Raw genomic sequence first — 57,534 nt, 5'->3', positions numbered from 1 at the left:
GAACCGTGGGATCGTCCTCGATCAGGTAGATGCATGTGTCGTCCGCCGGGCCGTCGCCGCTGCGCGGTTCATCCTGAGCTTGCATGTGTGAATCTGGTGCTGGTGTGCTCCGCGTCCCGGCCATGCTGGCCGACCCCTGCGCGGGTGCTTGTGCGCCGATTGTGCGTCAGGCCACGTTGTCCACCCCGGGGGCGCCAAACACCTGAGCCTTCAGGTGGTGCAACTGATCCCGCACCCCGGCCGCCTTCTCGAACTCGAGGTTGCGCGCATGCTCCAGCATGAGTTTTTCCAGCCGCTTGATCTCGCGCGCCACGTCCTTCTCGCTCATGTCCTCCACGCTGGCGCGCTGCGCGCTCTCGGCGGCCAGACGGTCGGCTTCCTTGCCGGCCTTTTCGCTGTAGACGCCGTCGATCAGGTCCTTGATGCGTTTGTTGATGCTGCGCGGCTCGATGCCCATCGCCAGGTTGTGCGCCACTTGCTTGGTGCGGCGGCGCTCGGTTTCGCCCATGGCCCGGGCCATCGAGTCGGTCACGCGGTCGGCGTACAGGATGGCGCGGCCCTGCAGGTTGCGCGCCGCGCGGCCGATGGTCTGGATCAGACTGCGCTCGGAGCGCAGGAAGCCTTCCTTGTCGGCGTCCAGGATCGCCACCAGCGAGACCTCGGGGATGTCCAGTCCTTCGCGCAGCAGGTTGATGCCCACCAGCACGTCGAAGGCGCCCAGGCGCAGGTCGCGGATGATCTCCACCCGCTCGACCGTGTCCACGTCGCTGTGCAGATAGCGCACCTTGACGCCGTTTTCCGTCAGGTAGTCGGTCAGCTGCTCGGCCATGCGCTTGGTCAGCGTGGTGATGAGCACGCGCTCGTTCTTCTCCACCCGGATGCGGATCTCCTGCAGCACGTCATCCACCTGGTGCGTGGCAGGGCGCACTTCCACTTCCGGGTCCACCAGGCCGGTGGGACGCACCACCTGTTCCACCACCTGGCCCGAGTGCGTCTTTTCGTAGTCGGCCGGCGTGGCCGAGACGAACACCACCTGGCGCATGCGCTGCTCGAACTCTTCGAGCTTGAGCGGCCGGTTGTCCAGCGCGCTGGGCAGGCGGAAACCGTATTCCACCAGCGTGGTCTTGCGCGCGCGGTCGCCGTTGTACATGCCACCGAACTGGCCCATGAGCACGTGGCTCTCGTCCAGGAACATCACCGCGTCCTTGGGCAAATAGTCGGTCAGCGTGGACGGTGGCTCACCCTCGGCGCTGCCGGCCAGGTGGCGCGAGTAGTTCTCGATGCCCTTGCAGTGGCCCACCTCGCTGAGCATTTCCAGGTCAAACCGGGTGCGTTGCTCCAGCCGCTGGGCTTCGACCAGCTTGCCCATGCCCACCAGTTGCGCCAGGCGCACGCGCAGCTCTTCCTTGATCAGTTCCACCGCGTGCAGCACCTGCTCGCGCGGCGTCACATAGTGGCTGCTGGGGTAGACGGTGAAACGCGGAATCTTCTGCCGCACCTTGCCGGTGAGCGGGTCGAAGAGTTGCAGGGTTTCCACCTCGTCGTCGAACAGCTCGATGCGGATCGCCATCTCGCTGTGTTCGGCCGGGAACACGTCGATGGTGTCGCCGCGCACGCGGAACTTGCCGCGCGAAAAATCGGCCTCGTTGCGCGCGTACTGCATGCGCACCAGTTGCGCGATCAGGTCGCGCTGGCCGATCTTGTCGCCCGTGCGCAGCGTCATCACCATCTGGTGGTAGCTCTCGGGCTTGCCGATGCCGTAGATGGCCGAGACGGTGGCCACGATCACCACGTCGCGCCGCTCCAGGATGCTCTTGGTACACGAGAGGCGCATCTGCTCGATGTGCTCGTTGATCGCGCTGTCCTTCTCGATGAACAGGTCGCGCTGGGGCACATAGGCCTCGGGCTGGTAGTAGTCGTAGTAGCTGACGAAGTACTCGACCGCGTTCTTCGGGAAGAACTCGCGGAACTCGGAATACAGCTGCGCGGCCAGCGTCTTGTTGGGCGCGAACACGATGGCCGGGCGCCCCAGGCGGGCGATCACATTGGCCATGGTGAAGGTCTTGCCCGAGCCGGTCACGCCCAGCAGGGTCTGGAACACCTCACCGTCGTTGATGCCCTCCACCAGTTGCTCGATGGCGGTGGGCTGGTCGCCCGCTGGCGGGTATGGCATGAAGAGTTCGAACGGCGAACCGGGAAAACGGACGAACTCGCCCTTCTGTGTTTCCGGTATGACTTCTGCAATTTTTGGCATGGCGCGCTCGGCTGGCCCGGGTAGGGGCCGGGTAAAATCATGGATAACCCGCAAGGCTAACCGAGCCCCGAAAATCCCGCTACTGACAACTTCCAAAGGATATTCATGTCTTTGTTCACCGCCGTCGAAATGGCCCCGCGCGACCCGATCCTGGGTCTGAACGAACAGTTCGCCGCCGACACCAACCCCAACAAGGTCAACCTGGGCGTTGGCGTGTATTTCGACGACAACGGCAAACTGCCGCTGTTGCAGTGCGTGCAGGCCGCTGAAAAAGCCATGATGGACAAGCCGACCGCGCGGGGCTATCTGCCCATCGACGGCATCGCCGCCTACGACGCCGCCGTCAAAGGCCTGGTGTTCGGTGCGGACTCCGACGTGGTGAAAAGTGGCCGCGTGGCCACGGTGCAGGCCATCGGCGGCACCGGCGGCCTGAAGATCGGCGCTGACTTCCTGAAAAAGATCAGCCCCGACGCCAAGGTCCTGATTTCCGACCCGAGCTGGGAAAACCACCGCGCGCTGTTCACCAACGCCGGCTTCACGGTGGAAACCTATCCCTACTTCGACCAGAGCGCCAACGGCGGCCTGGGCGGCATCAACTTCGACGGCATGCTGGCCGCCTTGAACGCCGCCGCCCCCGGCACCATCGTGCTGCTGCACGCTTGCTGCCACAACCCCACCGGCTACGACATCACCCCCGCCCAGTGGGACCAGGTGATCGCCGTGGTGCAGGCCCGCAACCTCACCGCCTTCCTCGACATGGCCTACCAGGGCTTTGGCTACGGCATCGCCGAAGACGGCGCCGTGATCGGCAAGTTCGTGGCCGCCGGCCTGAACATCTTCGTTTCCACCAGCTTCTCTAAGAGCTTCAGCCTGTACGGCGAGCGCGTGGGCGCCCTGAGCGTGGTGGGCAGCAGCAAAGAAGAAACCGACCGCGTGCTCAGCCAGCTCAAGATCGCCATCCGCACCAACTACTCCAACCCGCCCACCCATGGCGGCGCCATCGTGGCCGCGGTGCTGAACAACCCCGAGCTGCGCGCGCTGTGGGAACAGGAGTTGGGTGAAATGCGCGTGCGCATCAAGGCCATGCGCCAGAAACTGGTGGACGGCCTCAAGGCCGCCGGCGTGGCCAAGGACATGAGCTTCATCACCACCCAGATCGGCATGTTCAGCTACTCGGGCCTGTCCAAGGACCAGATGGTGCGCCTGCGCAGCGAGTTCGGCGTGTACGGCACCGACACCGGCCGCATGTGCGTGGCCGCGCTCAACAGCAAGAACATCGACTACGTCTGCCAGGCGATCGCCAAGGTCATCTGATCGGGTCGCCCCTCAAGAAAAAGCCGCTCATCGAGCGGCTTTTCTGTTTCCGCAACCGCCCCGTCACCATCCAGATGACGGGCGCATGGGCCCTGGGCCTCGTGGCAAGCGGAAGGCATCCTGGATGCATTCTTTCACGATGGTGACAAACGGGCCCGATTTTTAGGTGTTTTCACTCTTACGCCTGACAGGTCATGCTGTTATATTGCACTGCAACATAACCATTCATTGCCCACCCACCATGCTCTACCAGATTTACGAAACACAGCGCTCTGTGATGGAGCCTTTCGCTGACCTGGCCGAGGTCGCATCCAGGCTCTACTCCAACCCCCTGCTGCCTTTGGCACAGTTTCCGCTGGCGCAGCGCATTTCCGCCGGTTACGACCTGATGCACCGGCTGGGCAAGGACTACGAAAAACCGGTGTTCGGCATCCACAAGGTGGACGTGGATGGGGTGGACATCGCGATCCACGAGCGGGTGGAGATCGACAAACCCTTCTGCGAACTGCGGCGTTTCAAGCGCTTCTCGGACAACACCGAGACGTTGGCCACGCTCAAGGGCCAGCCCGTGGTGTTGATCGTGGCGCCGCTGTCGGGCCACTACGCCACGCTGCTGCGCGACACCGTGCGCAGCATGCTCAAGGACCACAAGGTCTACATCACCGACTGGAAAAACGCCCGCCTGGTGCCGTTGTCCGAGGGCGACTTCCACCTGGACGACTACGTGAACTACATCCAGGAGTTCATCCGCTACCTGCAAAAAGGCTATGGCAACTGCCACGTCATGAGCGTGTGCCAGCCCACCGTGCCGGTGCTGGCGGCGGTGTCCCTGATGGCCAGCCGGGGTGAAACCACGCCGCTGTCCATGACCATGATGGGTGGCCCGATCGATGCGAGCAAGTCGCCAACCTCGGTGAACAACCTCGCCACCGAGCGCAGCCACAGCTGGTTCGAGAACAACGTCATCTACCGCGTGCCCGACAGCTTCCCTGGCGCCGGCCGTCGGGTCTACCCGGGCTTCCTGCAGCATTCCGGCTTCGTGGCTATGAACCCTGGCCACCACGCCACCAGCCACTACGACTACTTCCAGGACTTGATCAAAGGCGACAACTCCAGCGCCGAGATCCATCGCCAGTTCTACGACGAGTACAACGCGGTGCTCGACATGGATGCCCACTACTACCTGGAAACCATTGAAACGGTGTTTCAGGACTTCAAACTGGTCAATGGCACCTGGGACGTGAAGAACGAAAAAGGCCAGCTCGAGCGTGTGCGGCCGCAGGACATCACCCACACCGCCCTGCTGACGGTCGAAGGCGAACTCGACGACATCTCCGGCTCGGGCCAGACCAAGGCCGCGCATGATCTGTGCACCGGCATTCCCAAGACACACCAGATGCACTATGAAGCCAAGGGTGCAGGTCACTACGGCATCTTCAGCGGCCGACGCTGGCGCGAAATGGTGTGCCCGGTGGTGAAGTCCTTCATTCATGCCCACCAGCCCGCTGCGGAGGCTCTGACCTCGACATCCGCCGCGGCGGCGCCGCAAGACGTGAAAGCTGTTCCAGCCAAGGCCTTGGCGCCGAAGCCGGTCGCGAAACGCAGTACCAAGGCCGCGGTCAAAGCAAAGCCGACCCCAGCAGCCCCCGCCGCAACGAAAACCCCGTCCACGGCAGTGGCCCGCAAGACCCGCCAGCCGGTCTAACAGCGCGGTGCCCGGGCCCCGGCGGCCAGGTGGCCCGGGGTATATTTCCCGGCATGAACGATCTCGCCCGGCGGATTGACGCCGCCCTGCCACAGACCCAGTGCACGCGCTGCGGCTACCCGGACTGCGCGCGCTATGCACAAGCCATCGCCGACGGCGAGGCGGGCATCAACCAATGTCCGCCCGGCGGCGTCGAGGGGGTGGCGCGTCTGGCGGCCATCACCGGCAAGCCGGCCCAGCCGCTGAGCCCCGCCAACGGCGTGGAAGGGCCGCTGACCGTGGCGGTGATCGACGAAGACTGGTGCATCGGCTGCACGCTGTGCATCAAGGCCTGCCCCACCGACGCCATCGTCGGCAGCAACAAGCTCATGCACACCGTGATTGAGCCCTATTGCACGGGTTGTGAGCTCTGCATTCCGGTCTGCCCTGTGGACTGCATCTCGCTGGAGATCGTCAGTGGCGAGCGCACTGGCTGGCAGGCCTGGTCGCCAGCGCAGGCCACGCTCGCCCGCAAGCGCTACGAGGAACGTGCCGTGCGGCTCGTGCGTGAACAGGCGGAGCACGACCGTGTGCTCGAGGCCAAGGCCCGCATGAAATACGCCGACCTCGAAGCACACTCGCAGCACACCGACCCGGCCGTGCTGGACAAGAAGCGCGCCGTGATCGCCGCCGCGCTTGAACGGGCACGGGCCAAACGGCTGGCCACGCCCGACTGAGGCTCAGCGCGCCCGAGCCGCAGCCTCTCAGGCCACGATCGCGGTCTTGTACACCCCGCAACCCACGTAGAGCTCGTCCACCTTGGTCACGTACGACATCTTGGCCTGGATCGCACCGCTCTGCGGGTTGACGATGTCGTATTCGACCCAGCCGGGCTCCTGTTCCGCCTGGGCCACGATGGACTCCAGCAGCGCCTGACCGTCGACACCGGCGATGTCCTGCACGCGGCTGCCGACCTTTTCGGGCTTGCCACCGAACGCAAGGTACTGACCGCCGCTGTCCAGCGCGAACACATACATGTCGCGGTCATGGAATCCGTTGGCCGGATCCGTGATGCCTTGCGTGTACGCACGGCCACCCTGCCGGGAGCGGTACTCGATGGCCCGCCGCACCATCTCCATGGCTTCCTCCGCCGTGCCTTGCTGGAGCACGAACGACGACACCGCCTGTGACAGATGGGATGCCCGCGCCTCCAGCTGATTGGCCTGTGCCACGGCACGTTCGACCATCTGGGCATTGCGCTGGGTGATCTCGTCGAGCTGGCGCACGGCCGATGAGATTTCGCTCAGGCCGCTGCTCTGCTCGGCACTGGCGGCCGAGATCAGCGACATGTTGCTCGCCATGCCCCGCACGCCGTTGACGATCTGCGTGATGTTGGTGCCGGCCGCACGGATCTGACGCACACTGGTGTCGACCTGCTGGGCCGACGCTTCGATGAGTTGCCGGATTTCCTTGGCCGATGCTGCGGAACGCTGGGCCAGCGTGCGCACCTCGTTGGCCACCACGGCAAAACCACGCCCCTGCTCACCAGCCCTGGCGGCCTCCACGGCCGCGTTGAGCGCCAGGATGTTGGTCTGGAAGGCCAGGCTGTCGATGACGCCGATGATCTCGCTCATCTGCACCGCGCTCTTCTGGATGACCTCCACCGAGTTGACCGCCTCCCCCATGGTCTGCGCGCCCGACTCCGCCACATCGCGGACCTTGGCGGCCTGCGCATCGGAGTCACCGGCGGTGTGCGCGTTCTGCTGCACCGTGCTCGTGAGTTGCTCGACGCTGGCGGCCGTCTGCTCCAGGTTCGCCGCCTGCTGCTCGGTCCGGTCGGCCAGGTTGCGGTTGCCCAGGGCCAGGCTCCGTCCCGCGTGGGCCACCAGTGCGGAGTTGCTTCGAACCTGGGCCACCATCGCCGACAGGTTGCGGTTCATGGTTTCCAGCAGCGAGGCCAGCATGGCCAGCTCGTCCCGCCCACGGACCTGGACATGGGCGCACAGATTGCCCGAAGAGGTCTCGCGCATCACGTCGATGACGTGGCGCAAGTCGATCACGAAGCTGAAATAGAACGACAGCATCAGATAGAGCACCAGCACGATGCCGGTTCCCACCACGACCAGCGTCAGCATGCGCAAGCGCCGGTCCTGGGAAACCCGATCCATCAGCAAGGCGTCCATGCGCTCCTGGACCGCGTTCTGGTAGGCGAACACCGCGTTGACGGCCTGGGTGCCCGAGGCAAAGTAGTCCGAGGCGGACATGCCACCCTGCGAGCCCATGGCCCGCTCGGCGTCGCTCAGGAAAGACTGCACGGCCTGTGGCGTCTGCTGGCCCTGCCGGTCACCCTGGCCGTACTTCTGTGCAAAACGCTGCAGGTGCAGCACATCGTCGGTAGTGGCCTTGGCATCGCCGATGAGCATGTTCACCCGATTGACCACCGCGGGATCGCGCTCGGTGAGCGCGAGCTGGCCCGCTCCCAGGCCACGCACCTGCCCCAGCAACTCACCCCAGCGCGGCACGTGGGTCACCGCCATGTCCATCAGGAAATAGCTGCCGGGGTCCGGATCGAACAACAGATTCGACCGCTCGGCCACCGTGTAAACGAAGCGGTGCAGGTCGTGCACCAGCTGGGTGTGCCGCGCAAAGGAGTCCGGCGCCGATTGTTTTTCACTCGATGCCAGATCGCTCATCACGCGGTGCAAGGCCGCCCAATCGCTACCCAGTTCAAAGTCCGGCCGCCTGGCCAGGGACTCATCCACCTTCGCCAGGGCCTGCTTCAGCTGCTCGCGCGTGGCCTGCACCGCGTTGCGGGCCGATGCGTCGCCGCCGATGAGCATATTGGTCTGGCCACGGTGCTTCTGCACCTCTACCGTGACCGCGTGCACGTGCTGGACCAGGCGAGAGCCATCCACCTCGGCCTGGGTGAAAGCAATGGCCTCGTTCAGCCGCTGCGTGAGCAAGACGCTGATCACCACCAGGGGAATGAACAACAACAGCGCCAGCACGGCCAACTTGGTGGGCAGGCGCAGCAAGCGCATCAACCGCACACCCGGCTGCAAGAGTTTGAATAAGGACATGGGCGAACTCTTTCGGTCTTCGTTTCTCGGCGAAACGGATGAACTGGTTATCGACCCCGACGGGACAAGCTTGAGGCCGGGAATGCGGCGGCTCAGTGCGCGCTCCGGATGCCGGACTGGCGGGCCTCGTAGTCCTGGAACAACTGAACCACCATCTGGCGCAAGCGGTCGTCGGCCAGGTTGTGCGCGTCGGCCAGCTGCTGCAGGGCATAGCGTCGGTCACACTGCATCAGCGTGCGGCTGACGCTCATGCCGTGGTTCGCCATGCGCAGGCAGAACATCTCCAGCAGATCGTTCGGCCAGGGCATGGCCAGCTCACGCTCGCGCCAGCGGCTCGGTCGGTGGACCCAGCGCGCGTCGCCTTGCGCCAGCAACTCCTGGGGACTGGTGCCGGCTGAAGCGGCCGCCGAAGACGGGGACATGGCATTCATGGCGTGCTCCTCGAACGATGGAACTCGGAGGGGCGTCGGTCAACGCCCCCGGGGGACAAGCCAAGAATACGGAACCGGCACTACGCCTTTGCCCCGAACAGCGGGGGAAAAACCGCCCAGGCGCTTCGTTTCGCGGCACCGGGGCCGGGGGAAAACCCGATCAGCCCGGTGAGGTGGCCAAGCTCGCGAAAGCCGCGACCACCTCAGGCGGCGCCTGCACCAGCTCGATCAGCACGCCCTCACCTGCGATCGGGAACTCCTCGTTCGCCTTCGGGTGCAGGAAGGTGATGTCGAAACCCGCCGCGCCCTTGCGGATGCCGCCCGGCGCAAAACGCACGCCGTTGGCGCTGAGCCATTGCACCGCCACCGGCAGGTCGTCGATCCACAGGCCGACGTGGTTGAGCGGCGTGGCGTGCACCGCCGGCTTTTTGTCCGGATCCATCGGCTGCATCAGGTCCACCTCGACCTTGAACGGGCCGCTGCCGATGGCGCAGATGTCTTCGTCGACGTTTTCGCGCTCACTCTGGAAACTGCCGGTCTTCTCCAGCCCGAGCATGTCCACCCACAGGGTCTGCAGGCGTTGTTTGTCGGGGCCGCCGATGGCGATCTGCTGGATGCCCAGCACCTTGAAGGGACGTTGCGTTGCGTTCATGAATCAGTGAATTCCGTTGTGAGAAAGGGGCGCCTGCTCCAGCGCCCAGACCGTCGCGGGCGGCAGATTGGCCCATACCGAGGCCGAACGCCGCCACCGCCAGCCAGCGGGGATGCCGCTGAACGGGCGCAGATGGCGCGCCGCGTAGGTGTACTGGATCAGGCGGGAGCGGGGCTGGCGCGCGATCAGCGTCAGCATGGCTTCGATGCAGTCACGCGCTTCGTCGCCCGGCATGGACAGCAAGGGCAGCGACGACACCAGCGTGACCGGCGTGTCCGCGGCCATCGTGAGCAGATCGACGCGGGAGGCGCAATGGTTGAGCACCTCCAGCTGCGGGAACGAGGCGCGCAGCAGCTCGGCGAATTCGGGATCGCGCTCGAACACCACGAAACGATCCAGCGCCACCAGGGCCGGTGCAAGCGCCCGGGTGATGGCGCCGGTGCCCGCCCCGACCTCGATCAGCACCCCGGGCTCGCTGCGCAGCACCTCGTCGCGGATGGCCCGGGCCAGGGCCCTGGACGCGGGAGCGATGGCGCCCATGCGCCGCGGGTGACGAAGACAACCGAGTGCGAATGCCAAACCGTGCTCCATGCGGGACCCCTGGAAGTTGCAGCGGTCTGAAGCGTATCCCAATTCCCTGCGCTCCAGGGGTGTCAAGCTGCAACCGGCCAGGCTCACTCGAACTCGACGATGGCCTGGTCCACCACCAGCGATTCGCCCTTACCCGCCAGCACCTTGGCCACCACGCCGTCGGCCGCGGCGAACAGCACGTTCTCCATCTTCATGGCCTCGATCACCGCCACGCGTTCGCCCGCCTGGACCTTCTGCCCCACCTGCACCGCCACGTCGACCAACAGGCCGGGCATGGGCGAAAGCACGTATCGGCTCATGTCGGGCGGTGCTTTGAACGGCATGAGCCGGTGCAGTTCGGCCATGCGGGGCGACACCACCACGGTCTCGATGCGCGTGCCGTTGTGCTGCACCACCAGGGCCAGCGGGTTGCGCAGCGTGCCGCGCTCCACCTGGGCGGTGAAGGGCTGGCCATTGCACTCGCCGGTGATGCATACGTCGTTCAGGCGCGAGGGGCTGCTGATGGCAAAGCGCTTGCCCTCCACCGAGACCACCGCCGAGCCGACCTGACCCACCACCTCGTCCACGTGCACCGCCGTGTAGCGGTTGCTGCCGCTGGCGCCGAGCGTGATCACGCTGAAGTCGTGCCCGACCTTGACGCCGTAGCCCGGCAACTGGCCGGTCAGGCCGGCCGCACGTTCGCGCGACTTGCGGCGCACGAAAGCGGCCAGCGCGACCAGGAAGTCGGCATCGTCGTGCGGCACATCTTCGGCCCGGAAGCCGTGGGCGTAGTGCTCGGCGATGAAACCGGTGTTGAACTCACCCGACACGAATTTCGGGTGCGCCAGCAGCGCCGCCTGGAACGGGATGTTGCTGCTGATGCCGCGGATCACGAAGCCGTTGAGCGCCTCGCGCATCTTGGCAATCGCTTCATTGCGGTCCTTGCCGTGCACGATGAGCTTGGCGATCATCGAGTCGTAGTACATCGGGATCTCGCCGCCATCGACCACGCCCGTATCCACGCGCACGCCATACAGCGCGTCGGTGTTGGCCTGGTGCATGCTCTGCGCTGGCGGCTGGAAGCGCACCAGACGGCCGGTGGACGGCAGGAAGTTGCGGAACGGGTCTTCGGCGTTGATGCGGCACTCGATGGCCCAGCCCTCGCGCTTCACGTCGGCCTGGGTGATCGGCAATTGCTCGCCAGCGGCCACGCGGATCATCAGCTCCACCAGGTCCAGACCGGTGATGCACTCCGTCACCGGGTGCTCCACCTGCAGGCGGGTGTTCATCTCCAGGAAGTAGAAGTCCTGGTCCTTGCCGACCACGAACTCCACGGTGCCTGCGCTCTGGTATTTCACCGCCTTGGCCAGCGCCACGGCCTGCTCGCCCATGGCCTTGCGCGTCGCGTCAGAGATGAAGGGCGACGGCGCCTCTTCGATCACCTTCTGGTGGCGGCGCTGGATCGAACACTCGCGCTCGTTCAGGTACACCACGTTGCCGTGCGAATCGCCCAGCACCTGGATCTCGATGTGGCGCGGCTCCAGCACGTACTTTTCGATGAACACGCGGTCGTCGCCGAAGCTGTTGCGGGCTTCGTTGCGGCAACTGGTGAACCCCTCGAAGGCTTCCTTGTCGTTGAAGGCCACGCGCAGGCCCTTGCCGCCGCCGCCGGCCGAGGCCTTGATCATCACGGGGTAACCGATGTCCTTGGCGATCTCCACCGCACGCTCTGCGGACTCGATGGCGTCGTTCCAGCCCGGGATGGTGTTGACCTTGGCCTCGTTGGCCAGCTTCTTGGAAGCGATCTTGTCGCCCATGGCCGCGATGGAGAAATGGCGCGGGCCGATGAAGGCAATGCCTTCGTCTTCACAGCGTTTGGCGAAGGCTTCGTTTTCCGACAGGAAACCGTAGCCGGGGTGGATGGCCTGGGCGCCGGTTTTCTTGGCGGCCTCGATGATCTTGTCGGCCACGAGGTAGGACTCGCGCGAGGGCGCCGGGCCCAGCAGCACGGCTTCATCGGCCAGCTGCACGTGGCGCGCCTCCTTGTCGGCCTCGGAATACACCGCCACGGTGGCGATGCCCATCTTCTTGGCGGTGGCGATCACACGGCAGGCGATCTCGCCGCGGTTGGCAATGAGAATTTTGGTGAACATTTCAGTCTCCTAGACGAGAGCAGGTGTGTTGTTTGTTTGGTGAGTTGGTGCTGAGCCCGCCATGGACACGGTGCGCCTGCCTCCGCTCATGTCCCCCGCCGACCTGCGGGCGGCTCCTCCTTGACTTCGCTGCGACAGGCACACCGTGCCCATGGCTGCGAAGGAGGTGAAGACGAAACCGGTCGAACACGCGTCACTCGGAATCGGGTGGTGCGGGCGTTTTGCGGAGGTAAAGGAGGAGCGCGCAGCGCGGGGGACACGGAGCAAAACGTCCGCGCCGCCCGATTCAGCGCCAGAGAAAATCATGGCACGCGCAAAAGAAATCACAGCGGAATGTTGCCGTGCTTGCGCCACGGGTTTTCCAGCTTCTTGTCCTTGAGCATCACCAGCGAACGGCAAATGCGCTTGCGCGTCTCGTGCGGCAGGATCACGTCGTCGATGAAGCCACGCGCGCCGGCCACGAAGGGGTTGGCGAAGCGGGCCTTGTATTCGGCCTCGCGCCCCGCCAACTTGGCCGGGTCCTTCTTCTCTTCGCGGAAGATGATCTCCACCGCGCCCTTGGCGCCCATCACCGCGATCTCGGCGTTGGGCCAGGCGAAGTTCACGTCGCCGCGCAAGTGCTTGGAGGCCATCACGTCGTAAGCGCCACCATAGGCCTTGCGCGTGATCACTGTGATCTTCGGCACCGTGCATTCCGCGTAGGCGTAGAGCAGCTTGGCGCCGTGTTTGATGATGCCGCCGTACTCCTGGCTGGTACCGGGCATGAAACCGGGAACGTCCACAAAGGTGACCACCGGGATGTTGAACGCATCGCAGAAACGCACGAAACGCGCAGCCTTGATGCTGCTCTTGATGTCCAGGCAGCCGGCCAGCACCAGCGGCTGGTTGGCCACGATGCCCACCGTCTGGCCGTCCATGCGCGCAAAGCCGATCAGGATGTTCTTCGCGTACTCGGGCTGCAGCTCGAAGAAGTCGCCGTCGTCCACCGTCTTGACGATCAGCTCCTTCATGTCATAGGGCTTGTTCGGGTTCTCGGGCACCAGGGTGTCCAGGCTCAGCTCCATGCGGTCGATCGGGTCGCCGCTGGGGCGCACGGGTGCCTTTTCGCGGTTGTTCAGCGGCAGGTAGTTGTAGAGCCGGCGCAGCATTAGCAGCGCTTCCACGTCGTTCTCGAACGCGAGGTCGGCCACGCCGCTCTTGGTCGTGTGCGTGATGGCGCCGCCCAGCTCTTCGGAGGTCACTTCCTCGTGCGTCACGGTCTTCACCACCTCGGGGCCGGTGACGAACATGTAGCTCGAATCCTTGACCATGAAGATGAAGTCGGTCATGGCGGGCGAATACACCGCGCCACCGGCCGAGGGGCCCATGATCATGCTGATCTGCGGCACCACGCCGCTGGCCATCACGTTGCGCTGGAACACGTCGGCGTAACCCCCGAGCGAAGCCACGCCTTCCTGGATGCGAGCACCGCCCGAGTCGTTGAGGCCGATCACCGGGGCACCGACCTTCATGGCCTGGTCCATGATCTTGCAGATCTTCTCGGCATGCGCCTCGGAGAGCGCGCCGCCGAACACCGTGAAGTCCTGGCTGAAGACGAACACCAGGCGGCCGTTGATCATGCCGTAGCCAGTGACCACGCCGTCACCGGGGATCTTGTTGTCCTGCATGCCGAAGTCGGTGCAGCGGTGCTCGACGAACATGTCCCACTCTTCAAACGTGCCTTCGTCGAGCAGCACTTCCAGCCGCTCACGCGCCGTGAGCTTGCCCTTGGCGTGCTGCGCGTCGATGCGCTTTTGCCCGCCGCCCAGGCGTGCCGCGGCGCGCTTTTCTTCGAGTTGTTCCAGGATGTCTTGCATGCGTTTTCTCCAGAAAAATCGGTTCAGATTCAGTCAAACAGTTCGAGCAATTGGCGCGCGGCGGTGGAGGCTGGCAACGTACCGGCGAGCACGGCCTGCGTGACCGCATCCAGTTGCGCGCGCACCGCCGGGTGGTCGCGAAAACGCTGTTTCAGACCGGCTTCTATGCGCTCCCACATCCAGGCTCGGGCCTGCCCTTGGCGGCGCGCGGCGAGATGGCCGTTGGCGGTCTGCAGCCCGCGGAACTGCGTCACGGCATCCCAGAAATGGTCGACGCCCTGCTTGTGCAGCGCGCTGATCTGGATCACTTGCGGATGCCAGATCGACTCATCATGGTGAGCATGCTCGGGATGCCCGTGCAGACCCAGCAAGCGCAGCGATGACGTGATCTGCGCGCGCGCGCGGGTGGCGGCGTCGGGGTCGAGATCGGCCTTGTTGATCACCACGAGGTCGGCCAGCTCCATCACGCCCTTCTTGATCGCCTGCAGATCGTCACCCGCGTTGGGCAACTGCAGCAGCACGAACATGTCGGTCATGTTGGCCACCGCCGTTTCGCTTTGGCCCACGCCCACGGTCTCGACGATCACCACGTCATAACCCGCAGCCTCGCAGACCAGCATGGCCTCGCGCGTCTTCTCGGCCACACCGCCCAGCGTGCCGCTGCTCGGGCTGGGGCGGATGTAGGCCCGTTCGTGCACGCTCAGGTGCTCCATGCGGGTCTTGTCGCCCAGGATGGAGCCACCCGACACGGTGGACGAAGGGTCGATGGTCAGCACCGCCACGCGGTGGCCCAGCCCGATCAGATACAAGCCCAGGGACTCGATGAACGTGCTCTTGCCCACGCCCGGCACGCCGCTGATGCCGAGCCGGAACGACTGGCCGGTGTGCGGCAGCAGCGCGGTCAACAACTCATCGCCCAACGCGCGGTGGTCCGCGCGGGTCGATTCGAGCAGCGTGATGGCCTTGGCCATGGCGCGGCGCTGTGCCATGGGGGCGCCAGACAAGACGTGGCTGGCAAGCCCCTCGACAGGCTCAGACCGAACGGAGGTTGTTGGTCGCGACGCAGGCATCAAACCCGTCCCAATGCCTTCTTGATCTGTTCCAGCACGTCCTTCGCACTGGCCGGAATCGGTGTGCCCGGGCCGTAGATGCCCTTGACGCCGGCCTCATACAGCATCTCGTAGTCCTGTCGCGGGATCACGCCGCCCACGAACACGATGATGTCGTCGGCCCCCTGCTTCTTGAGCTCGGCAATGATGGCCGGCACCAGGGTCTTGTGGCCAGCGGCAAGCGTGCTCACGCCGACCGCGTGCACGTCGTTTTCAATCGCCTGGCGGGCGCATTCTTCGGGCGTCTGGAACAGCGGACCCATGTCCACGTCAAAGCCCAGGTCGGCGAAGGCCGTGGCCACCACCTTGGCGCCGCGGTCGTGGCCGTCCTGGCCGAGTTTGCTGATCATCACGCGCGGGCGGCGCCCCTGCGCGACGGCGAAGTCGTTGATCTCACCCTTCAGGGCGTCCCAGCCTTCGGCAGAGTCGTATGCGGCAGCGTACACACCGGTCACCTTTTGTGTATCGGCGCGGTGGCGCCCAAAAACTTTTTCCAACGCATCGCTCACCTCGCCCACGGTGGCGCGCAGGCGCATGGCCTGGATGCTCAGGTCCAGCAGGTTGCCCTGGCCGGACTCGGCGGCAGCGGTCAGCGCGTTCAGCGCCGCCTCCACCTTACCCGCATCGCGGCTGGCACGGATGGCTTTCAGGCGGGCGATCTGTCCGTCGCGCACGGCGACGTTGTCGATGTCGCGCGCTTCGATCGCATCTTCGGTCTTGAGCTTGTATTTGTTGACGCCGACGATCACGTCCTTGCCGCTGTCGATGCGCGCCTGCTTTTCAGCGGCTGCCGCTTCGATCTTCAGCTTGGCCCAACCGCTGTCCACGGCCTTGGTCATGCCCCCCATGGCCTCGACCTCTTCGATGATGGCCCAGGCCTTGTCGGCCATTTCCTGGGTCAGGCTCTCCATCATGTAGCTGCCGGCCCAGGGGTCGACCACGCTGGTGATGTGGGTCTCTTCCTGGATGATGAGCTGGGTGTTGCGGGCGATGCGGGCGCTGAACTCGGTCGGTAGGGCGATGGCTTCGTCAAACGAGTTGGTGTGCAAGCTCTGCGTGCCGCCGAACACCGCCGCCATGGCCTCGATGGCGGTGCGCACCACGTTGTTGTACGGGTCCTGCTCGGTCAGGCTCCAGCCCGAGGTCTGGCAATGGGTGCGCAGCATCAGGCTCTTGGGATTCTTGGCGTCGAAGCCTTTCATGATGCGCGTCCACAGCAGGCGGGCGGCGCGCATCTTGGCGATCTCCAGGTAGAAATTCATGCCGATCGCCCAGAAGAAACTGAGGCGTCCGGCGAAGCCGTCCACGTCCATGCCCTTGGCGATCGCGGTCTTCACATACTCCTTGCCGTCGGCCAGGGTGAAGGCCAGTTCCAGCGCCTGGTTGGCGCCCGCCTCCTGCATGTGATAACCCGAGATCGAGATCGAGTTGAACTTCGGCATGTGCTGGGCCGTGTACTCGATGATGTCGCCGATGATTTTCATCGACGGCTCGGGCGGGTAGATATAGGTGTTGCGGACCATGAACTCTTTCAGAATGTCGTTCTGAATCGTTCCGCTGAGCTTGTCCTGCGACACGCCCTGCTCTTCGGCCGCGATCACATAGCCGGCCAACACCGGCAGCACGGCGCCGTTCATGGTCATGGACACACTCACCTTGTCGAGCGGGATCTGGTCGAAGAGGATCTTCATGTCCTCCACCGAGTCGATCGCGACGCCGGCCTTGCCGACGTCGCCAGTGACGCGCGGGTGGTCGGAGTCGTAGCCACGGTGCGTGGCCAGGTCGAAGGCGACCGACACGCCCTGCCCGCCCGCGGCCAGCGCCTTGCGGTAGAAGGCGTTGGATTCTTCGGCGGTGGAAAACCCGGCGTACTGGCGGATCGTCCAGGGCCGCACCGCGTACATGGTGGCCTGCGGGCCACGGATGAAGGGCTCAAAGCCCGGCAAGGTGTTGGTGTACGGCAGGTTCGCCGTGTCGGCCGCCGTGTACAGCGGCTTGACGCTGATGCCGTCGGGCGTGAGCCAGTTCAGCGCGGCCACGTCACCGCCGGGCGCGGATTTCTGGGCCGCCTTGGTCCAGGCTTCGAGGGTGGCGGGCTTGAATTCGGGCGGGTTTTGGCTCTGGCTCATGGCGGGGCGGTGTGGGTAGGCAACAGGAACGGCGGCAATCCGGGCTTGGGGGCATCGGCGGAAAGCAGCGCTGATTTTATATCATTCATAATTATTGATGCAAAATATTCCTACTGCCTTACAATCAGCGCCTGTCAGTCACACCGATCCCGTCACACGCCCCATGTCCGCCCTGTCGCTTGCCCCCCGCGCCCTGTACGAAGAAGTCGCCGAACTGCTGCGCCAGCGCATCTTCAGCCGTGAGCTGGAGCCTGGCAGCTGGATCGACGAGCTCAAACTCGCCGAGGAATACGGCATCAGCCGCACGCCCCTGCGCGAAGCGCTCAAGGTGCTGGCCGCCGAGGGCCTGGTGACCATGAAGGTGCGACGCGGCGCCTACGTGACCGAAGTGTCCGAGAAAGACCTGGCCGATGTCTACCACCTGCTGGCCCTGCTCGAATCGGACGCCGCCGGTGTGGTGGCGGAACGCGCCACCGACAGCGAGCTGGCCGAACTGCAGGCCCTGCACACCGAACTGGAAGCCGCGTTGGGCCAGCGCGACCGCTTCTTCGCGATCAACGAGCGGTTTCACATGCGCCTGCTCGAACTGGCCAACAACCGCTGGCGCGAACAGATGGTCGCCGACCTGCGCAAGGTCATGAAGCTCAACCGCCACAACTCGCTGCTCAAGACCGGGCGCATCGACGAATCGCTGGCCGAACACCGCGCCGTCATGGCCGCCCTGCTCGCGCGCGATGCCACGCTCACCCGCCAGCGCATGCAAGAGCACTTCCAAAACGGGTTGGAAGCGGCCACCTGAGAGGCCGAGCCAGCGCCGCCCTGCCTGGCGGCGCGGCGCTGGTAAATTCCGGGCTCCTTCCGTTCGCCCGCCACACCGTGGCCGCGAACAGCGCCCACGATCAGGAGCCCTACCCATGTCTCTCGCCCGTCTGGCCCAGCCCGGCATCCTTGAACCCATTCCCGCCCAGGGCCGCTACCTCACCTGCCAGCTGAGGATGGGCGCCCAGCCACAGAGCGTGCTGCGCGCTCTGGCGCAAGAGGCCGATGGCCGCGCCACCGTGGCCGGTCTGGGTGAATCGCTGGTGCGCGAGCTGGGTGTCGAACTGCCCGGCCTGCGCACGTTTCGGGGGATCGACGGCGCACGCACCAAGCTGCCCGCCACCCCGACCGATCTTCTGCTCTGGCTGCGCGGCACCGACCGGGGCGAGTTGCTGATCCGAAGCCGCCATCTTGAGGCCCTGCTCGCACCCGCCTTCGACGTCACAGACATCACCGACGCCTTCTGCCACGACAACGGCCGCGACCTGACCGGCTACGAAGACGGCACCGAAAACCCCAAGGGCGATGCGGCGCTGGCGGCAGCCCTGCTGCCCGAAAGCGCGGGCGCGCTGGCCGGCAGCAGCTTCGTGGCGGTGCAGCGCTGGCGCCACCACATGAGCCGCTTCGAGGCCATGCCGCGCCAGCAGCAGGACCACGCCATCGGCCGCGAGCGCGACAGCAACGAAGAGATCGACGACGCGCCCGAATCGGCCCATGTGAAGCGCACCGCCCAGGAAAGCTTCGAACCCGAGGCTTTCGTGCTGCGTCGTTCCATGCCCTGGGCCGAGGGCAACGAAGGCGGGCTCGTGTTCACGGCCTTCGGGCATTCACTGGACGCCTTCGAAGCACAGCTGCGGCGCATGTCGGGCGCAGAAGATGGCATCACCGATGCCCTGTACACCTTCACCGAACCCGAAACCGGCGCCTATTTCTGGTGCCCGCCGGTGCACAACGGCCAGCTCGATCTGCGAGCGCTGGGTCTGTAGATACCGCCGTCCTGGCACGGGGAAAGAGACCATCCCCGTGACTTGACCAAATACACCCTAGGGTATATACCAAGACACCTGCAACGCATGTGCGCGCAATATAAGCACTTGCGAATTTAGTAATTCTTCCCCTCACCCATTCCGACGGAGATACTTCCATGGCTCGAATCGTCATTCTCGGCGCCGGTCTCGGCGGCATGCCCATGGCCTATGAAATGAAGGCACTGGCCCGCCCCGGCGACACGGTCACGGTGATCAGCGAAGCGCCAAAATTCCACTTCGTGCCCTCCAACCCCTGGGTCGCCGTGAACTGGCGCACCCGCAAGGACATCGAAGTCGACATCGCCCCGGCGCTGGCGAAAAAGGGCATTGAATCCATCATCCAGCGCGCCAAACGCGTCCACCCGGACGCCAACCAGATCGAAATGGAGGACGGCTCCCGGGTGGAGTACGACTACCTCGTCATCGCCACCGGCCCCAAGCTCGCGTTTGACGAGGTCGAAGGCCTGGGCCCGTATGGCGGCCACACGCAGTCGATCTGCCACGTGAGCCATGCCGAGGCCACCAAGACGGCCTGGGACGAATTCGTGAAGGCGCCCGGCCCGATCGTGGTCGGGGCCGTGCAAGGTGCCTCGTGCTTTGGCCCGGCCTACGAGTTCGCGATGATCATGGACACGGACCTGCGCAAGCGCAAGATCCGCGACAAGGTGCCCATGACCTTCGTGACCTCCGAGCCCTACATCGGCCACCTGGGCCTGGGCGGCGTGGGCGATTCCAAGGGCATGCTCGAATCGGCCATGCGCCAGCGCCACATCAAGTGGATCTGCAACGCCAAGACCACCAAGATCGAGGCCGGCCAGATGCACGTGACCGAGCATGACGACCAGGGCAGACCCGTCAAGGACCACGTGCTGCCCTTCAAGCACTCCATGATGCTGCCCGCCTTCAAGGGGGTGGATGCGGTGTTCGGCATCGAGGGTCTGACCAACCCTCGCGGCTTCATCACCATCGACGAGCACCAACGCAACGCCAAATTCAAGAACATCTTCAGCGTGGGTGTGTGCGTGGCGATTCCACCGGTGGAAGTGACGCCGATTCCCTGCGGCACGCCCAAGACCGGCTACATGATCGAGTCCATGGTCACGGCCACGGCGCACAACATCCGCGAACTGCTCGACGGCAAGGAGCCCACGCACCACGCCACCTGGAACACGGTCTGCCTGGCCGACTTCGGCGACACCGGTGCGGCCTTCGTGGCGCTGCCGCAGATCCCGCCGCGCAACGTGAGCTGGTTCAGCGAAGGCAAGTGGGTGCACCTGGCCAAGGTGGCGTTCGAAAAGTACTTCATGCGCAAGATGCAGAAGGGCACGTCCGAGCCCATCTACGAAAAGCTCATCATGGACTTCATCGGCATCACCAAGCTCAAGGAAAAGCAGGCCAAACAGGGCCAGTGATCCGCCCGCCTCGCTGGCCCGTCGGGCCAGCAGCGGGGTGGCAGCGTCATGGGCGAGCGGGCTCCACCTCCCAGTGCTGCACCACCTTGCCATGGCGGTCCACGCTTTCGAGACGCACGGTAAAGCCCCACAGGCGCCCCACATGCTTGAGCACCTCCAGCGCATCGTCACTGAGCGGGCGGTCCTGCTGGCGCGTGTGCCGCAGGGTCAGGGAGCGGTCGCCACGGACATTGACGTTCCAGACCTGGATGTTGGGCTCGCGCTCGTTCAGGTCGTGCTGGCGCGCCAGGGCCTCGCGCACGCGCCGGTAGCCAGCCTCGTCATGGATCGCGGCCACCTCCAGCTCGGGTTGCTGCGCATCATCAACGATGGCGAACAGACGCATCTCGCGCATCAGCCGCGGCGAGAGGAACTGCCCGATGAAACTCTCGTCGCGGTAGTGCCGCATCGCATGGTCCAGCGTGGCCTTCCAGTCTGAGCCCGCGATGTCGGGAAACCACTGCCGATCCTCATCGGTCGGGTTCTCGCAGATGCGCCGGAGGTCGCTGAACATGGCAAAACCCAGTGCATACGGGTTGATACCGCTGTAGGCCCGGTGACCCACCGGCCATTGGTGGACCACATTGGTGTGCGAGCGCAGAAACTCGATCATGAAGCCGTCGCACAGCAGGCCCTCGTCGTACAGTGTGTTGAGCAAGGTGTAGTGCCAGAACGTGGCCCAGCCCTCATTCATGACCTGGGTCTGGCGCTGCGGATAGAAATACTGCGCCACCTTGCGCACGATGCGCACCACCTCGCGCTGCCAGGGTTCCAGCAACGGCGCGTGTTTTTCGATGAAGTACAGCAGGTTCTCTTCGGGCTCGGCGGGAAAACGCCGGCTGGACTTTTCCTCCGGCTTGTCGGCGGCCCGGGGCAAAGTGCGCCAGAGATCGTTCACCTGTTGCTGCAGATAGGCTTCGCGGTCCTTGCGGCGCGCTTCCTCCTCGGCCAGGGAAGGTTTCTGAGAACGCCGGTAGCGGTCCACCCCCTGGCTCATCAACGCGTGGCAGGCGTCAAGCAGTTGCTCCACCGCCTCGATGCCGTGCAGTTCCTCGCACTCGTTGATGTAGTTGCGCGCGTAGACCAGGTAATCGACGATGGACGAGGCGTCCGTCCACATGCGGAACAGGTAGTTGCCCTTGAAGAACGAGTTGTGGCCATAACAGGCGTGCGCCATCACCAGCGCCTGCATGGTCAGAGTGTTCTCCTCCATGAGGTAGGCGATACAGGGATCGGAGTTGATCACGATCTCGTAGGCCAGCCCCATCTGGCCGCGCCGGTAGTTTTTCTCGGTCGCGATGAACTGCTTGCCAAACGACCAGTGCCGGTAGTTCACCGGCATGCCGATCGAGGCGTAGGCGTCGATCATCTGCTCGGCGGTGATCACCTCCAGTTGCACCGGGTAGGTGTCCAGGCCATATTCGCCGGCGACTCGGGCGATCTGCGCGTGGTAGCGCTCGATCAGCTCGAAGGTCCAGTCCGACGGACAAGGCAGCGGCTCGCGCTTGCGCGGCGGGCCCACCACCACAGGCGCCACGTCCTCCCGGGGCGGTTCAACATCGGTACCGTGGGTCATGACGTACCTGCCTTCCTGAACAGTTCCCGGAACACCGGGTAGATGTCGGCCGCGTCGGTGATCTTGCGCATCGCGAAGTTCGGCTCGGTCTCCCGCACCCGTGCGTATTCCTCCCAGAGGTTCTGCTCGTCCCCGGCCACCTGCACATAGGCAAAGTAGCGCGACAGCGGGAGCAGCTTCTGCTGCAGCAGTTCGCTGCAGCGGGCCGAATCCTTGTACCAGTTCTCGCCGTCGGAGGCCTGGGCGCCGTAGATGTTCCAGTCGCCCGGCGGGTAGCGCGCCAGGATGATCTCGTGCATCAGCGTGAGGGCGCTGGACACCACGGTGCCACCGCTCTCCGTGGCCTGAAAAAACTCGGGCTCGCTCACCTCGGCCGCCTGCGTGTGGTGGCGAATGAAGACCACGTCGGTCCGCTCGTAGTGCCGCATGAGAAACAGGTAGAGCAGGATGAAGAAGCGTTTGGCGATGTCCTTGCGCTCTTCGTCCATCGAACCGGACACGTCCATCAGGCAGAACATCACGGCCTTGGCCGTGGGCTGCGGGATGCGCACGCGGTTGCGAAAGCGCAGGTCCAGCGGGTCCAGGAACGGGATCTGGCGCACCCGACGACGCAGCGCCTCGACCCGTTCCTTGAGCGCGCGCACGCTGCCCAACGGCGTGTTCGCCTCACTGCGCTCGGCCAGCGCCAGCTCGGCCTCGAGCTCGCGCAGCAGGCGCCGCAGCTCGGCCCCCATGGCGATGCGCCGGCCCAGCGCGGTGCGCATCGAGCGCACCACATGCAGGCTAGCGGGATTGCCCGCCGAGACGAAGCCCGCGCGCTGCGACTTCCATTCGGGCGCGTCGGGCAGCAGCTGCGTGCGCACCAGGCGTGGCAAGGCTAGGTCGTCGAAAAACACCTGCATGAACTCTTCGCGCGTGAGGCGGAACACGAAATCGTCCTCACCCACCCCGTCTTCGCTGCCCTGGTTGCCCCGGCCACCCCCGCCACCACTGGGCGGGCGGCCGATGTGATCGCCGCGCACATAGTCGCGGTTGCCCGGGTGCACCGACTCGCGCACGCCCCCTTGCCCATGGCCAAACACCGGCTCGGAGACATCGCGGCGCGGCAGCGTGATGTCTTCGCCCTGCTCGATGTCGCGGATGCTGCGACCGGACACGGCCTTCTTCACCGCGTCACGGATCTGCTCGCGGTAGCGGCGCAGGAAGCGCTCGCGGTTGCCGATGGACTTGTTCTTGCCCGCGAGCCGACGGTCGACGATTTGCTGCAGCATGGTGGCCTGCTTTCAGCGGATGAAGGGCCAGGACGCCTGTGCGCTCAGGAGCTCTTGCGCACGCGCAGGTACCAGTCGCAAAGCAGGCGCACCTGGCGTGTGGTGTAGCCCTTGTCGACCATGCGGTTCACGAAGTCTTCGTGCTTCTTCTGTTCGTCCACACTGGCCTTGGCGTTGAAGGAGATCACCGGCAACAGGTCCTCGGTGTTGGAGAACATCTTCTTCTCGATCACCGCGCGCAGCTTCTCGTAGCTGGTCCACAGCGGGTTCTTGCCCGCGTTGTTGGCGCGCGCGCGCAGCACGAAATTGACGATCTCGTTGCGGAAGTCCTTGGGGTTGCTGATGCCGGCGGGCTTTTCGATCTTCTCCAGTTCGGCGTTGAGCGAAGAGCGGTCGAAGATCTCGCCGGTGTCGGTGTCGCGGTACTCCTGGTCCTGGATCCAGAAGTCGGCGTAGGTCACGTAGCGGTCGAAGATGTTCTGGCCGTACTCGGAGTACGACTCCAGGTAGGCGGTCTGGATCTCCTTGCCGATGAACTCGGCGTAGCGCACCGCCAGCGTCTCCTTGATGAAGGCCAGGTATTTCTGTTCGGTCTCGGCCGGAAACTGCTCACGCTCGATCTGCTGCTCCAGCACATACATCAGGTGCACCGGATTGGCCGCCACCTCGGTGCTGTCGAAGTTGAACACCCGCGACAGGATCTTGAACGCGAAGCGCGTGGAGATGCCGCTCATGCCTTCGTCCACCCCCGCGTAGTCGCGGTACTCCTGATAGCTCTTCGCCTTGGGATCGGTGTCCTTGAGGTTCTCGCCGTCGTACACTAGGAGTTTGCTGAAGATGCTGGAGTTCTCCGGCTCCTTCAGGCGCGTGTACACGGCGAACTGCGCCAGCATCTTGAGCGTGCCAGGAGCGCACACGGCCTTGGACAGCGACGAGTTGCGGATCAACTTCTCGTAGATCTTGATCTCTTCCGACACACGCAGGCAATACGGCACCTTCACGATGTAGATGCGGTCCAGGAAGGCTTCGTTGTTCTTGTTGTTGCGAAACGCCTTCCACTCACTCTCGTTGGAGTGCGCCATCACGATGCCGTCGAACGGGATCGCGCCAAAGCCTTCGGTACCCTTGAAGTTGCCTTCCTGGGTCGCGGTGAGCAGTGGGTGCAGCACCTTGATCGGCGCCTTGAACATTTCCACGAACTCCAGCAGGCCCTGGTTGGCCAGGCACAGCCCCCCCGAGTAGCTGTAGGCATCGGGGTCGTCCTGCGCGAAGGTTTCGAGCTTGCGGATGTCGATCTTGCCCACCAGCGACGAAATGTCCTGGTTGTTCTCGTCGCCGGGCTCGGTCTTGGCGATGGCGCATTGCTTGAGCACCGAAGGGAAACGCCGGACCACACGGAAGCGCCGGATATCCCCCCCATACTCTTCGAGCCGCTTGACGGCCCAGGGCGACATGACTCGCTCCAGGTATCGCGGCGCGATGCCGTACTGCGACTGGAGCACCTGCCCGTCTTCGATGGCGTTGAACAGGCCCAGCGGAGACTCATTGACCGGGGAGTCCTTCAGCGCGTAGAACGGAACCTGCTGCATGAGCTGCTTGAGCCGCTCGGCGATGGAAGACTTGCCCCCGCCCACCGGCCCCAGCAGGTAAAGAATCTGTTTCTTTTCCTCCAGCCCCTGCGCTGCATGGCGGAAGTAGGACACCACCTGCTCGATCGGTTCTTCCAGGCCGTAGAAATCCCGGAAGGCCGGGTAGATCTTGATGACCTTGTTGCCGAAGATGCGCGAGAGGCGCTGGTCGTGCCGGGTGTCCAGCAGCTCCGGCTCGCCGATCGCCACGAGCATGCGCTCGGCCGCCGTGGCATAGACGAGTGGATCGTTCTTGCAAGCCTCGAGGTATTCCTCGATCGAGAGCTCGTCTTCACGCGTCTGCTCGTAGCGTGACAGGAAATGACGGACAACATCCATACGACCTCCTATTGAAGCGGTCGCTATCGATGCATCACCGACGTCAAGGCCCGCTCCCCACCGACGTCGGTGCCAGTCGGAATTCTTATCCGCCCGACCCGGGTCTGCTCCATCCGAAACTGGCGCGCTGGACAGACCGTGTGCGTGTGACGATGGTAGCGCTCAAAAGTTCATGCGTCACGCGCGTAAACACTCATCCATGTGCACAGGTTCACTTTCGACCGTGACATGTGCCTGCGCCATGGCCCAGACTTCGCGCGCTGGCAGGGGTTTGAGCCGGTGGTCGCTCCACACCTGGCGCCACTTGCGGGCCCCGTGCAGGCCGTGGCGCAAGCCCAGCATGTGGCTGGCAATGGAATACCAGGGTGCGCCGTCGTGCGCCGCGGCACGCTCCATGTAGTCCACCATGGCCAGCTCGACCGCCTCACGCGTCAAGCCCGGCCCGTCGGAAGCCTCGCCATAAAACCGGGCGTCCCATTCGGTCATCACCCAAGGGTTGTGATAAGCCTCACGACCGATCATCACGCCGTCGAGCTGCCTCAGGTGGCTGGCGATCTGCTCGTTGGTGGTGATGCCCCCGTTGACCGCGATGGTCAGGTGCGGAAAGTCACGCTTGAGCTGAACCACAAGTTCGTAGCGCAGCGGGGGGATCTCGCGGTTCTCTTTGGGCGACAGGCCCTGAAGCCAGGCATTGCGCGCGTGCACGAGGAACACACGGCAACCCGCGTCGGCCACGGTGCCCACAAAATCACGAACGAAGTCGTAGCTTTCGATCCGGTCGATGCCGATGCGGTGTTTCACCGTCACGGGAATGTCCACCGCGTCCACCATGGCCTTGACACCATCGGCCACCAGCGCCGCGTCGGCCATCAGGCAGGCGCCAAAAGCGCCGCGCAACACACGCTCGCTGGGGCAGCCGCAGTTGAGGTTGATCTCGTCGTAACCGCGCTCCTCCCCCAGCTTCGCGCACCGCGCCAAGTCGGCCGGCTCGCTGCCGCCCAGCTGCAGCGCCACCGGGTGTTCCTCTTCGTTGAAATCCAGATGCTGCGCGGCGTTGCCGTGGATCAGCGCGCCTGTCGTCACCATCTCGGTGTAGAGCAAGGTTTTACGGGTCAGCAGCCGATGAAAGTAACGGCAATGGCGATCTGTCCACCCCATCATGGGGGCGACGGACAGGCGCCAACGATCGGCGTCGAGGAGGTGTTGTGGAAGGCGGGACATCGGAAGGCATTATCCCTTTTCGCTTCTTCCAAGGTTGCGGCCAGGCCTTCAGCGGCCACGGTGACTTTTTTCACGATAATGACCCACGTCCCATGCTCCATCTGATGCACCTTTCGAGGCTGACCAATGAACTACGAATTCAGTCCCGAAGTGCTTTCAGACACCATCGGTTCCATCTATGACTGTGCGGTTGACCCCGGGCAATGGGACACGGCACTGCAGATGATTCGTGACCGCATGGGGTTGTCGTTCGTACAGGTGCTTCATCAAGACTACCGGGACCAGGCACCGGGCCAGCCACCGTTGCAACGCGCCATTCGCACCGCCTGGGATGACCACTGGATCGGTCTTCTGCCGACCTTGATGCACAAGGTACCCAAGATCGAAGTCTGGATGGATGCCGAGATTGACACGCCCATCAGCCAGATGCAGCTCTTGGAAGAAGCTGACTTCAGGGAAAGCGAGTTCTGCCGGACCTGGGTCGAGCCTCAAGGCTTGCGAGACACCTGCAACGCACCCATCCTCAGGCGCGATGGACAGGTCGCGTGGCTCGTGGCGGTCAGCCCGCAGGGCAGGAAGCTTTTCGATGAGCATGATCGGCGACTGCTGGGCATGCTGACACCCCATGTGCGCCGTGCATTCCTGATCTCTGACCTGGCCGCAGAAAAGAACCGGCAGCTTCAGCTGTACCGGGACATGCTCGACGGGGTTGGCACCGCTGTCTTCTTGTTGGGACCCGATGCGCGCTTGATGTACCACAACGCAGCGGCAGAAATGGTGCTGACGCAAACCAGTTGCCTGGACGTTCGCGATGGACGCATCTATCCGCAATCCCGAGAGCGGCAGGCTGCATTCGCAGAGGCCGTGGCCCGCGCCTGTACCACCGACGAGCTCTCGTTGGGTTATTGGGGCAATGGCATGCCCCTGCCCGGCAAGGCGAACGAGGCGGCCGTCGCGTATCTCCTTCCCTTGACGACCTCGGAGTACCGCCATGCGCTCGGGCCAGGTCTGGCGGCACTGTTCGTCACCACGGCAGCCTCCTCGCAGCCCCCCTCGATCGAGGTGCTTTCCGCCCTCAGCGGCCTGACCACCGCAGAGTCCCGGATCGCGCTGGCCATCGCTGATGGCGAAGCCACCGAGTCCATTGCAAGCCGCCTGGAGATTTCCATCCATACGCTGCGCAAGCATTTGTCGAACACTTTCGACAAAACCGGTCAATCCACCCAGGTGGCCCTGGGTGCGTACGTGAACCGACTGCGGTTTTAGCCTGCGGCGGCGACAGAGCAAGGGTCCACCCACCGCAGCGCGCCCGATGCGCTGTTCGCTCCGCCCCGCTCCCGCGCTGTGTGCCACTGGTGCCTCACGGCACTGCGCGTTTTACTGCTCCAACACTTGTTTGTTGATCGACCCATCGGCTTGGCCATCTGCCCGCGCCGTGCAATAGCGGGCGGCTGAGCCACGGGTTCGTGGTGGCGCCCAGTGGCAATAGGTCACGGATTCGGGTTCGTTTTTCCCAAAAATCAACGCCAACTAATTGATTTGAGTGATGTGCCATCGGGGCGAGATTCGTAATCTCACCTCACCGATGGATGCATTGCAAAGGCGCTCATGAACGCCGGACATGCATGGGCCATCGGGCCAACCAACCCGAGCAACCCCATGGAGTTCGACATGAACCCCTTTTTGAATCCCGTAATCACCATGATCACCCAACAAAAAATGAACGCATTGATTGACCAACCCGGCTCCGCACTCGCCGCGGCTCTCCCGGATGCCGCACCCAACAGCCGCTTGCCAAATGGGGCGCGCCAGGTCTTTCTCTCCACCCTCACCTGTGGACTGCTTTCACTGCTGGCTGCGCCCGCGCAAGCTCAGACTGTTTGTGCGATGGACGGCGCCGCTACCGCCGCAGCCATCGGAAACAACAGCTTCGCATGCGGACCCGATGCCGAAGCGAATGGCGTAGAAAGCACTTCGATCGGTACCGGCGCTGGTTTGGGCTCCGTGGGTGCCTACAACTCAGCATTCGGTTCACTAGCTGGCCAACACGTCACCGGGCATGCGAATTCCGCGTCGGGCACACAGGCCGGACAGGTCGTGGAAGGCAACTACAACTCGGCCATGGGCACCCAAACAGGCCAACACGTGACCGGCGACGGTAACTCTGCATTGGGACCCAGTGCAGGCAACTTCGTGAACGGCGACCACAACACCGCCAGCGGCGCGGGAGCCGGATCTCATGTCTCCGGTGACGTCAACTCCGCCAGCGGCGCGGATGCGGGCACGTGGGTCACGGGATCAGGCAACTCCGCCACTGGCATGTCCTCAGGCGGATCGGTGACCGGCGACTACAACACCGCCACCGGAGCGTATGCCGGTGTTGCCGTCACGGGCCACGGAAACACCGCGAATGGAACAGTATCCGGTCGAAATGTCACCGGCGACCGCAACACCGCCATGGGACTCAATGCCGGCTCAGGTATCACCGCCAACGACACCGTCAGCATAGGCACAAACGCACAAGCACAGGCCGACAACAGCGTGGCCCTGGGTTCGGGTTCGATCGCCACACAGGCCAACACCGTTTCAGTGGGCTCGGCGGGCAACGAGCGTCGCATCACGAATGTGGCAGCGGGCGTGGATGGCACCGATGCCGTCAACGTGGATCAGCTCAACGGTATCAGCGCAGACACTCTTCATCGCGCACAGCGGTATGCCGATGCGGGTGACGCTCGCACGCTTCGGCAAGCCAAGAACTACACCGATGTGCGGGAGCAGGCCGTGCGCCAGTACGCTGACGAAGGCGACGCCCGCACGCTGGACAGCGCCAACCAGCACACGGACATTCGGGTAGGCGCCCTTCAAAAAGAGGCCTTCGCCGGCATTGCCCAGGCGGCAGCCATGGTGCCCATGGCCCCCGCTGGGGACGGGGAGACCACGGTGAATGTGGGGGTGGCTGCCTATGGTGGGCAGACGGCAGTGGGCCTGTCGTTCGCACGCCAGGTCGGCAACACCACCTTCAACGGTGGTCTGGGTGCAGGGTCAGGCAAGCGCCATCTGGTGCGCGTGGGGGCTGGCTGGCGGTTCTGACCGGCCGCACCCATGAAAAAAGCCCCGTCGAGCGGGGCTTTTTCTGTTCACAAACGCTTGTTCAGCCCATGTGCAATCCACCGTTGACCGAGAAGTCAGCGCCGGTGGCGTAACCGCCCTCCTCGCTGGCCAGCCAGGCAATGATGGACGCGATTTCGCTGGGCTTGCCCAGGCGCTTGACGGGCACCGTGGCCACGATCTTTTCCAAGACGTCGGGGCGGATGGCGTTGACCATGTCGGTGCCGATGTAGCCCGGGCTCACGGTGTTGACCGTCACGCCCTTGGTGGCCAGTTCCTGCGCCAGGGCCATGGAGAACCCGTGCATGCCGGCCTTGGCGGCCGAATAGTTGGTCTGGCCGGCCTGGCCTTTTTCGCCGTTGACCGACGAGATGTTGATGATGCGGCCCCAGCCTTTTTCCACCATGTCGGGCACGACCTGCTTGGTCACGTTGAACATGGAGTTCAGGTTGGTTTCGATCACGGCCGACCAGTCCTCGCGCGACATCTTCAGGAACATGCGGTCCTTGGTGATGCCGGCGTTGTTGACCAGCACGTCGATGCTGCCGTGCTCGGCCTTGGTCTTGGTGAAGGCTTCCACCGTGGAGTCCCAGTCACCCACGTTGCCCACCGACGCGTAGAAGGTGTAGCCCAGGGCTTTCTGTTCGTCCAGCCATTTGGTGAAGTCGCGCGTGGGGCCGCAACCAGCGATGACCTTGAAGCCCTCCTTGTGCAAGCGTTGGCAGATGGCGGTACCAATGCCGCCCATGCCGCCAGTGACGTACGCTACTTTTTGACTCATGTTGTGTGCTCCTCTAGGTGTTGCCGAATGGCATTAAAAAAATGATCTGAAAACGCGGTGTCTTCACCCAGGATGCGGTGGAACCGGCTTTGCCGGGCCACTCGCATCGCCCCCTGGGGGGTGACGCCGCAGGCGGTGCGGGGGGGTACTTACCTCTCCACCGCCAGGGACACGCCCATGCCGCCGCCAATGCACAGCGCGGCCAGACCCTTCTTGGCGCCGCGGCGCTGCATCTCGTGCAGCAGCGTCACCAGGATGCGGCAACCCGATGCACCGATGGGGTGGCCGATGGCGATCGCGCCGCCGTTGACGTTGACCTTGGCCGGGTCGATGTCCAGCGCCATGTTGACGGCGCACGCCTGGGCGGCAAAGGCTTCGTTGAGTTCGAACACATCCACGTCGGATGCCTTCCAGCCCGCGCGGGCCAGGGCCTTCTGCGAGGCGGGCACCGGGCCCATGCCCATGAGGGCCGGGTCCAGACCGCTGGTACCGAAGGCGGCAATGCGCGCCAGCGGCGTGAGGCCCAGGGCGGCGGCTTTCTTGGCGGTCATCACCATCACGGCGGCTGCGCCGTCGTTGATGCCCGAGGCGTTGCCGGCGGTCACCGAGCCGGACTTGTCAAAGGCGGGGCGCAGACCGGCCAGCACTTCGGCCGTGGTCTTGGCGTTGATGAACTCGTCGCTGTTGAACAGCACCGGGTCGCCCTTGCGCTGCGGAATGCTCACGCCGACGATTTCGTCCTTGAACTTGCCCGCGGCTTGCGCGGCGGCGGCTTTCTGCTGGCTACCGGCGGCCAGCGCGTCCTGCATCTCGCGGGTGATGCCCTGGGCCTTGGCCACGTTCTCGGCGGTGATGCCCATGTGGTACTGGTTGTACACGTCCCACAGGCCGTCGACGATCATGGTGTCGGTCATTTTCCAGTCGCCCATGCGCTGGCCGTCGCGGCTACCATTGAGCACGTGCGGGCTGGCGCTCATGTTTTCCTGGCCACCAGCGATCACGATCTCGCTGTCGCCCCAGGCCACGGCCTGCGCGGCCAGCATCACGGCCTTGAGACCCGAGCCGCAGACGGCGTTGATGGTCAGGGCCGGGGTTTCTTTGGCCACACCGGCCTTCATCATGGCCTGGCGGGCCGGGTTCTGGCCACAGCCTGCCGCCAGCACCTGGCCCATGATCACTTCACCCACCGCGTCCACCGGCAGACCGGTGCGGGCCAGCAGTTCCTTGATGACGATGCTGCCCAGCTCGGTGGCGGGGGTCTTGGCGAGCGAGCCGCCGAACTTGCCCACGGCGGTGCGGGCGGCTGAAACGATGACGATGTCTTCCATAAGAGTCTCCTAGTGCGAAAAAAACAAATCCTGTCCGGCGCGATGTGTCTCAGCCGGGAACCCGGCGGAACCGGCTTTGCCGGACCGCATCGGGTTGCCCCCTGAAGGGAGTAGCGCGCAGCGCTGCGGGGGTGATCACGCTTTCTTTTTGACGTAGCGGCCCGGCGCCGGTTCGATGGCGGCGTAGGTCTCGCCCCGACCATAGGTCTTGGGCGCAGCAATTTGCTTGCCAGCCTGCGGCTTGAGCCACGCGGCCCAGTCACCCCACCAACTGCCGGGGTGCTCCGTGGCGCTGGCGATCCAGTCATTGACATCGGCCGGAAACTTGCCCGCCGGGCCGGTCCAGTGGCTGCGCTTGTTCTTGCTCGCCGGGTTGATCACGCCGGCGATGTGGCCCGAGGCCCCCATCACGAAGCGCTTCTTGCCGGGAAACACCTGCGTGCTGGCATAGGCGCCACCGATGGGCACGATGTGGTCTTCGCGCGAGCCATAGATGTAGACCGGCAGCTTGACCTTACCCAGGTCGATCTTCTCGCCGCAGACCGTGGCCTTGCCGGGTTTGACCAGGTTGTTTTCCAGGTACATCTGGCGCAGGTACCAGGCGTAGTACGGGCCGGGCAGGTTCGTGCTGTCGGAGTTCCAGTACAGCAGGTCGAACGGCGGCGGCGTTTCGCCCTTGAGGTAGTTGCCCACCACGTAGTTCCACACCAGATCGTTGGGGCGCAGGAAGCTGAAGGTGGTGGCCAGATCGCGCCCGGACATGAGGCCGCCCTGGGCAAACTGCATCTCGCGCATCTTCACGAAGGGCTCGTCGATGAACACGTCGAGGATGCCGGTGTCGGTGAAGTCGATCAGCGTGGTGAGAAAGGTGGCGCAGTTCACCGGCTCTTCACCGCGCGCGGCCAGCACGGCCAGTGCTGTGCCCAGCATGGTGCCGCCGACGCAGAAACCCAGCGCGTTGATGGTTTCGGCACCGGTGATGTCCTGCGTGACGCCGATGGCCTTGATCACCGCGTCCTCGATGTAGTCGTCCCAGGTCTTGTGCGACAGGGACTCGTCCGGGTTACGCCAGCTCACCACGAAGGTTCGGTTGCCCTGTTCCACGCAGTAGCGGATCAGCGAGTTCTCGGGTTGCAGGTCGAGGATGTAGAACTTGTTGATGCAAGGCGGCACCAGCAGGAACGGCCGCTCGTACACCTTGGCCGTGAGCGGCTTGTATTCGATCAGCTGGAACAGTTCGTTCTCGAACACCACCGCGCCTTCGGTGGTGGCCACGTTCTTGCCCACCTCGAACACGCTCTCGTCCGTCATGGACACATGGCCCTGCTTCATGTCGTGCAGCAGGTTGGCCATGCCCTTGGCGATGCTCTCACCCTGGGTCTCCAGCGCCTTCTTCTGCGCCTCGGCGTTGAAGGCCAGGAAGTTGCTCGGCGCGCTGGCGTCGATCCACTGCTGCACCGCGAAACGCACGCGCGTGCGGGTCTTGGCGTCGCCTTGCACCGCGTCGGCCAGGGCCATCAGGGTGCGGGCGTTGAGCAAATAGGCGGCGGCCGCGAAGGCTGCCACGGGATTGCTGCTCCAGGCCTCGGAGGCAAAACGGCGGTCGCCCACCGGCTTGGCGTCCAGGCCCTGGTTCCACAGACCGGCGACGTCCTTGAGGTAGCTGGCCTGGATCTCCATCAGCTTGGCCGGATCGAAGCTGACCTTCTGACCGGCAGCCTGGTTGAACAGGTCGTTCATGCCCGCAAGCCCGCCACCCGAGCCCGGCATGGCCATGCCAAAGGGGTTGGCCGCGCCGCTTTGCGGCATGAAGGCCTTGAAAGCGGCAAACGGGTCGGCCGCGGCCTCAGGGGCCTGCTGCGTGGCCGCGCCAGGAAAGGCCTGAGCCGCCTGCGTCCATTGAGAGATGAGGTTTTGCTGGAACTGCTGCGCAGCCTCCAGCCAAGGGGGTTGGGCGTTGTTCCCGGATGTCATGCAGGTCTCCAATGGTCCAATGGTTTTGGCAGCGGTTTATTATCGAATCCCTTGGGGGAATTTCCGGGTTTTCCCCAATATTTGTCAGGCTGCTTTCTGCAGATTGACAAACCCTCCCGGGCTGCAAGGCGTGTTGTGTATCTGGTGGTCATTGGTTGGATCTACGTGGTGCTCATGATGGCGGTGGCCGAAGCCTCCAACACGACGGGCACCGTCCTCGGGGCCATTGTGACCTTCTTTCTTTACGGTTTGCTGCCGGTGGCATTGGTGGTTTACCTGATGCGCACCCCGCAACGCCGCAAGGAACTGAAGGCGCGCGAAGCGGCCGAAGACGCGCTCCGCCAGCAAGCGCTGGGGCCCTCATCCTCGCCAGATGCAGGCAGCCATGCGCCCGGTGCTGCCCAGACGGACAGCGTCGCGGCGGTGCGAAAAGAAACGTAAGGACTGTGTCACGGTGCACCAGGCGGGGGTGCCGTCGTTGCCGTGGATGCGGGTGATGCCCATGGCCTGCAGCCGCAGCCGGGCCAGCGCCGACAGGTTCGCCAGGTACTTCCCGCCACCCGCCGGGTGCAGCACAAAAGCATGCTGGGCCGCTGGATCGCTCTGCACGAAAGCGGCTCTCACCTCGGGCCCCACCTCGAACGCTTCGGGCCCGATGCACGGCCCCAGCCAGACGAGCAGGTCGGCGGTCACACGGCCCCGATCGGCCGACGGATCCATCTGCTGAACCGCCCGTACAAAGGCAGCGACCGTGGTCTCCAGCACGCCCTGCCCCGTGGGTTTCGCATCCACGCCGGCCAGGCCGCGCCAGCCCGCATGTGCCGCCGCCACCACCGTGCCGGCGCTGTTCGTGAACAGCACCGGCAGGCAGTCCGCGACCATGATGGTGCAGGCCACGCCGCTGCGGGTGCTCAGGCAGGCATCGGCCACCGTGCCGTCGGGCGTGCCCGCGTCGAGCACCTCCACGGTGGTCCCGTGCACCTGCTGAAGAAACACGGGGCGGGCCGCGATGCGCTCGCCCAGCCGCGCGCGGTTGGCCGCCACGCGGTCGGGCGCGTCGCGCACATGGTCGCCGAGGTTGAAGCTGTCAAACGGTGGCGCGGACACGCCGCCCGAGCGGGTGGTGAACAAGGCGCGCACCCCCGGCGGCGCTGGCCATTCGGGAACGATCCCGTCTTCTGCGCGCAGGGGCATCAGGCCTCGTTGTCCGGGCAGGCCGAGGGTTGCGCCTGCTGGAACGCGGGCAGGGCCATGCAGGCGTCGAACGCGGCCATGGTGCGGGGCAGGCCGTCGAGCGGTGTGTCGAAGCGCCGGGCGTTGAAGATCTGCGGCACCAGGCAGCAGTCGGCCAGCGTGGGCGTGTCGCCAAAACAGAACGTGGATGTCGGACCCAGCGCCAGCTGTCGCTCGAAGGCCTCCAGCCCGGTACGCACCCAGTGCCGGTACCAGGTGTTCTTGGCCTGCTCGTCCACCTTGAGCTCATGGCTCAGGTACTTGAGCACCCGCAGGTTGTTCACGGGATGGATCTCGCAGGCGATCACCTGCGCCAGCGCGCGCACGCGGGCCCGGGCGATGGGGTCCGCCGGCACCAGCGCGGGCACGGGGTGCACCTCGTCGAGGTATTCGATGATCGCCATCGACTGCGACAGGCGCGTGCCGTCGTCCAGCTCCAGCACCGGCACCAGGCCTTCGACAGCGATGTCGCCGAACGCGGGCCGCTTGTGTTCGCCCTTGGCCAGGTGCACCGGCACGTATTCGTAAGCCAGCCCCTTGAGCGCGAGCGCGATGCGCACACGGAACGAGGCCGAGGATCGGAAGTAGTTGTAGAGCTTCATGGCCGCCAAGGATAAACGGGTTGGCCGGCCCTGTCCCGGCACACCAAACCACCCTTTTTCAGAGTGGGTTGGTGTTCTTCCCGGGACTTAGCGCGCCGGAACAATGACCAGCGTGTCGCCCTGCGTGGTCGCGCCCCGGGCACCGGTGGTTCCCGTGCTGCCGGTGGCACCCGTGGCACCGGTATAGCCGGTCGCCCCGGTGCTGCCCGTGGCCCCGGTGTAGCCGGTCGCCCCCGTGTCGCCTGTGGCACCGGTGGCGCCAGCGCCGCCCGTGGCACCGGTGTAGCCGGTGGTTCCCTTGGCACCGGTGGCGCCCGTGCCACCGGTATCGCCTGTGGCGCCGGTATAACCCGTTGCGCCGGTGGCGCCTGTTGCGCCGGTGGCGCCGGTCGGGCCCGCTGGCAGCGAGAAGCAGGCGGTCAATGCCAGAGTGGTCGCGGCAACGGCGATGAGTTTGATGGAGTGCATGATGGTTCCTTGGTCGCTTACAAGGACCGCCCCCACATGAAGAGAGGCCCTGCAGAGTTGATCAGCTTCTGGCACGGACTTTGAGCGTCGGCAGATCAGGCCATCGCGGGGTTTGAGCGGATGTGCGGCGTGTGAGCCTGTGCATCCGTCTCGACGCAGCTTAGGCAGGCAAGGCGGTGCTGTCGGTACGCTGGCGCGCATAGCCCCTTCGTCCAGGAACCATCCCCCGGCTTTGCGCGAAGCCAGGCCCAGGCGCGCAGGGCCTACTTCGCCAGGTAGGCCACCAGCCCCCGCAGGGTGAAGAGCCGGGGATAGTCGGCCTCAGGTATGGCGACGCCACTGCCCTGGCTCAGGCCGATGATGAAGTTGAGGAAGTCCATCGAGTCGAGGTCCAGCGCTTCGCGCAGGTCTTCGCCGTCACCCACGCCGGACAGGTCGGCTTCGGGTGCGATGCCGGCCAGCACATCGGCGGCGAGCTGTCGAATGTCAGAGGCGTTCATGGTGGTCTCGATGCCTTTTCAAAGGTCTTGGGGTGATTGCAGGGCCCGCTCAATGGCCGCCAGCAGCCGGCCCCCCAGGTGCCCGTCGCTGGCGCGGTGGTCCGCGGCGAGCGTGACGTTCACCACCGGGCGCACTTGCACCTGGCCATCCACCACCCAGGGAAGCTGCACCACACGGCCGAAACCGACGATGGCGACCTGCGGCGGGTAGATCACGCCCAGCACACTTTGCGCGCCACGCTCGCCCAGGCTGGTGACGGTGATGGTCGGGTCGGTCAGCTCGGAACTGCGCAGGCGGCCGGTGCGGGCGCGCTGCACCAGGTCGCTCAGGGCCGCCATCAGTTCGCCCAAGGAGGCCCGATCGGCGTCGTGGATGGCGGGTGCCACCAGCCCCCCGCCGCGCAGGGCAATCGCCCAGCCGACGTGAATGCCCGACGCGGCCCGGAAGGCGCCGTTTTCGTAGAAGCCGTTGAGCTGGGGCACCTCGCACAGGGCCCGTGCCGTGGCCTTGAGCAGCAGCACCGCGCCCAGCAGGCGCTGCTCGGGCGCCCGCTCGCGGTTCCATGCCTCCAGCCAGTCCCTGGCCGCCGTGAAGTCGATGCTGTCGCTGAGGTAGTAGTGCGGAATCTCGCGCTTGGAGCGGCTCATGGCGGCCGCGATGGCCTGGCGCATCTGGGCGGCGTCAAAGCCACCGGCGCGCGGGTGCGGCGCAGCCGCCGCGGTGGCGGCCCGATCCGGCGCAGGCTTCGCCTGTGCCGCGGCACGATCCACGTCCCGAAGCGAAACCATGCCGCCCACCCCACTGCCAGGCAAGGCATCGGGGTTCAGACCCAGCGCCCGCGCGCGCTGCCGCGCCGCCGGGCTGACCCGCACGCGCACCGGCGGCCCGACCTGCGGGGGGGGCGGTACCGGCATCACGGACACCGGGAGGGCACGCGGCCCGCCCGGTTCGACCATGGGCGCCCCGACTCCGCGCCGCTCCGGTGCCGGTGCATCGGGCACACCCTCACCCTGTGGCCTCACCTGCGCCAGCACCGCGCCCACCGGCATCTCCTGATCCAGCGCCGCCAGTTGATCGATCACGCCGTCGAGGAAGATCTCCACGTCGATCGCGCCCTTGTGGGTTTCCACCACGGCCACGACGTCGCCCGGCTTCACGCGGTCACCCGGCTTTACCAGCCACTGGACCACCTTGCCCGTTTCCATGTCGGCGCCCAGCGAGGGCATGAGGAATTCGGCCACGCTGCGCTACCCCGGGTTCACCAGACCGCGCGCCGCCGCCACGATATCGCCCACCTGGGGCAGCGACGCCTCTTCCATCTGCGCCGCATAGGGCACCGGCACCTCGCGGCCGCAGACGCGGCGCACCGGGGCATCAAGCTCGTGCAGCGCGTCTTCGGCCAGCCGGGCGGAGATCTCCGCCGAGATCGAGCCGCTCTTCCAGCCCTCGTCCACGATCACGCAGCGGTGCGTGCGGGCCACGGACTCGATGACCGTGGCGGTGTCCAGCGGACGCAGCACGCGCAGGTCGATCACGTCGGCGCTGATGCCCTCGACCGCCAGCGCGTCGGCCGCGGCCAGGCATTTCGGCAGGCTGTTGCCGTAGGTGACCAGGCTCACGTCCGAGCCGGCGCGGCGCCGTCGGGCATGCTCGATGTCCACCGCCGTGACCGCAGGGTCGATGTCGTCCTCGGCGTTGTAGAGCACGACGTGCTCGAACAGCAGCACCGGGTTGGGGTCGGCCAGCGCCGCCGCCAGCATGTGGCGGGCGTCTTCCACCGTGGCGGGGGCCAGGACCCGGAGGCCCGGTATGTGGGCATACCAGCCCTCCAGGCTGTGCGAGTGCTGGGCCGCCAACTGCCGGCCGCCGCCCGTGGCCATGCGGATGACCACGGGCACGGCAAACTGCCCGCCCGACATGTGCGACAGGGTGGCCGCGTTGTTCATGATCTGGTCCAGCGCGAGCATGCTGAAGTTGCAGGTCATGATCTCCACGATGGGCCGCAGACCGGTGAGTGCCGCGCCAATGCCCGCGCCCACGAAGCCGTTCTCCGCCAGGGGCGTGTCGCGAATGCGGTCGGGGCCGAACTCCTCCAGCAGGCCCTTGGTCACCGCATAACAACCACCGTACTTGCCCACGTCCTCGCCCATCACGAAACTGCGGGGGTCCGACAGCAGGGCCTCGCGGATCGCCTGCCGGCAGGCTTCGCGGTAGGTCATCTTCATGGGGGACGTGTTCATCGCACCTCCTGCCGAGTCGCCACCCCAGGGATGCAAGCGCGGTGGGTCATGTCGCCTGCTCCTGCACGACGCTGTCCATCAGGACGAAGCGCTCCAGCTCGGCCACCGGCTCCAGCGTGCCCGCCTCGGCAAACGCCACGGCGTCGTCGATCTCGGCCGCGATGCCCGCGTCGATCCCCGTGGCCTCATCGGGGCTCAGCAGGTGGTTGTCCACCATCCAGCGGCGCAGGCGCTCGATCGGATCGCGGCGCTTCCAGTCCTCGACTTCCTCGCGCGTGCGGTAGGCCTGGGTATCGAACATCGAGTGCGCGCGAAAACGGTAGGTGCGGCATTCCAGGAAGAAGGGCCCCTGGCCGGCACGGACGTGATCCACCGCCCGCCGGGCGGCCGCGGCCATCTGCACCGGCTCCATGGCGTCGACCTGCGCACTGGCCATGCGGTAGGCCTCGGCCTTGCGGAACACATCGGTCTGCGACTCCGCGTCCTTCAGGGGCACGCCCATGGCATACAGGTTGTTCTCGCAGACGAACAGCACCGGCAGTTGCCAGAGGGCGGCCAGGTTCATGCTTTCGTGAAACGCCCCCTCGGCCACCGCACCTTCGCCGAAGAAGCAGGCGGTGACCGCGCCGGGGCGCAGTTGTTTGTCCGCCATGGCGATGCCCACGGACAGTGGCAGGCTGCCGCCCACGATGGCGTTGCCGCCGAAGAACCGCCGCTGGCGGTCGAAGATGTGCATGGAGCCGCCTCGCCCGCGGCAACAGCCTTCGAGCTTGCCCAGCATTTCGGCCATCAGTGCCCGCATGGGCACGCCACGCGCGAGCGCCTGGCCATGTTCACGGTAGGTGGCCACCACCGCGTCGCGCGCCTCCAGCGCGGCCATCACGCCCACCGCCACCGGCTCCTCGCCGTCGTACAGGTGCAGGAAGCCCCGGATCTTCTGCGCCTGGTAGAGCTCGACGCACTTGGCCTCGAAGCGGCGGATGCGCAGCATCTCCCGGTACAGGTGGTGCAGGTGCGCGCGGTCCAGATGGAGCTTGTCGGTCATGTCGTGGCCTCACTTCTTTTCATCGCTTTCCAGCGTGGACAGATCGCCCTCGGGCAGGCCCAGCTCGCGCGCCTTGAGCAGGCGGCGCATGATCTTGCCGCTGCGGGTCTTGGGCAGGTTGTCGCGGAAGTCGATCTGCTTGGGCGCCACCGCCGCCCCCAGGCGCTTGCGGGCATGGCCCAGCAGTTCGCGCCGCAGCGCTTCGCTCGCCTCGTGGCCCGGTTTGAGCGCCACGAAGGCCTTCACCACCTCGCCCGCCATCGGGTCGGGAATGCCGATGACCCCGGCCTCGGCCACGGCCGGATGTTCCATCAAGGCGCTCTCCACCTCGAAGGGCCCGATCAGGTGGCCGGACGACTTGATGACGTCGTCGGCGCGGCCAACGAACCAGTAATAGCCTTCGGCGTCCCGGCGCACCAGATCGCCCGTGAGGTACCAGCCGTCCACGAAACACTTGCGGTAGCGCTCGTCCTCGTGCAGGTAGCCGCGCATCATGGACGGCCAGGGTGCGCGCAGCGCCAGTTCGCCATCCACATCGGGCGCCGTGATGGCTTCGACGTGACCGCTGCCGGTCCGGCGCACGACCGCGGCAACGATGCCCGGCAAGGGCTTGCCCATGGAGCCGGGCCGGATGTCCATCGCCAGATAGTTCGACACCATGATGCCGCCCGTTTCGGTCTGCCACCAGTTGTCGTGGAACGGGAGGCCAAACGCCTCCAGCCCCCAGACCACGGCCTCCGGATTGAGCGGCTCACCCACACTGGCCATGAAGCGCAACGCCGACAGATCGACCCCCTTTAATGCCTCGGCGCCGAGCTTCATCATCATGCGGATGGCGGTGGGCGCGGTGTACCAGATGCTCACGCGCTCGCGCTCGAGCACGCCGTACCAGGTCTGGGCGTCGAACTCGGCCTCCACCACCACATTGGTCACACCGCAGACCAGCGGCGCGATGATGCCGTAGCTCGTTCCCGTGACCCAGCCCGGGTCCGCCGTGCACCAGAACACGTCGTCGTCGTGCAGATCGAGCGCGTAGCGCCCGGTGACCATGTGCGCGAGCACCGCGGCATGCACATGCACCGCCCCCTTGGGCCGGCCGGTGGTGCCGCTGGTGAAATGCAGCAGCGCCATGGACTCGGGATCGGTCGGGGCGATGGTGTAGGTGGTGGAGGCGGGAGACACCAGCGCCCCCCACGGATGCACCCCGCCCTCGTCCGAGGGCACCGCGCCCGCCACGATCACATGCCGCAGGCCGGGCAGGCGCTCGCGCAGATCCTGCACCTTGCGCTGGTACAGCTCTGGCGTCGTGACCAGCACCCGCGCATCGCCCATTTCGGCCCGTGTGGCGATGGGCTCGGGTCCGAACGCCGAAAACAGCGGCGTCACGACACAACGCGCCTTGAGCGCACCCAGCAGCGCCACATACAGCTCGGGCAGGCGCCCCATCAGGATGAACACGCGTTCGCCGGGTCGCACCCCCAGGTGTTCGAGCGCATGGGCGAACTGGTTGGTGGCCCGCGCCAGGTCCAGGTAGCTGAACTCTCGCCGCTCACCGCTCTTGCCCAGCCAGCGGATCGCGGTCTTGTGGCCCCGGCCGTGCAGCACATGGCGGTCCACCGCCTCGTGGGCGATGTTCAGCCCGGCACCACCGGGCAGGCCATCAAGCTGCCGCTCGGCCTCCTGCCAGCTGAACCCTGCGACCGTGGCGTCGTAGTCGGACAGGTTGGGCTTTGACGCCGGAACCACGGTTTTGTGAATGGGCGCATGCACCATGAATGGTCTCCTGGTTTCACGCCCGCCGGACGGGCTGCGGTGGCGACTCGGGCGGATGCAGCATCCGCCCCAACAAGTCCATCGGGAGCGGGAACACGATGGTCGAGGCGCGGTCGCCGGCCACCTGGGTCATGGTCTGCAGGTAGCGCAACTGCATGGCCTCGGGCTGCTGCGCCAGCATCTGCGCGGCTTCGAGCAAAGACACCGCCGCCTGTTTTTCGCCTTCGGCATGGATCACCTTGGCGCGCCGCTCGCGCTCGGCCTCGGCCTGGCGCGCGATGGCCCGCACCATGGATTCGTTCAGGTCGATGTGCTTGATCTCGACGTTGGTCACCTTGATGCCCCAGGCATCGGTCTGCGCGTCCAGGATCTGCTGCACATCGAGGTTGAGCCGCTCGCGCTCGGCCAGCATTTCGTCGAGCTCGTGTTTGCCCAGCACCACGCGCAGCGTGGTCTGCGCGAGCTGGCTGGTGGCCATGAGGTAATTTTCCACCTGGATGATGGCCTTGTCGGGCGCCACCACGCGGAAGAACACCACCGCGTTGACCTTGACCGAGACGTTGTCGCGCGAAATCACATCCTGTGGCGGCACGTCCATGGTCACCACGCGCAAGTCGACCCGCACCATCTGCTGCAGGCCCGGCACCACGATCACCAGACCGGGGCCTTTGATCTTCCAGAACCGGCCCAGCTGGAACACCACGCCGCGCTCGTACTCGCGCAGGATGCGAAACGACGACGCCAGCAGGATCAGCACCACAGGCACGAGGATCGTGCCCAGCCCCAGGTTGAAATCAAACACCATGGACGCCTCCTTGCTGTGGGTTGGGAGATGGGGATGGCGCGGCGGCCTCGGGCCGCACCTGCAGCAACAGGCCGTGCAGGGCCTCCACGCGCACGCGCTGCCCGGGCCGCAGCGCAGTGTCCGAGCGCACCTGCCAGCGCTCGCCACGCACCTCGGCCCAGGTCCGGCCATCCTGCTCCTGGACCACCTCGCCCAGGGCACCGACCATGTCTTCAGCGCCGCTGACCACGGGCGCGCGGCGCGCCCGCAGCGCCATGCCCCCACCCAGCAGCACCGCGGCCGCGGCCGTGACGGCGATGCCGAAGAGCAGTGGCAGCGGCACGCCCATGCCGGGCACGTCGCGGTCGAACAGCAGCAGGCCGCCGGCCATGAACGCGACGACACCGCCCACGCCCAGCACGCCAAACGACGGCGACAGCAGCTCGGCGGCGAGCAGGGCAAAGCCGAGCAGGATCAGAGCCAGCGCCGCGTAGTTCACGGGCAGCAACTGCAGCGCGAACATCGCGAGCAGCAAACAGACCGCGCCCGCCGTACCGGCCAGGCCGAAGCCGGGCGAGGAAAACTCGAACATCAGGCCATAGACCCCGATCATCAGCAGGATCAGCGCCAGGCTGGGGTTGGCGATCACGCCCAGCAGGCGGTGGCGCCAGTCGGGCGGCAGGGCCTGGGTGCTCAGGCCGCGCGTCTGCAGGCGCAGCTCGCCACTGGCCATGCGCACGGTGCGCCCGTCGATCTGGCGCAGCAGGTCCGGGATGTCGCTGGCCACCACGTCAATCACCTTCTCGCGCAAGGCCTCGGTCGCGCTCAGGCTCACCGCCTCGCGCACCGCGCGTTCGCCCCACGCCACGTTGCGCCCGTGCCGGATGGCCAGACCGCGGATGAAGGCGGCCGCGTCGTTGACCTGCTTGGCGGTCATGGCGTCCGGGGGCGAGGCAGGTGCCGGTGCGTCCGGTTCGCCGGGCTTGTCTTTGGGGGCCGGGTCGGCGTCGGGCCGCTCCCTGGGCGCCTGCGGCGCGCCGGGCATGCCGATGGCCACCGGTGTGGCCGCGCCCAGTGTGGTGGCCGGCGCCATGGCGGCGACGTGGCTGGCGTAGAGGATGTAGGTGCCGGCACTGGCCGCGCGCGATCCTGGCGGGCTCACATAGGCGACCACGGGCACCGGCGAGGCCAGCACGGCCTGGATGATCTGGCGCATGGAGCTGTCCAGCCCGCCCGGCGTGTCGAGCTCCAGCACCACCAGGGGTGCGCCCTGCCGCTGCGCGCGCTGCAGCCCGCGAACGATGTAGTCGGCGCTGGCCGGCCCAATGGCGTCATGCACCGTGAGCACCATGGCTGGAACGGCGGCATGCGCGGCAACCTCCGCCAGACCCAGCAGCAGCGCCACCAGCGCGCAACGCCCTGCCACACGGAGGGCCCGCCCGGCAGACGCCGCAGCATCCACGACCCGATCGAACCGCATCGCACCTCCTGCAAGAAGCACCACGAGCCCACTGTAAGAGTCTGAGGGGTATCGCGCAAGCCGGCCGCTCCGCACGGCGCTGGCATGCAGGCAGGTTCATCGCAGCCGGCGTAGCGGCGTCGCCGCCCTACCCGGCGCGCCCCACGCCCCGCTGCGAGGTGTTCAAGCTGCGGATCGGCCGACCGCGACGAGTTCGCGCAACACCTCGGCCACGACCGGCACGATGCTCACCGTGTTGCTCGGGTGCGGGATGCAGTCGGTGCTCCATATCTGGCCCGCGCCCGCCTCGCGGATGAGCCGCACCGCGTCGGCGGCGAACAACGCGTGGGTCACGGCCACGTCCACCGAGGCCGCGCCCGCCGCGCACAGCAGCCGCGCGGCCTGCGCCACCGTGTGGCCCGAGCTGGCCACGTCGTCCATCAGCACCACCTGGCGCCCGGCCACGGGCAAGGCGGGCAGCTCGATCTCCACCTCGTGGTCACCGTGCCGGGTCTTGCGGCACACCGCGTGGTCCCAGCCAAAGCGCTGCGCGGCGCCAGACACCCATTGCAGCGACTCTTCGTCGGGGCCGATCAGCACCGGCCGCACCCGGTGGCGCGCGATGTGGTCGGCCAGCAGCGGCGCGCCGCTGAGCACGATGGCGTCGCGAACCGGCACGGCCTCGCTCAGCATGGTCACGCGGTGCAGGTGCGGGTCCACGGTGATGACCGCGTCGAACAGGCTGGCGAGGAAACTGCCGATCACGCGCTGGCTGACCACCTCGCCGGGGTTGAAGGCGATGTCCTGGCGCATGTAGGCCAGGTAGGGCGCCACCAGCGTGAGGTGACGCGCGCCGAGCTGGCGCGCCGTCTGCGCGGCCAGCAGCAGCTCCACCAGTTTTTCGTTGGGCTGGTGCAGGCCGCGCCAGAGCACCACGCGCGCCGGCAGCGCTTCGGGCAGGCGCAGGCGCAGCTCGCCGTCGGGGAAACGGTGGCGCGCGATCAGGGCCAGCTTCAACCCGGCCGCGTGGGCGGCGCTGGCCGCAATGACACGCTCGTTTTCAAAACACAGCAGACAGCCGGCCAGATCGTTCAGGGATGCGTTCATCAGAACTCCACAAACACATGGGGCAGTTGCCCAGCGCTGCCGATGCTGTAGCCGCTGGCGCGCGCGCTGGCCTGGCGCGCAAATTCGAGGTCGGCGGCGTAGCTGGCGTACACGCGGTAGAGCACGTCGCCCGCGGCCACCGTGTCGCCCAGCTTGCACAGCAGGTCCACGCCCGCACCCTGCACCTTGGGCGCGCCGGCCAGCCGTGCGATGAGCGCGATCTGCAGGTTGTCGATGCCCGCCACCAGGCCCGCCTCGGGCGCCAGCACGTCCAGCGTGAGTACTCCCAGCGACGGGTGGTGGTGGTCGAAGCCGTGCGAGCCCTGGGCCTCGATGATGGCCTGCATCTGCGCCAGCGCGCGGCCCGAGTCGAGGATGTCGCGCGCGATGCGAAAGCCGTCGCCCCCGCGCACGTCCGGGCTGCATTCAATGATGCGGCCGGCCAGCCGCAGCGACTTCTGGCGCAGATCGTTCGGGGCCTGCGGATCGTTTTCCAGCACCTGCATCACATCACGCGCTTCCAGCACCGGCCCCACGCCATGGCCCACGGGCTGGCGGCCGTCGGTGATCACCACGTCCAGTGAGAGGTGCAGGCGCTGCGCCACGTACTCAAACAGGCGGCGCAGGCGCTGCGCCTCGGGCATGGAACGCACCTTGGCCGTGGGGCCGATGGGAATGTCGAGCACCAGGTGGGTGGCGCCGGCGGCGATCTTCTTCGACAGGATGGAGGCCACCATCTGCCCTGGCGAGTCGATGGACAGCGGCCGCTCGACCGAGATCAGCACGTCGTCGGCTGGCGAGAGGTGGGCCGTGCCGCCCCAGGCCAGGCAGCCTTTGTGCGCGCGCACGATCTCGGTGAGGCGGTCGAACGGCAACTGCACATTGGCCAGCACTTCCATGCTGTCGGCCGTGCCCGCGGGCGAGGTGATGGCGCGCGACGAGGTCTTGGGAAACACCAGCCCGTAGGCCGCGACGATGGGCACCACCAGCATGGAGGTGCGGTTGCCCGGGATGCCGCCGATGCAGTGCTTGTCCACCACCAGCGGCTCGCGCCAGTTGAGCCGGCGGCCCACAGCCACCATGGCCTCGGTGAGGAAGGTCACCTCTTCGCGGTCGAGCTCGTTGCGGTTGCTGGCGACCACGAAGGCGGTCAGTTCGATCTTGGAGTAGCGAAGGTCGGCGATGTCGCGCACGATGGCATGAAAGTCCTCGCGGCCCAGGCGCTCGCCGTTGATCTTGCGAAACAGCGCGGGAATGGACTCGGGCGGCTCGGCCTGCGACACCGAAGCGGGATGGCCGTCGGGCACTTCGAGCTGCCTGAAGGCGTCTTCCGACACGCCGAGCTGGTTGTGCCCGACGATGCTCGCGTCGTCCACCACGTTGAGCGTGGCCAGGATGCGTTTGCCGTTGGCGCGCACCTCCACCTTGGACAGGGCCTGGAAGCCCTCGGCCCGGTAGACCGCGCAGTCGCGGTGCAGGTAGGCCACGTTCTCGTGGTAGGTGTCGATGGCCACGCGCCTGAGCGTCAGGCCGCTGTCTGCGGTGCAAGGCTGATCGGTGAGGGTCTGGCTCAAAGCGCTCATGGCATACCCGCATGGGCTGCGGTTCGGTCTGTTTGACCCACACGATACACCGGCCCCGGGCCAGGGCCAGGGCTACCCGACCACCAGCCGCATCCCTGGCATGAACCGCTCGGACTCGGCGCGCCGCTCCAGCGCCAGCCGCATGTTCATCTGCGCCACCTCGGTGTGCTCCACACCGAGCGCCTGCGCCCGCGCGCCCTCGCCCCGGCGCAGCGCGTCGAAGAGCATGTGGTGCTGGCGGTGCGCGTAGAGCATCCAGTCGCGGTCCAGCGCCACCGTGCCCTGCATAGGCAACATGGCGGACGCCGGGGCGAACGGCAGCTTGTCGTTGAGCGCCACGGCGCGCTGCAGCGCGCGGTTGCCACAGGCCTCCAGGATCAGCGCGTGGAAGCGGTCGTTCATGGCCGCGTAGGCTGCGTAGCTCTCGATCGTGAGCGGGCTGTCGGCCAACAGCCGGTCGCCCTCGTCCAGGCAGGCCTGCAAACCGCCCTGCAGCTGGCGCGACACGCCGTGTTCGGCCACCAGGCGCGCCGCCATGCCTTCCAGATGGCCCCGCACCGCGATCGCGTCGGTCACCTCCTGGGCGGTGAACTGGCGCACCAGGTACTTGCCGGTGTCGTTGGCCTCGACCAGCCCCTCCTGCTCCAGCGTGACCAGCGCGGCGCGCACCGGCGTGCGCGAGGCGCCCAGGCGCTCGGCCAGTTGCTGCTCGGCCAGCCGCTGACCGGGCGCGAACTCGCCGCTCAGGATCAGGTCGCGCAGTTGCATCAAAACGGTTTCTTGCAGGCTCATGCCGCAAACTGTACACTGAATCGTCAAAACGGGATACCGTTTGATCAACACCCGCCGACCAGCCCACAGGAGCCCCCACATGAAAGCCGAACTGAACCAGCGCATCACCCAGGTCGGGCCGGGTACACCGGGCGGTGATCTGCTGCGCCGCTACTGGCAGCCGGTGGCCCTGCTCGACGAGTTCAACCCCGCGCTGGACCCGGCCATGGCCGTGCGCCCGGTGAAAGCGGTGCGCGTGCTAGGGCAGGACTTCGTGCTGTTCCGGAACGCCCAAGGCGCCTTCGGCCTGCTCGACCGCGACTGCCCACACCGCGGCGCCGACCTGGCCTTTGGCCGCAACGAGGGCGACGGCCTGCGCTGCCCTTTCCACGGCTGGAAGTTCGACGTGAGCGGCCAGTGCACCGAGACCCCGGCCGAACCCGCCGGCAGCACCTTGTGCACCCGCATCCGGCAGCGCAGCTACCCGCTGATCGAAAAAGCCGGTGCGTTGTTCGGCTGGTTCGGCCCCGAGGGCAGCACGCCGCCGCCCTTCCCCGCGCTGGACTGCTTCGAAGCGCCCGCTACGCACAGCTTCGTGTTCAAGGGCCTGTGGCACTGCAACTGGCTGCAGGCCTTCGAGGTCGGTATCGACCCGGCGCACGCTTCGTACCTGCACCGCTTCTTCAACGATGCCTCGCTCGAAGGCAGCTACGGCAAACAGTTCCGCGGCGCCAGCGTGGGTGAGGTGGGCGGCGAGCGCTGGCCCATGACCAAGGTGATGCGCGAATTCGGCCAACCCCAGATCAGTTTCACGCAGCAGCCCTACGGCATCCAGCTGACCGCCCTGCGCCCCATGACCGAGGCGCTCACCCACGTGCGCATCACCAACGCGGTGTTCCCGCAGACCTTCGTGATCCCGCTCTCCGAGACCATGACCATCACGCAGATGCACGTGCCGGTGGACGACACGCGCAGTTACTGGTTCGCCTTCTTCACCAGCTTCGCTGATCCCGTGGACAAGGACACCATGCGCAACCAGCGCCTGGACGCCGTCACCCTGCCCGACTACATCCCCAAATCGGGCCGCCACAACAACTGGGGCTTCAACGCCGAAGAGCAGCAGAACCGCACCTACCTCGGCATGGGCGAGGACGACATCAACGTGCACGACCAGTGGGCCTGCGAGAGCATGGGCGCCATCCAGGACCGCACGCGCGAACACCTGGGCACGACCGACAAAGTGATCATGGCGAACCGGCGAATGCTGCTGCAGGCCATGGACACCGTGGAGCAAGGCGGCACGCCGCCCGGCATCGCCGACCCGGCACAACACACCCACATCACGGGCCCCGACACCGTGGACGGCATTGCCCCCGCCGAGGGCTGGCAGACCTGGTGGCAGGACGCGGTGCGCGCCAAGCGCGCAGGCGCGCCCTGGCAGAACGCCGCCGCGCAAGCCGCAACCGAAACGGCCGGCGCGAGATGAGCCATTTCGCCCAACGCTGCGGCCTGCACGACGCGGCCCGCGAAGCCGCCTGCCTGCAGACCGCCCAGCTCATCGAAGCCAGCGGCGTCCAGCGCGTGCGCCTGGGCTGGTGCGACGCGCACGGCATGCTGCGCGGCAAGACGCTGATGGCGCACGCCGCCATCAAGGCCCTGCGCGACGGCGTTGGCATGGTCGGCACGCTCATGCTCAAGGACACCGCCGACCGTACCGCCTGGAAGGTGTTCGAGGCCGGTGGCGCGGACGACCTGCCCGGCTTTGCCGGCGCGGCCAACCTGGTGCTGCTGCCGGACCCGGCCAGCTTCACCCCCCTGCCCTGGCAAGCCCACACCGGCTGGCTGCGCTGCCAGCCCTGGTTCGCCGACGGCACGCCCGTGCCGCTGGACACGCGGCGCGTGCTGCAGCGGGCGCTGGCGCGGCTGGCCCAGGCGGGCTATGGGCTCAAGACGGGGCTCGAGGTGGAATTCCACATCTACCGCATCACCGACACCGCGCCCCAGCTCGACCCCGAGCGGGCCGCCTGGCCCGGCCTGCCGCCGCAGGTGGAAATGATCCACCCCGGCTACAACCTGCAGTCCGAGGCCCTGATCGACCTGGCGGATGAACCGCTGTCCATCGTTATGCGCACCGCGCAGGCGCTGGGCCTGCCCTTGCAGTCGCTGGAAATCGAGCTGGGTCCCAGCCAGGTCGAGGCCGTGTTCGACGCCACCGACGCGCTCACCGCGGCCGACCAGATGGTGCTGTTCCGCAACGGTGTGCGCCAGGCGCTGCGCCGCGCCGGTTACCACGCCACCTTCATGTGCCGCCCGCCGTTTCCCAACATCATGTCCAGCGGCTGGCACCTGCACCAGTCGCTGGTGGACCTGGCCACCGGGGGCAACGCCTGCGTGCGCGACGCGCCCGCAACGGGCAGCACTCCCGCCGACGCGCGCCACACGCTGTCGGACGCCGGCGCCCACTGGCTCGCCGGCCTGCTGGCGCACGCCCCGGGCATGACGGCGCTGTGCACGCCCACCATCAACGGCTTTGGCCGCTTCCGCCCGAACGCGCTGGCGCCCCAGAGCGTGATCTGGGGCCAGGACAACCGCGGCGCCATGCTGCGCGTGGTGGGCGCGGCCGGCGACGGGGCCACCCGCATCGAAAACCGCGTGGGCGAACCGGCGGCCAACCCCTATCTCTACATCGCCGCGCAGATCCACGCCGGGCTCGACGGCCTGGAGCGTGGCCTCATGCCCCCGCCCGCCTGCGAAACCCCCTACGCCGAAGGCTTCGAGAAAATCCCCGGCACACTGAGCGATGCGCTGGACGCCCTGCGCGACGACGCCGCGCTCAACCAGGGCCTGGGCCCCGATGTCGTGCGCTATTTCTGCCGCATCAAGCGCAGCGAAATTCATCGGCACGCCCAGGCCGAAGACAAGGCCGACTTCGAACGGCGCGAATACTTCAGCCGCATCTGAACCTTTTCACCACCATGATCCACATCCGATTCATCGCCGCCGACCAGTCGGTGCAAGACATCCAGGCCGAACCCGGCCAGAGCCTCATGAAAGCCGCCGTGGACGCCAACGTGCGCGGCATCGAAGCCGACTGCGGCGGCACCCTGACCTGCGCCACCTGCCACGTCATGGTCAACGCGCCCTGGATCGACCAGTTGCCGCCCCCGGTGGCCGACGAGCGCGACATGCTGGACTTCGCCGCCTGCCCGGCCCAGGCCGACAGCCGCCTGAGCTGCCAGATCGTGCTCACGCCCGAACTCGATGGCCTGGTGGTGCGGCTGCCGGCGAAGCAGCATTAGGCTCCCCCCGCGCCGCCTGCGGCGTCACCCCCCAGGGGGCGATGCCTGCGGCCTGGCAAAGCCAGTTCCGCGGCATCCTGGGCACAGGCACGTGCGCCGGAGGCACACTGTGCTGCCGCGAGTTTTCTTTAACCTCTTTCCCTCCCTCTTATGACCTCCTACACCTTCACCCCGCCGCCTGTCGTGTCCGTGCCTGTGGTCGGCCGTGCCGAGCGCTTCCCGGTCCACCGCATCTACTGTGTGGGCCGCAACTACGAAGAACACGCCAAAGAGATGGGTTTCACCGGCCGCGAGCCGCCGTTCTTCTTTCTCAAGCCGGCCGACGCCATCGTGGTCGCCGAGCCGGGCCAGGTGGCCACCATTCCCTACCCCAGCCTCACGTCCAACCTGCACCACGAGATTGAACTGGTGGTGGCGATCGGCAAAGGCGGTCGCGGCATCAAGGCCGAAGACGCCGCCAGCCACATCTACGGCTACGCGGTCGGCCTGGACATGACGCGCCGCGACCTGCAGACCGAGATGAAGAAGCAGGGCCGGCCCTGGTGCATCGGCAAGGGCTATGACCAGTCGGCCCCCATCGGCCCGATCACGCCCGCGGCGGACGCGGGCGACATCCACCATGCGGCCATCTGGCTGCAGGTCAATGGCAGCGACCGCCAGCGCAGCGCCGTCAGCAAGCTCATCTGGAACATCGCCGAAACCATCGAGCACCTCTCCAACGCCTGGGAACTGCAAGCCGGCGACCTGATCTACACCGGCACCCCCGAGGGCGTGGGCGCGGTGGTGCGTGGCGACACCATGACCGGCGGCATCGACGGCTTGAGCGGCATCACCGTCCAGGTGGCCTGAACCCGGCCCACCGGCCCCGGGTTTACCCCTGGGGGCTCCTTCCTATAATTCCGCAGGGGTGAATTGGTTTTACAAAAATAAATCACGCAAACCGCCCCCGCGATCCCTTTTGCGGGTTTGACCCCTGCCCGGCGCGGTGCGAAACCCTTACCGTTGTCGGGTCTTGCCTTCCCTCATCGTTCGACCGACCCCAGGAGACTTCCCCATGATCCAGCGCAGAACCCTGCTTCAATCCGGCGCCGCCGTGGCCTTTGGCGCGCCCGCCCTTGTCGGCTTCGCCCAGCAGACCGTCACCCTCAAGTTCCACACCTTCATGTCGCCGCAGTCCAACGTGTGGCTCAACATGCACAAGGCCTGGATGGACAAGGTCACCAAAGACTCGGGCGGCCGCATCAAGTTCGAGGCCTATCCAGCCATGCAGCTCGGCGGCTCGCCGGTGCAGCTCTACGATCAGGCGAAGGACGGTGTGGTGGACATCGTCTGGACCCTGCCGGGCAACACCCCGGGCCGCTTCCCGCGCATCGAAGTGTTCGAGCTGCCGTTCATGATGAACAACGCCGAAGCCACCTCCAAGGCCTACTGGGAATACGTGCAGACCGTCGCCAAGGACGAGTTCAAGGAAGTGCAGCCGATCGCCCTGCAGGTGCATGGCCCGGGCATGTTCCACATGCGCAACAAGCAGATCAAGACCGCCGAAGACCTCAAGGGCTCCAAGGTGCGCGGCCCGACCCGCCAGATCACCAAGATGCTCGGCTACCTGGGCGCCACGCCCGTGGGCATGCCGCTGCCGCAGATCCCCGACGCGCTCTCCAAGGGCGTGATCGACGGCTGCGTGATCCCCTGGGAAGTGGTCCCCGCGGTCAAGGTCCAGGAGCTGGCCAAGTTCCACAGCGAGTTCGACCCCTCGGGCGGCGCGCTCTACACCACCACCTTCATCCTGGCGATGAACAAGGCCAAGTACTTCTCGCTGCCGCCCGACCTCAAGGCCGTCATCGACAAGAACTCGGGCCTGGAAACCTCGGCCTGGCTGGGCAAGGTGCAGCAAAGCGGCGACAAGCCGGGCCGTGAGTCCGCCGTGAAACTCGGCAACTCGATCTACACCATCCCCGCGGCCGAGGCGCAGGAATTCAAGCGCAAGGCCCGCCTGGTGGAAGTGGAGTGGGTGCAGGACATGGACAAGCGCGGCTTCAACGGCAAGCAGTTGCTCGACACCGCCAAGGCCCTGATCGAGAAGCACGGCAAGACCACTAAGGGCTGAACGCCAACCGCGACGGGGGCTGCGCCTCCACACCTCCTGAAGGGCTCCGCAAGGGGCCCTTTTTCATTTCCCCCTACACTTTGCGGCATGCACCGCAGCCCCATCCAGCACTGCAGACAATGCGGCGCCGCCGTCAGCTACCGTATCCCCGACGACGGCGACACCAAGCCCCGCGCGGTCTGCCCCGTCTGCCACACCATCCACTACGAAAACCCGCTCAACGTCGTCGGTACCGTGCCCGTGTGGGGCGAGACCGGCGAATACGTGCTGCTCTGCCTGCGCAACATCGAACCCCGCCGGGGCAAGTGGACGCTGCCCGCAGGCTTCATGGAGCTGGGCGAAACCACCGCGCAGGGCGCGGCCCGCGAGACCGACGAAGAAGCCGGCGCGCAGTTCGAAATGGGCGAGATCTTCACCCTCATGAACGTTGCGCGCGTGGGCCAGGTCCACATCTACTACCGCGCGCGCCTGCTCAGCACGCACTTCAACCCCGGCAGCGAAACCATCGAGGCCCGGCTGTTCACCGAAGACCAGGTCCCCTGGGACGAGATCGCGTTTCGCACCGTCAAGGAAACACTGGAACACTACTTTGCCGACCGGCGCGCGGGCCGCTTCGGCTTTCACGCCTTCGACATCGCCTAAGCGCAGCGGCTGAGCCCATGGCGTTCGCACCGATGGGCCCCACCGGCCGCATCCCGCAGGCATGACGACCCCGCAGCAGCGCAACTGGCCCATCGTGCTGCGCCTGGGCACCGCCCAGACGCTGGCCTGGGCCTCGTCGTATTACCTGCCCGCCCTGCTCGCCCGCCCCATGGCCAGTGGCCTGGGCTTGCCGGTCTCCCACGTCTGGAGCGCCTTCACGCTGGCGCTGCTGGCCTCGGCCGCGCTCGGCCCCTTCGCCGGCCGCGCCATCGACCGCTGGGGCGGCCGCCCGGTGCTCACCGGCAGCAGCCTGCTGTTCGCCGCCGGGCTGGCGGGTCTGTCCCAGGTGCAGGGCACGGCGGGCCTGATGCTGGCCTGGCTGGTGCTGGGCATCGCCATGGGGGGCGGGCTCTACGAAGCGGCATTTGCCGCCCTGGTCCGGCTGCAGGGCACCCAGGCGCGGGCCTCCATCACCGGCATCACGCTGCTGGCCGGCTTCGCCAGCACCGTGGGCTGGCCCTTGAGCGGCCTGCTCGAAGCCCAGGTCGGCTGGCGCGGCGCCTGCCTGGCCTGGGCCGGGCTGCACCTGCTGGTGGGGCTGCCGCTCAACCTGGCGCTGCCCCGCGCCGCGGCCCTGCCCGGCCCCACGACCACGCCTGCGCATCCACCGGCCCCGCTGTCCGCCACGGCCCCGCCGGCGGCCCATCAAACACCCCCGCCACCCGCCTATACCGCGTGGGTGCTGGCCTATGTGTTTGCGGCCACCTGGTTCATCAGCACCGCCATGGCCGCCCACCTGCCGCAACTGCTGGTGGCCAGCGGCGCCACACTGGCCGGCGCGGTGGCAATCGGTGCCCTGGTCGGCCCGGCCCAGGTGGCGGGCCGCCTGCTGGAATTCGGGCTGCTGCGCCACCTGCACCCCTTGTTGTCGGCCCGCTGGGCAGCGCTCGCCCACCCGGTGGGCGCGGGCCTGTGGATGCTGCTGGGCCCGGTCGCCGGCCCGGCGTTTGCCGTGCTGCACGGCGCGGGCAACGGCATCCTCACCATCGCCAAGGGCACCCTGCCGCTGGTGTACTTCGGCCCGCAGGGCTACGGCCAGCGCCAGGGCCTGATCATGGCGCCCTCGCGGGTGGCGCAGGCCTTTGCGCCCCTGCTCTTTGGCATGTGCATCGAACGCTGGGGTTCGGGCGCGCTGTGGGTTTCCAGCGGCCTGGGCCTGAGCGCCCTGGCCGCGCTGCTGTGGCTCCGCGGTGGAGATCGGTAGTGACCCTAGCTATCACGCTTCTTCAGCCGGCATAAGAATCAGACCCTTGCCCTCCGGACGCGCCCGTTCAATACCGTGCGAGCCCATCCGGCGTTGAGGAACTTCCCAGCAGTCCACCATGCGCATCGCCCCTCTGCCAGGCCCGCAAGGCCTTTACAACGTCTCGACCATGCCGCGATTCCTGCTCGACAGCTGGCGTGTCGGGTGGCAGGGTGCGTACTTCACCGACATCGCCGGGGCGGACGAAGGCATCGTGGATCATGGCCACGCGCGCTACTGCATCCAGCGCGGCATGCATCAGGAGTCCCGCCGCCAGCTCGGCCACCGGGACTGGCGTGGGTTTGCGCCCGGCTTCTCGATCTGGCGCGCGGGCGACGAACAACGCTTCGAATGGCGCGACGGTGGGCGCTCGCAGTTTCTTTTCATCGCCCCGGAAATCGTCGAGTCCGTGCTCGGTGATTCGCGCATCCTGGCGCCATCGGGACAACAGGCGCCCTTGCGCTCGCACCTGCTCGAACTGCTCTTTGATGCGCTTGCGGCCGATCTTGCGCAAGGCAGTCCGAGCGGCCCGCTGGTCGGCGAGTCGTTGATCGCTGCGCTCCTGGCGCACCTGGCGGGTCTGCGGGAACCCAGGAGCGACCCAGCAAAACGCAGCTGCGCCCAGGCCATCGCACTGATCGAGGCGCGCTTCGCGCAGCCTGTGACCTTGCACGATCTGGCCGAAGCCTCCGGCCTGGGCGTGCGGCAGTTGTGCCGCGCTTTCCGCGAAGCCACCGGCCTGTCCCCACACCAGTACCTGCTGCAGCGCCGCGTCGAACACGCCAAGCTGCTGATCGCTCGCGGCCATCCGCTCGCGGAGGTGGCCCTTCAGAGCGGCTTTGCCGACCAAAGCCAGCTGACCCGCCACTTCGTGGGCCACGTCGGCACCACGCCAGGCCGCTACCGCGACAACGTCGCGCACTGACGTCCGGATTCGACAAAGCCCGCCAGAAGCGACAAGACGCACGCCCGGCGCCGGCGTAGATTGCCTCCGGCCCATCGGCCGCCCCAGGCAGACCGATGGGTGACGACAACCATCGGAGACACATCATGCAAAAACACACCTCGGTCGCGCCCGTTCTGGCGAACAGCCCGGCCGCGGCCAACGCCAGCGGGCCAGACACCCACTTTTCAAAACGATCCGCCTGGCTGCTGTGGGGTGGCCTGCTCATCGTCCTCGCGGGCGCCTTGCTCGCGCACTTCATCCAGACCGCTGGCGGTGTGCGCATCCAGGACGTGCGCTTCACGGGCGCAGATGGCACCCCGATGAGCGCGCACCTTTACATACCCGCCAGCGCCACATCCAAAACACCCGCACCGGGCATCCTCGCCGTCCACGGCTATTTCAACTCGCGCGAAGCACAGAGCGGATTCGCCATCGAGTTCGCCCGACGGGGCTACGTGGTGCTCGCGCTGGACCAGACCGGCCACGGCTACAGCGCGCCGCCCGCGTTCGCGAACGCATTCGGTGGCATCGACGGCCTGAAGTACCTGCGCAGCCTGGACTTCGTCGACAAGGACAACATCGGTCTCGAAGGCCACAGCATGGGCGGCTGGACCGTCGTCAATGCCGCGGCGGCGATGCCGGACGCCTATCGCGCCCTGGTGCTGGAAGGCTCCAGCACCGGTGCGCCATTCGCGCCGGAAGGCACGCCGGACTTCCCGCGCAACCTGGCGGTGGTCTTCAGCCAGTACGACGAATTCCCCGGGATCATGTGGCAGATTGGCGCGGCGAAAGACGTGGCGTCGAGCAAGAAGCTCTGGAGCGTCTTCAGCACCGATGCACCGGTCGAGACCGGCAAGGTCTATGGGGACATCGAAGGGGGCACCGCACGCATCCTCCACACCCCCGCCATCACCCATCCGATGGACCACATCTCGCCGACGGCGATCGGGCACGCCATCGACTGGTTCCAGAAAACGCTCAAAGGCGGCAACCCGAGACCCGCAGACGACCAGGTGTGGCACTGGAAAGAAACCGGTACGGCCATCGCCTTGATCGGGCTGGTCGCCTTTGCCCTCGGTCTGTTTGCGACCTTGTTGCGGTTGCCCTACTTTCAGTCGCTGTGCACCCCCGCGGTTGCCGAAGCTCCAGCACAAGCACGTGACGGCAAATGGTGGGCCACTGTGATTGCCAGTGCGCTGGTTCCCGCGCTGACCTTCCTCCCGCTGTGCCGGCTGGGCGGCGATCTGCTGCCCGCATCGACCCTTCTTCCGTCCCTGTTCGTCAACGAAATCGCCTTCTGGGCGCTGGGCAATGCGTTGATAGCGCTGATCGTGTTGCGCGTAGTCGGCACCAAAGTGCTGCAGGGATTCGACCAGATAGCACGGTCGGCGGTCATTGCGTTGATCACGTTCGGCGTGACCTATTCACTCGTGGCGGCGGTGCAGTTTTTCCTCACGGTGGACATGCGCTTCTGGTTCATGGCCTTCAAGCCGATGAGCGCCTGGCAGGCGTCGGCCTTTCCGGTCTACCTGCTGGTCTTTGCCGTGTTCTTCGCCGTCCTGTTTCGTGCGCACTTCGCAATGCTGGGCCAACGCGTGTCCGGGGCCGTCGGCCTGTACGGACTGTCCGTGGCCACGTTCGCCGGTGGCTTCGTGCTCTTCCTGGGGGTGGAGTACGGTTCGCTGCTCCTGGGCCACAAGCTGATCGAGTTCCACATGTTCGACCCGCTGCGCATCATCATCGCGATCAACTTCGTCCCGGTGATGGCCGCCGTGGCGATCGCCGGGGTGTTCATCTACCGCCGCACCGCGCGGGTACTCCCCGCGGCGTTCCTGTGCGCACTGTTCGTGACCTGGTACATGGTCGTGGGCCAAGCCATGCAGAGCGCGCCATAAGGCTTTCGCTCAGACCCGTT

General features: G+C 66.2%; 48 protein-coding genes (1 of these 48 only partly in view). 18 read left to right on the top strand and 30 right to left on the bottom strand.

All coding sequences use genetic code 11. The annotated features are described in order from the left end of the window. Positions 1 to 85, bottom strand: partial view of a LuxR C-terminal-related transcriptional regulator gene (locus tag HTA01S_RS06775; RefSeq protein WP_068168344.1) — the 5' end (the start) only. Its footprint begins 617 nt before the window's first position; the window shows 85 of its 702 coding nt (coding positions 1-85); its start codon is at positions 83 to 85; its stop codon lies off the left edge, out of view. Positions 86 to 166: 81 nt separating this feature from the next. Next, entirely contained in the window at positions 167 to 2,254 is a 2,088-nt protein-coding gene (uvrB, locus tag HTA01S_RS06770) for an excinuclease ABC subunit UvrB (protein WP_068168341.1), read from the bottom strand. Between the two features lie 105 nt (positions 2,255 to 2,359). On the opposite strand from uvrB, the gene HTA01S_RS06765 reads away from it, so the two are divergent. The 3 genes from HTA01S_RS06765 to rsxB all read left to right on the top strand — a co-directional run bounded on the left by HTA01S_RS06765 (position 2,360) and on the right by rsxB (position 5,989). Continuing rightward, the gene (locus HTA01S_RS06765) at positions 2,360 to 3,568 is read left to right on the top strand and encodes an amino acid aminotransferase (RefSeq protein WP_068168339.1); all 1,209 of its coding nucleotides are present in this window, start codon (positions 2,360 to 2,362) and stop codon (positions 3,566 to 3,568) included. Positions 3,569 to 3,809: 241 nt separating this feature from the next. Continuing rightward, complete coding sequence (locus tag HTA01S_RS06760) at positions 3,810 to 5,273, top strand: polyhydroxyalkanoate depolymerase (RefSeq protein ID WP_068168337.1); 1,464 nt, start codon at positions 3,810 to 3,812, stop codon at positions 5,271 to 5,273. A gap of 53 nt (positions 5,274 to 5,326) precedes the next feature. Then, on the top strand, positions 5,327 to 5,989 hold the full coding sequence (rsxB, locus tag HTA01S_RS06755; protein ID WP_068168334.1) for an electron transport complex subunit RsxB: 663 nt from the start codon (positions 5,327 to 5,329) through the stop codon (positions 5,987 to 5,989). Between the two features lie 27 nt (positions 5,990 to 6,016). On the opposite strand, the gene HTA01S_RS26215 is transcribed toward rsxB, so the two are convergent. From HTA01S_RS26215 to scpA, 8 genes are all read right to left on the bottom strand, one after another. Next, on the bottom strand, positions 6,017 to 8,332 hold the full coding sequence (locus tag HTA01S_RS26215; RefSeq protein ID WP_322788360.1) for a methyl-accepting chemotaxis protein: 2,316 nt from the start codon (positions 8,330 to 8,332) through the stop codon (positions 6,017 to 6,019). Between the two features lie 92 nt (positions 8,333 to 8,424). After that, positions 8,425 to 8,763, bottom strand: a complete 339-nt coding sequence (locus HTA01S_RS06745) for a hypothetical protein (RefSeq protein ID WP_068168332.1) — start codon at positions 8,761 to 8,763, stop codon at positions 8,425 to 8,427. Positions 8,764 to 8,923: 160 nt separating this feature from the next. Further along, complete coding sequence (locus HTA01S_RS06740; protein WP_068168329.1) at positions 8,924 to 9,415, bottom strand: VOC family protein; 492 nt, start codon at positions 9,413 to 9,415, stop codon at positions 8,924 to 8,926. Between the two features lie 3 nt (positions 9,416 to 9,418). Further along, the gene (locus HTA01S_RS06735; protein ID WP_068168327.1) at positions 9,419 to 9,955 is read right to left on the bottom strand and encodes a class I SAM-dependent methyltransferase; all 537 of its coding nucleotides are present in this window, start codon (positions 9,953 to 9,955) and stop codon (positions 9,419 to 9,421) included. Positions 9,956 to 10,089: 134 nt separating this feature from the next. Further along, positions 10,090 to 12,138, bottom strand: a complete 2,049-nt coding sequence (locus HTA01S_RS06730; RefSeq protein ID WP_068168325.1) for an acetyl-CoA carboxylase biotin carboxylase subunit — start codon at positions 12,136 to 12,138, stop codon at positions 10,090 to 10,092. A 323-nt stretch (positions 12,139 to 12,461) separates the two neighbouring features. Continuing rightward, positions 12,462 to 13,994 (bottom strand): acyl-CoA carboxylase subunit beta, encoded by a 1,533-nt coding sequence (locus HTA01S_RS06725; RefSeq protein ID WP_068168320.1) that lies wholly within the window; start codon positions 13,992 to 13,994, stop codon positions 12,462 to 12,464. Between the two features lie 29 nt (positions 13,995 to 14,023). After that, complete coding sequence (gene meaB, locus HTA01S_RS06720; RefSeq protein WP_084235913.1) at positions 14,024 to 15,064, bottom strand: methylmalonyl Co-A mutase-associated GTPase MeaB; 1,041 nt, start codon at positions 15,062 to 15,064, stop codon at positions 14,024 to 14,026. Then, complete coding sequence (gene scpA / locus HTA01S_RS06715; RefSeq protein ID WP_068168315.1) at positions 15,064 to 17,232, bottom strand: methylmalonyl-CoA mutase; 2,169 nt, start codon at positions 17,230 to 17,232, stop codon at positions 15,064 to 15,066. Before scpA ends, meaB begins: the two co-directional genes overlap by 1 nt. 163 nt (positions 17,233 to 17,395) lie before the next feature. Here scpA and HTA01S_RS06710 point away from each other — a divergent pair, with 163 nt between their 5' ends. The 3 genes from HTA01S_RS06710 (at position 17,396) to HTA01S_RS06700 (ending at position 20,491) form a co-directional block, all read left to right on the top strand. Continuing rightward, positions 17,396 to 18,031, top strand: a complete 636-nt coding sequence (locus HTA01S_RS06710) for a GntR family transcriptional regulator (RefSeq protein ID WP_068168312.1) — start codon at positions 17,396 to 17,398, stop codon at positions 18,029 to 18,031. 115 nt (positions 18,032 to 18,146) lie between these two features. Continuing rightward, the gene (locus HTA01S_RS06705) at positions 18,147 to 19,037 is read left to right on the top strand and encodes a Dyp-type peroxidase (RefSeq protein ID WP_068168308.1); all 891 of its coding nucleotides are present in this window, start codon (positions 18,147 to 18,149) and stop codon (positions 19,035 to 19,037) included. Positions 19,038 to 19,195: 158 nt separating this feature from the next. Beyond that, positions 19,196 to 20,491: an NAD(P)/FAD-dependent oxidoreductase gene (locus HTA01S_RS06700; RefSeq protein WP_068168305.1), complete on the top strand. Its 1,296-nt coding sequence runs from the start codon at positions 19,196 to 19,198 to the stop codon at positions 20,489 to 20,491. 46 nt (positions 20,492 to 20,537) lie between these two features. Here HTA01S_RS06700 and HTA01S_RS06695 read toward each other — a convergent pair whose 3' ends face one another. The 4 genes from HTA01S_RS06695 to dusA all read right to left on the bottom strand — a co-directional run bounded on the left by HTA01S_RS06695 (position 20,538) and on the right by dusA (position 26,565). Next, positions 20,538 to 22,106 (bottom strand): SpoVR family protein, encoded by a 1,569-nt coding sequence (locus tag HTA01S_RS06695; protein ID WP_084235912.1) that lies wholly within the window; start codon positions 22,104 to 22,106, stop codon positions 20,538 to 20,540. Next, positions 22,103 to 23,377, bottom strand: a complete 1,275-nt coding sequence (locus HTA01S_RS06690; protein ID WP_068168302.1) for a YeaH/YhbH family protein — start codon at positions 23,375 to 23,377, stop codon at positions 22,103 to 22,105. The genes HTA01S_RS06695 and HTA01S_RS06690 overlap by 4 nt, the downstream gene beginning before the upstream one ends. A 44-nt stretch (positions 23,378 to 23,421) precedes the next feature. Next, entirely contained in the window at positions 23,422 to 25,344 is a 1,923-nt protein-coding gene (locus HTA01S_RS06685; protein ID WP_068168298.1) for a PrkA family serine protein kinase, read from the bottom strand. A gap of 177 nt (positions 25,345 to 25,521) precedes the next feature. Beyond that, entirely contained in the window at positions 25,522 to 26,565 is a 1,044-nt protein-coding gene (dusA, locus tag HTA01S_RS06680) for a tRNA dihydrouridine(20/20a) synthase DusA (RefSeq protein WP_068168293.1), read from the bottom strand. 126 nt (positions 26,566 to 26,691) lie between these two features. Between dusA and HTA01S_RS06675 the strand changes: the two genes are divergently transcribed. Both HTA01S_RS06675 and HTA01S_RS24595 read left to right on the top strand, forming a co-directional pair. Further along, on the top strand, positions 26,692 to 27,831 hold the full coding sequence (locus HTA01S_RS06675; RefSeq protein WP_068168290.1) for a helix-turn-helix transcriptional regulator: 1,140 nt from the start codon (positions 26,692 to 26,694) through the stop codon (positions 27,829 to 27,831). A gap of 342 nt (positions 27,832 to 28,173) precedes the next feature. Beyond that, on the top strand, positions 28,174 to 29,655 hold the full coding sequence (locus tag HTA01S_RS24595) for a YadA family autotransporter adhesin (protein WP_084235911.1): 1,482 nt from the start codon (positions 28,174 to 28,176) through the stop codon (positions 29,653 to 29,655). Between the two features lie 61 nt (positions 29,656 to 29,716). On the opposite strand, the gene phbB is transcribed toward HTA01S_RS24595, so the two are convergent. The 3 genes from phbB to phaC form a co-directional block, all read right to left on the bottom strand. Continuing rightward, positions 29,717 to 30,454, bottom strand: coding sequence for an acetoacetyl-CoA reductase (gene phbB / locus HTA01S_RS06665; RefSeq protein WP_068168286.1), 738 nt, complete (start codon positions 30,452 to 30,454; stop codon positions 29,717 to 29,719). Between the two features lie 149 nt (positions 30,455 to 30,603). Next, complete coding sequence (locus tag HTA01S_RS06660; RefSeq protein WP_068168283.1) at positions 30,604 to 31,782, bottom strand: acetyl-CoA C-acetyltransferase; 1,179 nt, start codon at positions 31,780 to 31,782, stop codon at positions 30,604 to 30,606. Positions 31,783 to 31,917: 135 nt separating this feature from the next. Beyond that, the gene (phaC, locus tag HTA01S_RS06655) at positions 31,918 to 33,756 is read right to left on the bottom strand and encodes a class I poly(R)-hydroxyalkanoic acid synthase (protein ID WP_068168280.1); all 1,839 of its coding nucleotides are present in this window, start codon (positions 33,754 to 33,756) and stop codon (positions 31,918 to 31,920) included. A gap of 135 nt (positions 33,757 to 33,891) precedes the next feature. Between phaC and HTA01S_RS06650 the strand changes: the two genes are divergently transcribed. Continuing rightward, entirely contained in the window at positions 33,892 to 34,197 is a 306-nt protein-coding gene (locus HTA01S_RS06650; protein WP_068168277.1) for a hypothetical protein, read from the top strand. On the opposite strand, the gene pgeF is transcribed toward HTA01S_RS06650, so the two are convergent. From pgeF to HTA01S_RS06585, 13 genes are all read right to left on the bottom strand, one after another. After that, a complete protein-coding gene (pgeF, locus tag HTA01S_RS06645; protein WP_068168273.1) occupies positions 34,117 to 34,950 on the bottom strand; it encodes a peptidoglycan editing factor PgeF in 834 nt (277 codons plus the stop codon). The genes HTA01S_RS06650 and pgeF overlap by 81 nt on opposite strands. Beyond that, the gene (gene maiA / locus HTA01S_RS06640) at positions 34,950 to 35,591 is read right to left on the bottom strand and encodes a maleylacetoacetate isomerase (RefSeq protein WP_068168270.1); all 642 of its coding nucleotides are present in this window, start codon (positions 35,589 to 35,591) and stop codon (positions 34,950 to 34,952) included. Before maiA ends, pgeF begins: the two co-directional genes overlap by 1 nt. An 87-nt stretch (positions 35,592 to 35,678) precedes the next feature. Continuing rightward, positions 35,679 to 36,059, bottom strand: coding sequence for a hypothetical protein (locus HTA01S_RS06635; RefSeq protein ID WP_068168267.1), 381 nt, complete (start codon positions 36,057 to 36,059; stop codon positions 35,679 to 35,681). Between the two features lie 263 nt (positions 36,060 to 36,322). Next, positions 36,323 to 36,559 carry an acyl carrier protein gene (locus tag HTA01S_RS06630; protein ID WP_068168265.1) on the bottom strand — a complete coding sequence of 79 codons (237 nt, stop codon included), beginning with the start codon at positions 36,557 to 36,559 and terminating at the stop codon, positions 36,323 to 36,325. Between the two features lie 18 nt (positions 36,560 to 36,577). Next, complete coding sequence (locus tag HTA01S_RS06625; RefSeq protein WP_068168263.1) at positions 36,578 to 37,801, bottom strand: dihydrolipoamide acetyltransferase family protein; 1,224 nt, start codon at positions 37,799 to 37,801, stop codon at positions 36,578 to 36,580. 6 nt (positions 37,802 to 37,807) lie between these two features. Then, positions 37,808 to 38,800, bottom strand: a complete 993-nt coding sequence (locus HTA01S_RS06620) for an alpha-ketoacid dehydrogenase subunit beta (RefSeq protein WP_068168260.1) — start codon at positions 38,798 to 38,800, stop codon at positions 37,808 to 37,810. A 46-nt stretch (positions 38,801 to 38,846) separates the two neighbouring features. Next, positions 38,847 to 39,845 carry a pyruvate dehydrogenase (acetyl-transferring) E1 component subunit alpha gene (pdhA, locus tag HTA01S_RS06615; RefSeq protein WP_068168257.1) on the bottom strand — a complete coding sequence of 333 codons (999 nt, stop codon included), beginning with the start codon at positions 39,843 to 39,845 and terminating at the stop codon, positions 38,847 to 38,849. 9 nt (positions 39,846 to 39,854) lie between these two features. After that, positions 39,855 to 41,618 carry an acetate--CoA ligase gene (gene acsA, locus HTA01S_RS06610; protein ID WP_068168254.1) on the bottom strand — a complete coding sequence of 588 codons (1,764 nt, stop codon included), beginning with the start codon at positions 41,616 to 41,618 and terminating at the stop codon, positions 39,855 to 39,857. A gap of 16 nt (positions 41,619 to 41,634) precedes the next feature. Then, on the bottom strand, positions 41,635 to 42,423 hold the full coding sequence (locus HTA01S_RS06605; protein ID WP_068168251.1) for a slipin family protein: 789 nt from the start codon (positions 42,421 to 42,423) through the stop codon (positions 41,635 to 41,637). Next, positions 42,413 to 43,882, bottom strand: a complete 1,470-nt coding sequence (locus HTA01S_RS06600; RefSeq protein ID WP_068168248.1) for an NfeD family protein — start codon at positions 43,880 to 43,882, stop codon at positions 42,413 to 42,415. Before HTA01S_RS06600 ends, HTA01S_RS06605 begins: the two co-directional genes overlap by 11 nt. A gap of 162 nt (positions 43,883 to 44,044) precedes the next feature. Continuing rightward, positions 44,045 to 44,968, bottom strand: a complete 924-nt coding sequence (locus HTA01S_RS06595) for a ribose-phosphate diphosphokinase (protein ID WP_068168246.1) — start codon at positions 44,966 to 44,968, stop codon at positions 44,045 to 44,047. Further along, positions 44,968 to 46,551, bottom strand: coding sequence for a thymidine phosphorylase family protein (locus HTA01S_RS06590; RefSeq protein WP_068168243.1), 1,584 nt, complete (start codon positions 46,549 to 46,551; stop codon positions 44,968 to 44,970). Before HTA01S_RS06590 ends, HTA01S_RS06595 begins: the two co-directional genes overlap by 1 nt. Positions 46,552 to 46,623: 72 nt before the next feature. After that, the gene (locus HTA01S_RS06585; RefSeq protein WP_068168240.1) at positions 46,624 to 47,343 is read right to left on the bottom strand and encodes a GntR family transcriptional regulator; all 720 of its coding nucleotides are present in this window, start codon (positions 47,341 to 47,343) and stop codon (positions 46,624 to 46,626) included. Positions 47,344 to 47,422: 79 nt separating this feature from the next. On the opposite strand from HTA01S_RS06585, the gene HTA01S_RS06580 reads away from it, so the two are divergent. From HTA01S_RS06580 to HTA01S_RS06540, 9 genes are all read left to right on the top strand, one after another. Beyond that, on the top strand, positions 47,423 to 48,808 hold the full coding sequence (locus tag HTA01S_RS06580) for an aromatic ring-hydroxylating dioxygenase subunit alpha (protein ID WP_068168238.1): 1,386 nt from the start codon (positions 47,423 to 47,425) through the stop codon (positions 48,806 to 48,808). Beyond that, a complete protein-coding gene (locus HTA01S_RS06575) occupies positions 48,805 to 50,283 on the top strand; it encodes a glutamine synthetase family protein (RefSeq protein WP_068168235.1) in 1,479 nt (492 codons plus the stop codon). Before HTA01S_RS06580 ends, HTA01S_RS06575 begins: the two co-directional genes overlap by 4 nt. Positions 50,284 to 50,297: 14 nt before the next feature. After that, positions 50,298 to 50,621 carry a 2Fe-2S iron-sulfur cluster-binding protein gene (locus tag HTA01S_RS06570; RefSeq protein WP_068168232.1) on the top strand — a complete coding sequence of 108 codons (324 nt, stop codon included), beginning with the start codon at positions 50,298 to 50,300 and terminating at the stop codon, positions 50,619 to 50,621. A 150-nt stretch (positions 50,622 to 50,771) separates the two neighbouring features. Continuing rightward, positions 50,772 to 51,470 (top strand): fumarylacetoacetate hydrolase family protein, encoded by a 699-nt coding sequence (locus HTA01S_RS06565; RefSeq protein WP_068168229.1) that lies wholly within the window; start codon positions 50,772 to 50,774, stop codon positions 51,468 to 51,470. A 205-nt stretch (positions 51,471 to 51,675) separates the two neighbouring features. Then, positions 51,676 to 52,728 carry a TRAP transporter substrate-binding protein gene (locus HTA01S_RS06560; RefSeq protein ID WP_068168226.1) on the top strand — a complete coding sequence of 351 codons (1,053 nt, stop codon included), beginning with the start codon at positions 51,676 to 51,678 and terminating at the stop codon, positions 52,726 to 52,728. 87 nt (positions 52,729 to 52,815) lie between these two features. Then, the gene (locus HTA01S_RS06555) at positions 52,816 to 53,370 is read left to right on the top strand and encodes an NUDIX hydrolase (RefSeq protein WP_068168222.1); all 555 of its coding nucleotides are present in this window, start codon (positions 52,816 to 52,818) and stop codon (positions 53,368 to 53,370) included. 61 nt (positions 53,371 to 53,431) lie between these two features. After that, positions 53,432 to 54,634, top strand: coding sequence for an MFS transporter (locus HTA01S_RS06550; protein ID WP_068168219.1), 1,203 nt, complete (start codon positions 53,432 to 53,434; stop codon positions 54,632 to 54,634). A 118-nt stretch (positions 54,635 to 54,752) separates the two neighbouring features. Beyond that, entirely contained in the window at positions 54,753 to 55,598 is an 846-nt protein-coding gene (locus HTA01S_RS06545; RefSeq protein ID WP_068168215.1) for an AraC family transcriptional regulator, read from the top strand. A gap of 125 nt (positions 55,599 to 55,723) precedes the next feature. Then, on the top strand, positions 55,724 to 57,514 hold the full coding sequence (locus HTA01S_RS06540; RefSeq protein ID WP_084235910.1) for an alpha/beta hydrolase family protein: 1,791 nt from the start codon (positions 55,724 to 55,726) through the stop codon (positions 57,512 to 57,514). Positions 57,515 to 57,534 lie beyond the last annotated feature (20 nt).

Origin of the sequence: Hydrogenophaga taeniospiralis CCUG 15921, assembly GCF_001592305.1 — a bacterium.
Classification (GTDB): Bacteria; Pseudomonadota; Gammaproteobacteria; order Burkholderiales; family Burkholderiaceae_C; genus Hydrogenophaga; species Hydrogenophaga taeniospiralis.
This window is presented reverse-complemented; position numbering and strand designations above follow the sequence as displayed.

Bases quoted from the DNA above. Each gene is read 5' to 3' on its own strand.
- uvrB (WP_068168341.1), bottom strand. From the start codon at position 2,254: ATGCCAAAAATTGCAGAAGTCATACCGGAAACACAGAAGGGCGAGTTC.
- HTA01S_RS06765 (WP_068168339.1), top strand. From the start codon at position 2,360: ATGTCTTTGTTCACCGCCGTCGAAATGGCCCCGCGCGACCCGATCCTG.
- HTA01S_RS06760 (WP_068168337.1), top strand. From the start codon at position 3,810: ATGCTCTACCAGATTTACGAAACACAGCGCTCTGTGATGGAGCCTTTC.
- rsxB (WP_068168334.1), top strand. From the start codon at position 5,327: ATGAACGATCTCGCCCGGCGGATTGACGCCGCCCTGCCACAGACCCAG.
- HTA01S_RS26215 (WP_322788360.1), bottom strand. From the start codon at position 8,332: ATGTCCTTATTCAAACTCTTGCAGCCGGGTGTGCGGTTGATGCGCTTG.
- HTA01S_RS06745 (WP_068168332.1), bottom strand. From the start codon at position 8,763: ATGAATGCCATGTCCCCGTCTTCGGCGGCCGCTTCAGCCGGCACCAGT.
- HTA01S_RS06740 (WP_068168329.1), bottom strand. From the start codon at position 9,415: ATGAACGCAACGCAACGTCCCTTCAAGGTGCTGGGCATCCAGCAGATC.
- HTA01S_RS06735 (WP_068168327.1), bottom strand. From the start codon at position 9,955: ATGGGCGCCATCGCTCCCGCGTCCAGGGCCCTGGCCCGGGCCATCCGC.
- HTA01S_RS06730 (WP_068168325.1), bottom strand. From the start codon at position 12,138: ATGTTCACCAAAATTCTCATTGCCAACCGCGGCGAGATCGCCTGCCGT.
- HTA01S_RS06725 (WP_068168320.1), bottom strand. From the start codon at position 13,994: ATGCAAGACATCCTGGAACAACTCGAAGAAAAGCGCGCCGCGGCACGC.
- meaB (WP_084235913.1), bottom strand. From the start codon at position 15,064: ATGCCTGCGTCGCGACCAACAACCTCCGTTCGGTCTGAGCCTGTCGAG.
- scpA (WP_068168315.1), bottom strand. From the start codon at position 17,232: ATGAGCCAGAGCCAAAACCCGCCCGAATTCAAGCCCGCCACCCTCGAA.
- HTA01S_RS06710 (WP_068168312.1), top strand. From the start codon at position 17,396: ATGTCCGCCCTGTCGCTTGCCCCCCGCGCCCTGTACGAAGAAGTCGCC.
- HTA01S_RS06705 (WP_068168308.1), top strand. From the start codon at position 18,147: ATGTCTCTCGCCCGTCTGGCCCAGCCCGGCATCCTTGAACCCATTCCC.
- HTA01S_RS06700 (WP_068168305.1), top strand. From the start codon at position 19,196: ATGGCTCGAATCGTCATTCTCGGCGCCGGTCTCGGCGGCATGCCCATG.
- HTA01S_RS06695 (WP_084235912.1), bottom strand. From the start codon at position 22,106: ATGACCCACGGTACCGATGTTGAACCGCCCCGGGAGGACGTGGCGCCT.
- HTA01S_RS06690 (WP_068168302.1), bottom strand. From the start codon at position 23,377: ATGCTGCAGCAAATCGTCGACCGTCGGCTCGCGGGCAAGAACAAGTCC.
- HTA01S_RS06685 (WP_068168298.1), bottom strand. From the start codon at position 25,344: ATGGATGTTGTCCGTCATTTCCTGTCACGCTACGAGCAGACGCGTGAA.
- dusA (WP_068168293.1), bottom strand. From the start codon at position 26,565: ATGTCCCGCCTTCCACAACACCTCCTCGACGCCGATCGTTGGCGCCTG.
- HTA01S_RS06675 (WP_068168290.1), top strand. From the start codon at position 26,692: ATGAACTACGAATTCAGTCCCGAAGTGCTTTCAGACACCATCGGTTCC.
- HTA01S_RS24595 (WP_084235911.1), top strand. From the start codon at position 28,174: ATGAACGCCGGACATGCATGGGCCATCGGGCCAACCAACCCGAGCAAC.
- phbB (WP_068168286.1), bottom strand. From the start codon at position 30,454: ATGAGTCAAAAAGTAGCGTACGTCACTGGCGGCATGGGCGGCATTGGT.
- HTA01S_RS06660 (WP_068168283.1), bottom strand. From the start codon at position 31,782: ATGGAAGACATCGTCATCGTTTCAGCCGCCCGCACCGCCGTGGGCAAG.
- phaC (WP_068168280.1), bottom strand. From the start codon at position 33,756: ATGACATCCGGGAACAACGCCCAACCCCCTTGGCTGGAGGCTGCGCAG.
- pgeF (WP_068168273.1), bottom strand. From the start codon at position 34,950: ATGCCCCTGCGCGCAGAAGACGGGATCGTTCCCGAATGGCCAGCGCCG.
- maiA (WP_068168270.1), bottom strand. From the start codon at position 35,591: ATGAAGCTCTACAACTACTTCCGATCCTCGGCCTCGTTCCGTGTGCGC.
- HTA01S_RS06635 (WP_068168267.1), bottom strand. From the start codon at position 36,059: ATGCACTCCATCAAACTCATCGCCGTTGCCGCGACCACTCTGGCATTG.
- HTA01S_RS06630 (WP_068168265.1), bottom strand. From the start codon at position 36,559: ATGAACGCCTCTGACATTCGACAGCTCGCCGCCGATGTGCTGGCCGGC.
- HTA01S_RS06620 (WP_068168260.1), bottom strand. From the start codon at position 38,800: ATGAACACGTCCCCCATGAAGATGACCTACCGCGAAGCCTGCCGGCAG.
- pdhA (WP_068168257.1), bottom strand. From the start codon at position 39,845: ATGACCGACAAGCTCCATCTGGACCGCGCGCACCTGCACCACCTGTAC.
- acsA (WP_068168254.1), bottom strand. From the start codon at position 41,618: ATGGTGCATGCGCCCATTCACAAAACCGTGGTTCCGGCGTCAAAGCCC.
- HTA01S_RS06605 (WP_068168251.1), bottom strand. From the start codon at position 42,423: ATGGTGTTTGATTTCAACCTGGGGCTGGGCACGATCCTCGTGCCTGTG.
- HTA01S_RS06600 (WP_068168248.1), bottom strand. From the start codon at position 43,882: ATGCGGTTCGATCGGGTCGTGGATGCTGCGGCGTCTGCCGGGCGGGCC.
- HTA01S_RS06595 (WP_068168246.1), bottom strand. From the start codon at position 44,968: ATGAACGCATCCCTGAACGATCTGGCCGGCTGTCTGCTGTGTTTTGAA.
- HTA01S_RS06590 (WP_068168243.1), bottom strand. From the start codon at position 46,551: ATGAGCGCTTTGAGCCAGACCCTCACCGATCAGCCTTGCACCGCAGAC.
- HTA01S_RS06585 (WP_068168240.1), bottom strand. From the start codon at position 47,343: ATGAGCCTGCAAGAAACCGTTTTGATGCAACTGCGCGACCTGATCCTG.
- HTA01S_RS06580 (WP_068168238.1), top strand. From the start codon at position 47,423: ATGAAAGCCGAACTGAACCAGCGCATCACCCAGGTCGGGCCGGGTACA.
- HTA01S_RS06575 (WP_068168235.1), top strand. From the start codon at position 48,805: ATGAGCCATTTCGCCCAACGCTGCGGCCTGCACGACGCGGCCCGCGAA.
- HTA01S_RS06570 (WP_068168232.1), top strand. From the start codon at position 50,298: ATGATCCACATCCGATTCATCGCCGCCGACCAGTCGGTGCAAGACATC.
- HTA01S_RS06565 (WP_068168229.1), top strand. From the start codon at position 50,772: ATGACCTCCTACACCTTCACCCCGCCGCCTGTCGTGTCCGTGCCTGTG.
- HTA01S_RS06560 (WP_068168226.1), top strand. From the start codon at position 51,676: ATGATCCAGCGCAGAACCCTGCTTCAATCCGGCGCCGCCGTGGCCTTT.
- HTA01S_RS06555 (WP_068168222.1), top strand. From the start codon at position 52,816: ATGCACCGCAGCCCCATCCAGCACTGCAGACAATGCGGCGCCGCCGTC.
- HTA01S_RS06550 (WP_068168219.1), top strand. From the start codon at position 53,432: ATGACGACCCCGCAGCAGCGCAACTGGCCCATCGTGCTGCGCCTGGGC.
- HTA01S_RS06545 (WP_068168215.1), top strand. From the start codon at position 54,753: ATGCGCATCGCCCCTCTGCCAGGCCCGCAAGGCCTTTACAACGTCTCG.
- HTA01S_RS06540 (WP_084235910.1), top strand. From the start codon at position 55,724: ATGCAAAAACACACCTCGGTCGCGCCCGTTCTGGCGAACAGCCCGGCC.